The following is a 57,046-nucleotide window of genomic DNA, read 5'->3' as shown; positions in this document are numbered from 1 at the left end:
CAAGGTGCCGGATCTGGTAGCCCAGCTGCTGTCGGCGCGCACCAACATCTGCACCATCTTTATTCGTGGCGCGATCCGCAACAATCCGGAGCAAGCCGCCGAGATCCTGCGCGGTGCCGACGCGGTAGAGAACTCCCCGGAAGCGTATGCCGAGTTTGATTATCGCCTGCACCACCAGCTCTCCTTTGCCTCCGGCAACCCGATTTATGCCCTGATCCTCAACGGCTTCAAGGGGCTGTATAGCCGGGTTGGCCGTTACTACTTCTCCGACAAGCAGGCCCGTGAAGCAGCCGATGCCTACTACAAGACCTTGCTGAACCTGGCCGAGACCAAGAATCACGAGGCCGTGTTCATGACGGTACGTCAGTACGGTATCGAGTCAGGCAAGTTGTGGACCCGTCTGCGTCAGGACATGCCGAGCAATCTGTGCGACAACTGATCGGATTCTGATGCAAGAAAAACGCGCCGAATGGCGCGTTTTTTTATGGTGGATGAGCTGCTTGCTCAAGCCGGCTTTTTCTCCGGGCAACGCCCGATGATATCGGGAGGAAGTTCACCATTGTCCTGCTCCAGCACCACATCGAACCCCCACAACTGGTGCAGATGCTTGAGCACCTCGTGACGGGAGTCCCCCAGCGGGATCCGGTTGTGCGGCACGTAGCGCAGTGTCAGGGAGCGATCGCCCTTCACTGCCACATTGAATACCTGGATGTTGGGCTCCAGATTGCTCAGGTTGTATTGGGCCGACAGGGTATTGCGTACCTGGCGGTAGCCCTCGTCATTGTGGATGGCGGAGACCTTGAGATAGTTCTTCAGATCGTCGTCATCAATGGCGAACAGCTTCATGTCGCGCATCACCTTGGGGCTGAGGAACTGGCTGATGAAGCTCTCATCCTTGAAGTTCTGCATGGCGAAATGCAGGGTATCGACCCAGTTGCTGCCGGCGTAATCGGGGAACCAGTATCTGTCCTCCTCGGTCGGGTTCTCGCAGATGCGGCGCAGGTCGGTAAACATGGCAAAGCCGAGGGCGTAGGGGTTGATCCCTGAGTAGTAGCGGCTGTTGTAGGGGGGCTGGTAGACCACGTTGGTGTGGCTGTGCAGCACCTCAATCATGAAGCGATCGCTGATCTTGCCCTCATCATAGAGGTGATTGAGGATGGTGTAGTGCCAGAAGGTGGCCCACCCTTCGTTCATCACCTGGGTCTGCTTTTGCGGATAGAAGTACTGGCTGATCTTGCGCACGATGCGCACTATCTCGCGCTGCCAGGGTTCCAGCAGAGGGGCATTCTTTTCGATGAAATAGAGAATGTTCTCCTGTGGTTCAGCCGGGTAGCGTCTGTCCTCCACCCCGGAGGCCTTGTGCTGCTTGGGCAGGGTTCGCCACAGCTCATTGACCTGAGTCTGCAGATAGTCTTCCCGTGCCTTCTGGCGTCGCTTCTCTTCGGCCAGCGAGATCTTCTGCGGCCGTTTGTAGCGATCCACCCCGAAGTTCATCAAGGCATGGCAGGAGTCGAGCAGCTTCTCCACCGCATCGATGCCGTGTTTCTCTTCACACTCGGTGATGTAGTTCTTGGCGAACAGCAGATAGTCGATGATGGAGGAGGCATCGGTCCAGGTCTTGAACAGGTAGTTGTTTTTGAAGAAGGAGTTGTGGCCGTAGCAGGCGTGGGCCATCACCAATGCCTGCATCGGCATGGTGTTCTCCTCCATCAGATAGGCGATGCAGGGATCCGAGTTGATGACGATCTCGTAGGCCAGCCCCATCTGGCCACGTTTGTAGTTGCGCTCGGTGTGAATGAAGCGCTTGCCGAATGACCAGTGCTGATAACCGATGGGCATGCCGACGCTGGAGTAGGCATCCATCATCTGCTCTGCCGTGATCACCTCGATCTGGTTGGGGTAGGTATCCAGTCGATAGAACTTGGCGACCCGGGCTATCTCCTGATGGTAAATGTCCAGCAGGTCGAAGTTCCAGTCCGGGCCATCGTCCAGCGGTGCGACTTTTCTTGCGGTTTCTACCATATGACCTCCCTCACGCCGCTTGCTTCTTGAACAGCTCCCGGAATACCGGATAGATATCCTCTACCTTGCGAATGTGTTCCATCGCGAAGTGGGGGAACTCGCTGGCGACCGATTCATATTCGTGCCACAGCGTCTGGTGGGCACGGGTAGTGATCTCGATATAGGAGTAGTACCGCACTCGCGGCATGATGTCCCGCGCCAGGATCTCCCGGCATTGAGGCGAGTCATCGGCCCAGTTATCGCCATCCGAGGCTTGCGCCGCATAGATGTTCCACTGATGGGCAGGATAACGCTCGTTGATGATGTCGTTCATCATCTTGAGGGCGCTGGAGACGATGGTGCCGCCGGTTTCCTGGGAGTAGAAGAACTCATGCTCATCCACCTCCTTGGCCTGGGTATGGTGGCGGATATAGACCACTTCGACGTTTTTGTAGGTCCGGCTCAGGAACAGATAGAGCAGGATGTAGAAGCGCTTGGCCATCTCCTTGGTGGCCTGATCCATGGAGCCCGACACGTCCATCAGGCAGAACATCACCGCCTGGCTGGAGGGGACGGGCCGTTTGACGAAGTTGTTGAATTTGAGATCGAAGGTGTCGATGAAAGGGACCGCGTCGATCCGTCTTTTCAGCTCCCTGATCTCCTTCTCGAGCTGGGCTATTTCGGCAAAATGTTCGTTGGGATCTGCTGCCAGCAGGGCCAGCCTATCTTCCAGCTCATGCAGCTGGCGTTTCTTGCCGGCCTGCAGCGCCATCCGACGGGCCAGCGAATTTTGCAGTGAACGCACCACGTTGATGTTGGCGGGCACCCCGTTGGAGGTGTAGCCCGCCCGGTAGGTTTTGACTTCCATCAGCTGGTTGAGCTGGGTTTTCTGCAGCCGCGGCAGCTCAAGATCTTCAAACAGCAGGTCGAGGTACTCATCCTTGGAGATCTGGAAGACGAAGTCGTCCGCTCCTTCTCCCTGGTTGGAGGCCTGCCCTTCGCCAGAGCCTTGACCGCCACCTCCCCCCTTGGGGCGGTCAATCTTGTCGCCGGAGACGAACTGGTCATTGCCGGGATGCACCATCTCTCGTTTACCGCCTTGCCCCTGATGGAAATGGGGCTCGCCGATATCCTTGGTCGGGATGCTGATGCTCTCGCCCGTGTCTACGTCCTGAATGCTGCGCTTGGAGACAGCATCAGAGACCGCTTGTTTGATCTGCTTCTTGTAGCGGCGGATGAAGCGCTGCCGATTGACAGCGCTTTTGTTTTTGCCGTTGAGCCTGCGGTCGATAAAATGCGCCATAACTCCCCCTTGAACAGTCAGGGTCAGGATGACTTGCGTACCCTGAGATACCATTCGGAGAGCAGTCGCACCTGTTTGCGGGTGTAGCCTTTCTCCATCATCCGTTCGACAAAGTTATCGTGCTTCTTCTGCTCCTCGGCTGAGGTTTTGCTGTTGAAGGAGATAACCGGCAGCAGCTCTTCCGTGTTGGAGAACATCTTCTTCTCGATCACGGTGCGCAGCTTCTCGTAACTGGTCCAGTTGGGGTTACGGCCTGCATTGTTGGCCCGGGCACGCAGCACGAAGTTGACGATCTCGTTGCGGAAATCTTTCGGGTTGCTGATCCCGGCGGGTTTCTCAATCTTCTCCAGTTCACTGTTGAGCGACGCGCGGTCAAACAGCTGGCCGGTCTCGGGGTCACGGTACTCCTGATCCTGGATCCAGAAATCGGCGTAGGTGACGTAGCGGTCGAAGATGTTCTGACCGTACTCGGAGTAGGACTCGAGGTAGGCGGTCTGGATCTCCTTGCCGATGAACTCCACATAGCGCGGGGTCAGATAGCCCTTGATGAACTCGAGGTAGCGATCATGCAGCTCTTGCGGGAACTGCTCGCGTTCGATCTGCTGCTCCAGCACATAGAAGAGGTGTACCGGGTTGGCCGCCACTTCCGCGTGGTCGAAGTTGAAGACGCGGGAGAGGATCTTGAACGCGAAGCGGGTGGACAGGCCATTCATCCCTTCATCCACCCCGGCGTAGTCGCGATACTCCTGATAGCTCTTCGCCTTGGGATCCGTGTCTTTGAGGCTCTCGCCATCATAGACCCGCATCTTGGAGTAGAGGCTGGAGTTTTCCGGCTCCTTGAGGCGCGACAGCACGGAGAACTGGCCCAGCAGTTCAAGAGTGCCCGGAGCGCATTTGGCATCGGTTAGCTCGCTGTTGACCAGCAGCTTCTCGTAGATCTTCACCTCTTCGGAGACGCGCAGGCAGTAAGGCACCTTGACGATGTAGACCCGGTCGAGGAAAGCCTCGTTGTTCTTGTTGTTGCGGAACTGCTGCCACTCGGATTCGTTGGAGTGGGCCAGCAGGATGCCGTCGAAGGGCAGGGCGGAGAGCCCCTCGGTTCCGTTGTAGTTGCCCTCCTGGGTGGCGGTCAGCAGCGGGTGCAGCACCTTGATGGGCGCCTTGAACATCTCGACGAACTCCATGATCCCTTGGTTCGCCTTGCACAGTGCGCCCGAGTAGGAGTAGGCGTCGGCATCATCCTGGGCAAAGTGCTCCAGCATGCGGATATCCACCTTGCCGACCAGCGAGGAGATGTCCTGGTTGTTGTCATCTCCCGGTTCGGTCTTGGCGATGGCGATCTGGTCGAGGATGGAGGGATTGACCTTCTCCACCTTGAATTTGGTGATGTCGCCACCAAACTCGTGCAGTCGTTTGGCGACCCAGGGGGACATGATGGGGCGCAGATAACGGCGCGGAATGCCGTACTCCTTCTCCAGAATCTCGCCATCTTCTTCGATGTCGAACAGGCAGAAGGGGTGGTCGTTGACCGGTGAACCCTTGATGCGATAGACAGGCACCTTCTGCATCAGGGATTTGAGTTTCTCTGCCAGCGAGGATTTACCACCGCCAACCGGCCCCAGCAGATAGAGGATCTGCTTCTTCTCTTCCAGGCCCTGAGCCGAGTGCTTGAGGTAGGAGACAATCTGTTCGATGGCCTCTTCCATGCCGTAGAAATCTTTGAAGGCGGGATAGCGTGCCACGACGCGGTTGGAGAAAAGGCGACTGAGTCTGGGGTTGACCGAGGTGTCGATCATTTCCGGTTCGCCGATGGCGACCAGCAAACGCTCGGCGGCGGAGGCGTAGCAGGATTTGTCCTGCTTACACATATCCAGAAATTCCTGGATGGTGTATTCCTCTTCCCTGGCTTTCTCATATCGCTGTTGATAATGCTCGAAGATGCCCATAACTTTGCCCTCGTTATAGTCGCTTACCCTGAAAAGAGTGGATCACTACTTTTGTTCTGTTTACCTCATTAAGCCTAGTCAACAGCCCCCAGTAATCCATCACCAACTATTGGTTTAAATTTGCAAGGGTACTTCCCGACCCAATGCGGGAAGGCGCAATCAGTGACACACCTATGTTACTGACTGTTAAATTATTTTTGCCACGATAGTGAGGTAAATGTCAAAGACATAAAAAATAAATGTTTGTCGGAAAATGGAAATGACATCGCGTTTATTTGGGAGACTGGCTGCAGCACAGACGGGGCAAGGGGCAGGGCGTAGACGAGACGAACTGGTATTACGTTTACGTGCACGGAAAGTGTTTTGTTTAGTGTTTTAGCTCTAATTTTTACATTGACGCTACATTGCGACTGCTCTAGATTGGCCCTGTGTCAGGCAGTCAGCGCTTTAGCAAGAGAGTGGCTGGTTGCTGATACAAAGCTCTGTTTAAGCACGTTTCCGTTGGCTTGACCCTCGCAGATGCGAGGGTCTTATTTTTTTGGACTCTACCCGATGTTTAAGCCGCTTATTCCTGTTGGCGAGCGGCATAAATGCGGGATACGGCCGCCAGCACATCGGCAAAGGGGTGGGACGCCAGCTGGCCGAATCCAGCCAGGCTTTTGGCCTTGAGCCGGGTGGTGAGCGGGGTGGTGATGCCACACAGGAAACGCGTCAGGATGCGGGGATCCCGGCTGTGGCACAGGGCCACCAGCGGATCGCACCAGGCTCTGAGCCCCTGTTCATTGGGGAGTGTCCGGCTGGGTAAGGAGGGAAGCTGTGCCACCTCTCCCCGACAGACCGAGCAGTGCCCGCAATGGGTGGGCGCGGCCTGATCGGCAAAGTAGCGGGCCAGCTCATGGCTCAGGCAACTGCTGGAGGTAAAGAAACCCAGCAATGCCTGCAGACGCGCGAGCTCGCTTTGCTCTTTCTTTTCAAACAGTGCGTGCAGCTGATCGGCCAGCGTTGCTATGTCCAGATCTTGTTGCAGCACCCGATAGACCTCGGTCATCTGCTTGCTCTCCAGTTCAATCCAGCCTTGCTGCTGCAGATAATCCAGCGCGGCAGCAGCCCGCGACCGCTCCCCCTGATAACCCTGCCAGAGCGCCTCGAAGTCCATGGTGCACCAGCTGCGCGCTTGCGGGGCACTGGCGAACACTTGCTCCAGAAACTGGCGTCGCGCCGGATTGAAACGGACCAGGATGTCGGCCTTGTCCAGCACGAACTTGAAGCGATACTCGGCAAAATAGCTGTAGGCCGGCGCTATGATGCCCGCCATCTCCAGGTAGACCAGCAGGGTCTTGAGCGGCAGTTGACGGATATTGGTGTCGTTGGAGAGGCGCAGCAAGCCAAATTCCCACTCGCTGCCGCTTTGCTGCAAGATCTCGAGCAAGGTGACGATGGCTGCTCTGTCCGGGGTGTCGCCATAGACGAAGTTTTCCAGCACCGGCAACTGGCTGCGATTGGCCAGTACCATGCAGCGGGAAGGCAGACCATCCCGGCCGGCGCGGCCTATCTCCTGACTGTAGTTTTCGATGGATTTGGGCAGATCGTAATGGATCACCCGGCGAATATCGGCCTTGTCGATCCCCATGCCGAAGGCGATGGTCGCCACGATGCAGTCCAGCTTGCCGGCCATGAAGTCGTGCTGGATCTGGCTGCGCAGGGTGGCATCGAGCCCGGCGTGATAGGCGCGCGCCCTGATCCCGGCTTGTTGCAAGCGGGCGGCGCACTGCTCTGCAGTGTGTTGCAGGGTGACATAGATGATGGTCGGCGCGGTGGGGTCACGAACCAGTTCGGCATGCAGCCAGCTATCGCGAGCCTCGTCAGGCAGCGGTACCACGGCCAAGTCCAGGTTGGAGCGATAAAAACCGGTGACGATGAGCCCCTCATCCTCGATCTCGAATTTGGCCTGCATGTCGGCCATGACCGCCGGGGTGGCGGTGGCCGTCAGCAGCAACACCTGTGGGATCTGCAATTCACGGCGGTAATCCGGCAGCTTGAGATAGTCGGGGCGAAAGTTGTGGCCCCACTCCGAAATGCAGTGGGCCTCGTCCACCACCAGCATCGACAGCGGCACCTGCTGGATGAAGCGGCGAAAGCGTTCGTTCTTGAGCCGCTCCACCGAGATCATCAGGATCTTGAGCTGGCCATCGCCGGCCTGCTGCATCACCCGGCGGCTCTCTTCCGGCGTCAGGCTCGAGTCGAGGGTGGCGGCGGCGATCCCTTTGCTGCGAAGGAAGGCGAGCTGATCGTGCATCAGTGCGATCAGCGGCGAAATCACCAGGGTCAGATGGGGCAGGGCAAGCGCCGGCAACTGATAACAGAGAGACTTGCCGGAGCCGGTGGGGAAGATGGCGGCGGCACTCTGGCCGGCCAGTAATCGGCTGATCACCGCCTCCTGTCCCGGTCTTAACCGATCGAAGCCGAAGTGACGGGTCAACAGGGATGAGATCATGGCAGGGCTCCAGCGCGAAAACCGTCATGATACCACTGCCGGGGAGTGTCTGGATGGCCATGCGAGGGAAAACGGCATCCATTTGAATGCTGTTGATATTGTGTTATCGCATTGTTGTGGTTTTTTTGTGAGGTAAACCGGATATTTTTCAGTGATTATATGGAAAAAAACGGTTGCAGATGGGATATTCCTTGTCCGCAATCCCGTGTGTTACCGGACAGGCTCAACAGAAGGCTTGCCGGGGCAGATGACGCCAGCCGTGACATGGGTGTCGCCTGGCGTAGCGGTTGCCAACAGGACTAATGATTCACGCACTTCGGTGCTCAGGGACTATTTGATGACACAACAACACCCCCTCGTAAGACTGGTCAACAGTACCAGCTTGGTTAGCCAGATCCTGGTCGGTCTGGTCTTCGGTATCCTCCTTGCCATGTTCATGCCGGAATGGGCCAAAACGGCGGGTCTGCTCGGCAGCCTGTTCGTCGGCGCCTTGAAGGCGGTCGCCCCGCTGCTGGTCTTTGTACTGGTCATGGCGGCGATCATCGGCCACAAGCAGGGCCAGAAGACCAACATGAAACCGATCCTGCTGCTCTATCTGCTGGGGACCTTCCTGGCTGCTGCGGTTGCCGTCGTGGCCAGCTTCCTGTTCCCCTCCAACCTGCATCTGGTGGCCAACAGTGCCGAGATCACCCCGCCGGGCGGCATCACCGAGGTACTGCAGACCCTGCTGTTCAACGTGGTGACCAACCCGGTCAAGGCGCTGCTGGATGCCAACTACATCGGCATTCTGGCCTGGGCCATCGGCCTTGGCATCGCCATGCGCCACGCCAGCGAGGGGACCAAGGCGGTGATCACCGACCTCTCCCACGGGGTTTCCACCATCGTGAAAGCGGTGATCCGCTGCGCGCCGCTTGGTATTCTGGGCCTGGTTGCCTCCACCCTGGCGGAAACCGGTTTTGACGCCCTGTTCGGCTATGCCCAACTGCTGGTGGTGCTGATCGGCTGCATGCTGTTCATCGCCTTCGTGGTCAACCCGCTGATCGTATTCTGGAAGATCAAGCGCAACCCCTATCCGCTGGTGCTGACCTGCCTGAAAGAGAGCGGCGTGACCGCCTTCTTTACCCGCAGCTCCGCCGCCAACATCCCGGTCAACATGGCGCTGGCCGAGAAGCTGCGCCTGCCGGAAGACACCTATGCGGTCTCCATCCCGCTGGGTGCCACCATCAACATGGCCGGTGCCGCCATCACCATCACCGTGCTCTCCATGGCGGCGGTACACACCCTGGGGATGGAAGTGGATCTGGCCACCGCCATTCTGCTCTCCGTGGTCGCTACCATCAGTGCCTGTGGCGCGTCCGGTGTGGCCGGCGGCTCCCTGCTGCTGATCCCGCTGGCGTGCAGCCTGTTTGGTATCAGCAACGACATCGCCATGCAGGTGGTAGCCGTGGGCTTCATCATCGGGGTCCTGCAAGACTCCGCAGAGACGGCTCTGAACAGCTCTACCGACGTGCTGTTCACCGCCGCGGCCTGCATGGCCGAAGATGAAACCCTGCTGGATGCCTCTCCGGTGCCCAACAGCGAAGCCTGATAGCACAGCCTTCACAGCACTGAAAACGCCCTCATTCGAGGGCGTTTTTTATTGTCTGGTGGTCTGGGGGCTGGTCCGGTCCGCATCTTCGTGAAGTGAGGGGAGCAGGCTGAAGTGGGTACCGAAGGCACATCAAGAGCCCGGAGGAATGCCTTGCCAGGCAGGCGGTGTGGCACCGGCTTGTATAAGGCTGCATGGGCTATGGGCCGGCTATTGTCGGTTGCCGTTCGAGGGAGGATGACGAGATAAGAGAGGAATAGGAGGGATGGGGAGCTGGGCCGATGTTTTGCGAGTGGTTTGTCGGCCAACATGCCTGTGTATGCTCGCCTGCTGGAGAGCCATCATCTGCTGCTGTTGGCACCATGAAAAAATGCCAGCCGGTTACCCGGCTGGCATTGTTGCTGGCATGGCCGAGTGTCAGCCGAGCAGTTGATAGAGGATGGCGGAGATGGCCGTCATCCCCATCACAGCCACGAAGACGTTGCTGATATGGCCCTGATACTTCGCCATGGCCGGTACGCGCTTGATGGCGTACATCGGCATGATGAACAGGATGGTGGCGATGATGGGGCCGCCCATCGACTCGATCATGCCGAGGATGGAGGGGTTGATCACCGCGGTGCCCCACAGGGTCAGGATGAAGAAGGCGATGATGAACATCTCGACCTTCTTGTGGTTCGGCTCCTTGCCGGACTTGCGCAGGTTCTGGACGATCATCCCCTTCAGGCCTTCACGGGCACCCAGGTAGTGGCCGAAGAAGGAGGAGACGATGGCCACGAACGCCACCAGCGGACCGAAGTAGGAGATGATGGGGCTCGCGTGCTGGTTGGCCAGGTAGGAGAGCACGGCGATGTTCTGGGACTTGGCTTCTGCCAGCTGCGCCGGGGTCAGGCTCATCACGCAGGAGAAGACGAAGAACATCACGAAACCGAGCAGGATGGTGGCGGTGCGCTTGAGGATGGCGTCAGACTTCTCGACCGCATGTTCGCCGTGATCGCGGCGCTGAGCCAGCGAGAAGCTGGAGATGGCCGGGCTGTGGTTGAAGGAGAACACCAGTACCGGAATGGTCAGCCAGAGGGTAATGGCAAAGTCTTTGCCGGACGGCATCTGGGAGAGGGCCGCGCCGGTCCAGTCCGGGATGAGATAGAAGGAGATCCCCACCAGGATGGCGATGAGCGGGTAGACCAGGAACTCGGTCACCTTCAGCATCAGTTTTTCACCGGCCAGCATCACCGACATCATGCCCATGATCAGCACGATGGAGAGGATCCAGCGCGGGGGGGCCGTCATCTGCAACTGGTTGACCATGAAGCTCTCAACCGTGTTGGTGATGCCCACCCCGTAGATGAGCACGATGGGGTAGATGGCGAAGAAGTAGAGCAGGGTGATCAACTTGCCGGCACCCACGCCGAAGTGCTCTTCCACCACTTCCGTGATGTCGGCATCGGGTCTGCTGGAGGAGAGTACGAAGCGGGCGAGGCCGCGGTGGGCCAGGTAGGTCATGGGGCCGACCAGCAGCGCCATCACCACCAGTGGCCAGAAGCCACCCATGCCGGCGTTGATGGGTAAAAACAGAATGCCGGCGCCGACGGCGGTGCCGAACAGGCTGATCACCCAGCTGGTGTCTTGTTTGGTCCAACCACGCGATTGGATGGAGCGGGTTCCTTGCTCCTGTGAGGTCGCAACGTCCTGTGCGCCGGTGACAGTATTAGACATGTGTCTCACCCCGAATTGTGGTTTTTATTGAATCGGCGCAAGGATACGGTTTTTTTAATCAAAAATGTTGATCAAATTCACCTTTATGGAGCTCAAACCCGCATTCTTTTGTGGAAATGTGATCGAAAGAAGAATTAATCAATTATTTTTTATAAAAACCTACGTTAGTTTAATGTTAATGCGCGAATGTTGCACAATCTTTTGTAGGCAAAATGTTATATGGCAAGTTGCCGAGAGAGTTGGCGGATCATGCTGGCGGTGGCGCCCCAGATGAAGTGGTGCTGCCAGGGGATCCAGTAGATGGTGTGCAGGTGATCGGCTCTGGGAATGGTGAGCGCGATGTGGTGGCGTGGATCCAGCAGATGGTTGAGGGGCACCTCGAAAGCCTGGTCGACCTCGTCCCGGCTCAGGGTGAGCTGATAGTCGGCCGTGACCAGCCCCAGCACCGGCAGCACGTCGTATTGGGAGACGGTGTTGAGGGGCGTGAGGGTACCCAGCACCTTTATCTGGGCAGGGACTATGCCGAGCTCTTCCTGGGTTTCCCGCAGCGCCGTGTGGATCAAGTCCCGGTCGTCTGGATCCTGCCTGCCGCCGGGGAAGCTTATCTGCCCTGCGTGGTGGCGCAGGTGCGGGCTGCGTCGGGTCAGCAGCAGTTGCAGGCCGTCGGCCCGCTCGACCAGCGGCAGCAGCACGGCGGCGGGCTTGAGCCCGGCCACCGTCAGCCGGTGGGCGGGGGCGGGGCGTTGCAATAAAAAGCGGGTCAGCAGTTCGGCACGTTCCATCTCGATTCTTCTTCGCTCCAGTTGCTGTAATCCATTTTGTCAGGTTTTCAACGCAGTGTGTCCAGCAGCGGCAGAATGCGGGCCACCTTGTCATAGGTTTCCTGATATTCGTCGTCCACGTCGGAGTCGGCAATGACGCCGCCACCGGCCCAGCAGTGGAGCTGGCCCTGTGCGGCGATCAGGGTGCGGATGCAGATGCTGGTATCCATCCGGCCGTGCTGGCTCAGATAGCCGATGCTGCCGCAGTAGGCATTGCGCCGTTGGGGCTCCAGCTCCTCGATGATCTCCATGGCCCGGATCTTGGGGGCGCCGGTGATGGAGCCGCCGGGGAAACAGGCGCGCAGCAGGTCCACCGCCTGCCACCGGGCGTCCAGCTCGCCGTGGATGGTAGACACCAGGTGATGCACTGCGGGAAAGGACTCTACCGCAAACAGGCTGGGCACGCTGACCGAGCCGGGTCGACTCACCCGGCCAATGTCGTTGCGCAGCAGATCCACGATCATCAGATTCTCCGATCTGTCCTTGTCGGCGCCAGCCAGCTCCAGGGCGCTGGCTTGATCCTGCGCTGGGTCGGCCAGTCGCGGGCGGGTGCCCTTGATGGGCTTGGTCTCGATATGGCGCTGATCGAGCAACAGGAAGCGCTCGGGGGAGAGGCTCAATATGGCGCCCTGCGGCAAGCGCAGGAAAGCCGAGAAGGGGGCACGGTTGGCTTGGGACAGCGCCTGATAGGCCTGCCACTCGTCGCCCCGATAGGGTGCGCTGAAGCGTTGAGTCAGGTTGATCTGATAGCAGTCCCCGGCGGCCAGATAGGCCTGGACCTTGGCAAACTTGTCACCGTATTGCGCGCGGCTCATGTTGCTCTGCCATTTTCCCTGCAAGGCAAAGGGCTCAGTGGTGGTTGCCTGCTGCGCCTCAAGCCACTGCAGGCGGCGGGCAAGGCCGGCTTCATCGCCCCAGTGCACCAGTTGCCACTGGCCCGTTACCACGTCCCGCAGCAGGGCCCAGTCATAGATACCGACCGCCATGTCCGGGATGGTCACGTCACGGGCGGCCAGGCTCGGCAGACGCTCGAAACGGCGGCCCAGATCATAGCCAAACAGGCCGAGTGCACCGCCGATGAAGGGCAGGGGGGTCGCTTGACTGATGAGCTCTCCCAGCAGGGCGTGTTGGCGTTGGGCCAGCAGCGTCAACGGATCATCTTCACGGGATTCGTGCTGATCTCCCTGCGCGATGTGGGTCAGCGCTCCCTCGGTCTGCAAAGTGGCCAGCGGATCGGCGGTGATGATGTCAAAGCCGTTGTCCGCTCCCAGCGGGCCGGCGGATTCCAGCAACATGGCCCAGGGCAGATGATGAAGGCGTGCGAACAGGGCATGGAGCGCCGTCTGGTGATCAAAATGGTGGATATGCAGCGTTGGTTTCATTTTTTGTTACACAGGCAACAGTTTACAGCCTGCTCCCTAGCCGGTACGGGGGTGGCAAGCGTATCATAGCCGCCGGAATTTTTAGAAAAAACACGCCGTTGTCTTATCGGGCCGACAGGCAAGCCGCCTGGCACTACCCCACCGAAGCACGGCTCATATGGAAGCCCTTGCTCTGCATCAAGCCGGAGACAAGGACCAGTGAGGATGATATGAGCATCATTAAAAAACAGGATTTTATCGATTCCATCGCCGACGCCCTGCAGTACATCTCCTACTACCATCCCCTCGATTTCGTGCAGGCCGCCAAGGCTGCCTATGACCGCGAGATCAACCCGGCCGCCAAGGACGCCCTGGCCCAGATCCTGATCAACTCCCGCATGTCCGCCGAAGGGCATCGCCCCCTGTGTCAGGATACCGGCATCGTCACCTGCTTCGTCAAGATCGGCATGCAGGTGCAGTGGGACAGCGACATGACGGTGCAGGAGATGGTGGACGAGGGCACCCGCCGTGCCTACACCAATCCGGACAACCCGCTGCGCGCCTCCGTGCTGGCCGACCCCGCCGGCAGTCGCAAGAACACCAAGGACAACGCCCCGGCCGTGGTGCACATCGACATGATCCCGGGTGACAAGGTGGAAGTGAGCATCGCGGCCAAGGGCGGCGGCTCCGAGAACAAGTCCAAGATGGTGATGCTCAACCCCTCCGACGACGTGGTGGAGTGGGTACTCAAAACCGTGCCGACCATGGGGGCTGGCTGGTGTCCACCGGGCATGCTGGGGATCGGCATCGGCGGTACCGCCGAGAAGGCAGCTGTACTGGCCAAAGAAGCCTTGATGGAGCATATCGACATTCAGGAGCTGATCGCCCGTGGTCCGGAGACCACCGAAGAGAAGCTGCGGGTCGATCTCTACGACAAGGTCAACAAGCTGGGGATCGGTGCCCAGGGGCTCGGCGGTCTTACTACCGTGCTGGATGTGAAGGTGAAATCTGCGCCGACCCACGCCGCCTCCAAGCCGGTGGTGATGATCCCCAACTGCGCGGCGACCCGTCACGTGCACTTCGAACTGGATGGCTCCGGCCCGGCCGAGCTGACACCGCCGAAGCTGGAAGATTGGCCGGAGATCACCCGCTCGGCTGGCGGCAACGTGCGCCGTGTCAATGTTGACGGCATCACCAAGGCAGAGCTCGCCAGCTGGAAGAGCGGGGATACCGTGCTGCTCTCCGGCAAGATCCTGACCGGTCGCGATGCCGCTCACAAACGCATTGCCGACATGCTGAAAAAAGGCGAGGGGCTGCCGGAAGGGGTCGACTTCACCAACCGCTTCATCTATTACGTCGGCCCGGTCGATGCCGTGCGTGACGAAGTGGTCGGCCCGGCCGGCCCGACCACCTCCACCCGGATGGACAAGTTCACCGACATGATGCTGGGAGAAACCGGCCTCATCGGTATGATCGGCAAATCCGAGCGAGGCCCCAAGACGGTCGAGAGCATCAAACAGCACCAGGCTGTCTATCTGATGGCCGTCGGCGGCGCCGCCTATCTGGTGGCCAAGGCCATCAAGAAGGCGCGGGTAGTGGCCTTTGCCGATCTGGGTATGGAAGCCATCTATGAGTTCGAGGTGGAAGACATGCCGGTGACTGTGGCGGTTGACTCTCAGGGCAACAATATCCATGAGACAGGCCCGGCTTACTGGTCTGCCAAGATTGCCGAGCTTGACGGCAAACTGGCGTGAGCGAAAGCTGTTTGATGGCTGTTCACTCACGGTCTTGAGACTTGTCTCGAGGCTCAACGTGAGCGGACACGGCGCGTGACTGTTATCGATACCACCGTTATACCGCTGCAGCCGTAGCAGACAGAACGAAGGCGACCCCAGGGTCGCCTTCTCTTTTGGCCTGCGTGCAGTCGCATTAGTGCCAACTGCCAACTGCCAACTGCCAACTGCCAACTGCCAACTGCCAACTGTGCTCAGTGTGAGGAGTTCTGCGCCTCGCTTTCAATACCGGCTTCCACTTCTGTCTGTTGGCAGGCTCTTGCAGCGGTTGCCTGATGGCTGCAGGGCTCTTGTCACTGAGTGATTGCTGGGCTGTTCAGCGCTCACCGAAAAACCCGTTCAACTCACCAGCCAATCCTGCAAGGCGTCTCCTCGCACTCTTGACGCCTGTTAGTGGTTGAGATAGACATCCTGCCCGCCATAGACCAGTGAACCACTGTGGACAGGAGAGGATGCGGTCGGCTCGAAGAAACGGGTCAGTACCCCGCAGCGTTGTCCCAGCTTGCTCAACTTGGCGCGATCCAGCATGACCTGCTCCGGCAGCCAGGTCAGCACGGCGGCGCAGCGGCCGTTGCCCAGACTCTGTTCCAGCGTACGCTGCCAGTTTTTGATCTTGGGGCTGTGCACCACCAATACTCTGGCGGGATTGATCCCCTGAGCCTGCAGCTGCTTGGCTACTGGCAGGCCGGGTGGCGCGATCAACAGGATCCAGCCGGTATCACCATGGCTCAGTCTCACCAGCTCATCAAGCAGCGGGGCTTCATGGGCAATCGTTGCGCTATAACGCTCATCATTCATGTTGCCTTGATGCCGGGTGGGCCAGGGATTGCTCATCCCGGCTGAGGTGGTGATCGGGTGCTGACTCATGGGCTGGCTCATATGTTTGTCCTGTATGAATAACCATGCTGTATGTGCATACAGTAGTTGCTGTTGGTGCCAGTGACAAGCCATTTGTGGTCAAAAATGTGATCGAATTGGCAGTGGTTGATTCTATGTTGTTGATTATAAAGGTTATTTATTTAATGTTGGCGGTGGGTGTTTTTTAGCCTATGGACAAAGCAGGAGGGGACGCCCATGGTTATACAGTATGTCTTGCACAGAGGAGAGATGAGATGGACGTCAGCACCTTGCAACGACTGGATGCCAATATCCTGCTCGGGATCATCAATGAGAAGCTGCGGCTGGAGTGTGACGGGCTGGAAGAGTTGTTGGCCTACTACGACATGACGGAAGATCAGCTGGCTACCCGCTTATTGCAGATAGGCTATCACTATGATCCCATGAGCAACCAGTTCAAAGCCCATGGTTGACCCGCAGAAATCAACCGAACAGCCTTGGTCTTTGCTTTTCATGAACGGCGCACATTGAAATCGTTTTCAATGTGCGCTGAATTTTCAGTTATTTTCAAGAATTTTCAGCACTTGGCAATCATTGAAAACCTATTCACGTATTTATATTTTTATGAAGAGATTAACTGTATGATTTTTAATGAAATTAAAGATTCATAATGACAGCTTTCAGGAAAGGGTTTTCAAGCTTGAACTGTCATTTTTATGCGTTAAAGTGTGACTTGCGTTAACTTTTAAACCAGCGGCTTTAGCTAGTATGCCCACGCCGGAACATATTCTGAGATAACAACAGCGCCGGTCCCTGATGGGATAACAATTTATTATTCTGTAACGAAGGAAATGGTTTATGGCTACCAAGAAGAAGACAGACCAGGATCTCCAACTGGATAAAGATCAGCTCAAGGCGAGTATCGTGCGTCACCTGCGTTCTACCTTGGGTACAAGCGAACAGAAAGCCTCGCCAGAAGCGTGGTGGAAAGCGACCGCAGCCGCCGTCAACGAACAGGTGTACGAGCGCCTGACCCGCACTCAGCAGACTCACTTCAAGAAAGATACTCGTGCGATTCACTATCTCTCTGCTGAATTCCTGATGGGGCGTTTGACCTCCAACAACCTGCACAACCTCTCCCTGTACAAAGTGTGCGAAGAGGCGCTGGGTGAACTCGGTCTGGAACTGACCGATCTGTGTGAACAAGAGCCCGACATGGCGCTCGGCAACGGCGGTCTGGGCCGTCTGGCCGCCTGCTTCATCGATTCCCTGGCGACTCTGAACTACCCGGCGGTCGGTTATGGTATCCACTACGAGCACGGCCTGTTCCGTCAGGAAATTCAGGATGGTCGCCAGATTGAGCGCCCTGACTCCTGGCGTGAATATGGCAACCCCTGGGAGATCTGCCGCCCGGAATCCGTGCAGGAGATCCCGCTCTACGGCTATGTCGAGACCGTATTTGGCGACAACGGTGGCCTCAAGAAGGTGTGGCACGCCGGCCGCAAGATCAAAGGGGTGCCTTGGGATATCCCGGTGGTCGGTTTTGGCGGTCATACCGTCAACATCCTGCGCCTGTGGGAATCCCGCGCCTCCGAGTTCTTTGACTGGGACGTGTTCAACGCCGGTGGCTATATCGATTCCCAGGCGGAGAAAGCACAGGCTGAGACCATCTCCAAGGTGCTCTATCCGAACGATGAGACCGATGCGGGCAAAGAGCTGCGCCTGATCCAGCAGTACTTCTTCTGTGCCTGCTCCATCAAAGACATCATGCGTCGCTACAAGCGGGTGCATGGCGCCGATTTCAGCAACTTTGCCGCCCAGATTGCCATCCAGCTCAACGATACTCACCCCACCGTGGCTATCCCGGAACTGATGCGGGTGCTGGTGGACGAAGAGGGGCTGACCTGGGACGCAGCCTGGGCCATCAGCTATCAGGTCTTCTCCTACACCAACCACACCCTGCTGCCGGAAGCGCTGGAGAAGTGGTCGGTCAGTTTGTTCGAGAAGGTGCTGCCCCGTCATCTTGAGGTGATTTACGAGATCAACGCCCGCTTCCTGAGCGAGCTGGTTGAACCCAAGTGGCCGGGTAACGATGCCATCAAGGCCAAGCTCTCCATCATCGAAGAGGGTGATGTGCGCAAGGTGCGCATGGGCAACCTGTGTGTCATTGGCTCCTCCAAGGTCAACGGCGTGGCCGAGATCCACTCCAAGCTGGTGAAAGAGGATCTCTTCCCCGAGTATGCCGAGCTGTGGCCCCAGAAGATGTGCAACGTCACCAACGGGGTCACCCCGCGTCGCTGGCTGCTGGCTTGCAACCCGGAACTGGCCGAGCTTTATAACGAGGTGGTGGGCAAAGAGTGGCCGCTGCAGCTCGACAAGCTGCGCAGCGTGGTCAAGTTTGCCGACGACAAGGCGTTCCAGCAGCAGTTCATGACCATCAAGCGCCACAACAAGGAGAAGCTGGTCAAGGTGATCAAGGCCGAAACCGGCATCGAGGTGAGCTCGGAGGCGATCTTCGACGTCCAGATCAAGCGTCTGCACGAGTACAAGCGCCAACAGCTGAACCTCATCCATATCATGGCGCTCTACCGTCGCCTGCTGGCCAACCCGGACTATGACATGCACCCGCGGGTGTTCATCTTCGGCTCCAAGGCGGCGCCCGGTTACAAGCTGGCCAAAGACATCATCTACGCCATCAACAAGCTGGCGGAGCGGGTCAACAACGATGCTCGCATCCAGGGCAAGCTGAAAGTGGTGTTCATGCCGAACTACCGCGTGAGCCTGGCCGAGAAGCTGATCCCGGCGGCTGATGTCTCCGAACAGATCTCCACCGCAGGCTATGAGGCCTCCGGTACCGGCAACATGAAGATGGCGCTCAACGGTGCCATCACCATCGGCACGCTGGACGGCGCCAACATCGAGATCGCCGAAGAGGCGGGAGCCGAGAACTGCGCCATCTTCGGTCTGAACGTGGACGAGGTGAAGGCATTGAAGGGGCGCGGCTACAACCCGTACGACTTCTACTATGCCAACTCCGAGCTCAAGGCCGTGCTGGACTGGTTTGATACCGACTACTTCACGCCGGGTCGTCCGGGCGAGCTCTCCTCCATCAAGCGCTCCTTGCTGGAAGGGGGGGATCCCTACCTGACCCTGGCCGATTTCGCCTCCTACTCGGAAGCCCACAAGCTGATCGATACCTGGTATCGGGATCCGGCCCTGTGGGTGAAGAAGGCCATCATCAACTCGGCCACCATGGGCAAGTTCAACTCCGATCGCTCCATCCAGGACTATGTGGATCGCATCTGGCAATTGAAACCCTGCAGCATCGGCTGACCAGATGGTAAACCAGCAAACCCCCGCCATGCGGGGGTTTTTTATTTTGCGTGGGCGTGTTGGTGGGAGGCTGCGCGGAAAAGAGAGCCCAGAGGGAAACGTCAAACCAGAACCGTCAAAATACGGATCTTTTAGTCGAGAAGGGGACTGTTACAGGTGGTGACTGGGTGAGAAGGGGGGGGGCCGTCTGGCCGAGCCTGCGTGCAGAAGAGCCAATAAAAAGGCCCCGTCAGGGGCCTTGGTACTCGGCATATCAGTGCAGTATGTCACCCATGAAGTAGGCGAGCAGGGTCAGGATGACGGTGAAAACCAGGTTCAGCACCAGGCCGGCCCGCATCATCTCACGCTGTTTGATATGGCCGCTGGCGAACACGATGGCGTTGGGCGGGGTGGCCACCGGCAGCATGAAGGCGCAGGAGGCGCCGACGGCGATCAGCACGGAGACGACGATGGGTGATACACCCAGCGCCTGGGCAACCCCGGCAAACAGCGGCACCAGCAGGGCGGCGGTGGCGGTGTTGGAGACCAGCTCGGTCAGGAACACCACGAACGCGGCCAGACAGAGCAGGATGATGAAGATCGGCATGGTGGCCAGACCGTTGGAGAGGTGCTCCGCCAGGAAGGCGTTGGCCCCGGTCTGTTTGAGGATGGCGCTTAAGGTGAGGCCACCACCAAACAGCATCAGCACGCCCCAGTCGGTGTTCTGGTTGATGTCATCCCAGCTGGCCACCCGGCTGATGGCAATCGCCACGATGGCGCCCATGGCGATCAGGGTATCGAACTGGGGAATGCCTCCCATTGCCTTGGCAATGGGCTGGGAGCCGATCCACAGCAGTACTGTGGTCAGGAAGATGAGCAAGGTGATCTTGCGTTGACCGGTCCACTGGATGGTGACCTTCTCGGTGCTGACCTGATGGGAGAGGTTGGGACGGGTCACCATATAAAGCAAGCCGATGCCCACTGGCATGAAGATGAGTACCACTGGGATGCCGAACTTCATCCAGTCGGTGAAACCCAGCCCCATCTGGGCAGCTGCGATGGCGTTGGGCGGGCTGCCGACCAGGGTGCCGATGCCACCGATGCTGGCGCTGTAGGCAACCCCCAGCAGGACGAAGACCAGAGTACGGCGCTCCTTGTGGGCGTCGAGCCCTTTCAGCATGCCGAGGGCCAGCGGCATCATCATGGCGGCGGTGGCGGTGTTGCTGATCCACATGGAGAGGGCGGCCGTGATGGTGAAGAGCACGATGGCGGCCCAGCCGAGGTGGCCCCTGGCAAGCTGCATCACCTTGGCGGCGATCTGGGTATCCAGCCCCTGTTTGGAGAGTGCGGCGGCCAGAGCAAAGCCGCCGAAGAACAGAAACAGCACCGGGTTGGCAAAATCCGTCAGCGACTTGCTCATGTCAAAGACCCCGAGCAGGGTGGCAAGTACCGGGATGGAGAGGGCCGTGATGGTGATGTTGACTGCTTCAGTCAGCCAGAGGATGGCGATGAAGACCAGGATCCCCAGCCCCTTGTTGACGTTGGGGTCAAAGGGGAGCCAGGCCAGCATGGCACAGAGCAGCAACACATCCAGGATGACGATCCCGGATTTGATGTCCAGCCAGCGTGATGGGGTAGTGGAGGGTACTGCAGATGTGTGCATATTGTTCTCTCGGTTAATTTATGGTTGTTGTTGTGTTGCCGAGATTACATTCATCCCCCTGTTTGAAACAGGGGGAACTAGTCAAAGCATGCCGGGACTCACAGAGTCAAGGTAAATGAAAACATTAAATAAACACAAATTAAACATACTGGTATCATTTGTGGCCTAGATGAAGCTGTGCAACCACTCCTTGAACATGCTGGGAGGAAGGGAGCCACTGCGCTGTGCCACCATCTTGCCCTGCTTGAAGACCATCAGGGTGGGAATGCTGCGAATGGCGTAACGGGCCGCAATGGCGGCTTGTTGCTCGGTATCGACCTTGACGAAGCGGAGCCTTGGTTCAAGTTCACTGGCAACTTGTTGAAAAACAGGTGAAAATTGAAGGCATGGCCCGCACCAGCTGGCCCAGAAGTCGACCACGACCGGGATGTCAGACTGGATCAGGGTATCGAACTGCTGCTCCAGGCCATTGGCCGGGGTAGTGGCGAACAGCCCGCTCTTGCAACGGCCGCATTTCGCGTTTGAATCCACTTTTTCTTCAGGCAGGCGGTTCCTGGTGAAGCAATGGCTACAATAGGTAGTGATAAATGACATAATTGATTCCTGTATGCATAAGCCCTGCAACATCTTATTGCACTGACAGGGCAGAGTAACGGTAACATAGTAGTCAGTTATCTTTCACAGCCAGTTATCCTGTGTCGACATGATGTCGGTGGATGCGTGGCCATGACATGAGAATCGAGACGGGATGAATAATGTGACACGGGTCAATCGTGTTGTGCTTAGCCTGATCATCGTATCGCTGCTGGCGTTTTCCGGCTATTGCTGGCAGCTGCTCAGCCAGCAGCAGAAGGCTTCCGAGCTCAGCGTTGCCGCAGAGTTGATCCTCAACCGGGTCAATACCGACACCGTCTATCTGCTTGGCCGCGAGAAGGCCAACGACGGCAACGTACAGCAACGTCTCAACCAGTTGTCGAGCAACCTCGACAGCTTCGTGCGCCAGGTGCGCAACGATCCCGACTCTGCCGACAATCCCCACTCCCAATCCCTGTTGCACGACATCGACAGCTATTTGCTCGACTTGGCCAAGCTTTATTCCATGGAGATGGCGATCGAGTACATAGAGCAGCCTTTTCAAAAGCAGCTCAACGGCTTGCTGGCCACCTTGCCGGCAGACTCTCCGCTTGCCATCGACCTGACCGAGCTGGCCCAGCTCAGTCACTACCTCAAGCGCAGCTGGGACAAGGGAGAGCAGCTGCGGCTGCAGGCCCTGCAGCGCCGCCTCAAGACGGCCTATCCCGCCAATCCCGAAGTGGCAGGGCTGGCCCAGTTGAGCGAGGATGTCAGCCATCAGGTGGTGGAGTACCACGTGCTGCGCAATCAGGTGATCGACATGCACGAACTGGAGGGGCTGTCACTCTGGAAGCAGAGCAAGATGGAGCAGGCCTCCTCCCTCAAGAGCCGCTTCTATCTGATGGTATTGGGGGGGGCCATGCTCTGTTTCGGGCTGGTGGCGGTGACCCTGTGGCGGCGCAACCAGAAGCTGAGCGAGTTGTCGCGCCAGACCGGCTTGCTGGCCCAGGCCAAGAGCGATTTTCTGGCCAACATGAGCCACGAGATCCGCACCCCCATGAACGCCATCATCGGGTTCAGCTCGCTGGCACTGCAGACCGAGCTGGATCAGCAGCAGCGGGATTATCTCAGCAAGATCAAATCCTCGTCGGATACCCTGCTGCTGCTCATCAACGACATTCTGGATCTGACCAAGGTGGAGTCCGGCAAGCTTACCCTGGAGGAGATCGACTTCGATCTGAGCGAGCAGATCGACTCGCTGGCCGGCATGTTTGCCGACCTGGCCGAGCGCAAGCAGGTCGAGGTCATCATCAACAAGTCGCCGGCCGTGCCGGATTTTCTGCGCGGTGATCCGCTGCGCCTCGGTCAGGTGCTGGTCAATCTGGTCAACAACGCCATCAAGTTTACCGAGCGGGGCGAGGTGGAAGTAGCCATCACCCTGGTCAACCAGCACCCCATGCAGGTGCGTTTCAGCGTGCGTGACACCGGCATCGGCATCGCCGAGGAGAAACAGGCCCAGCTGTTCCAGCCCTTCACCCAGCTGGAGGCAGGCAATACCCGCAAATACGGCGGCTCCGGGCTGGGTCTGAACATCTCCCAGCGTCTGGTCGAACTGATGGGGGGGCGGATCACGGTGCAGAGCAAGCCGGGAACGGGTTCGGTCTTCCAGTTCGAGATCCCCATGACCAAGGCTGTCTATGGTGTCTCCGGGCGGCGGGTATTCTTCGAACATCAGCCGCTGGTGCTGGTGATGGATGACAACGAGCTGGTGCTGGATCTGGCCAAGGATATCCTGGGCCGGGCCGGTGCCAGGGTGATGGCGGTCAACAGCCTCTCCCGGGCTCGTCAAGTGCTGCGGGAAGAGGGACAGAATATCCGGCTGGCCATTCTGGACTGGCGTATGGGGCAGGAAGACGGGCTGGATCTGGCGCTCGAGATGTATCAGCACAGCCAGTGGCGCCGTCTGCCGATCCTGATGACCAGTGCCTGGGCCAAGGAGGGACTGCATGGGCGGATGGAGAGCATGGGATTGACCCACTTCCTGCCCAAGCCGATGACCGAAAATGCCCTGCTGGCCAAGGTGGATGAACTGCTCAACGGCAGCTCCCACGATCAGCAGTTCCGTCAGGCCGAGGCACAGGGGGATCAGCAGCATTTTCGCGAGCTGCTGCAAGGCATCCGGGTACTGCTGGCCGAGGACAACCGGGTCAACCAGCAGCTCATCATCGAATACCTGCGCCGGGTCGATGCCCTGGTGACCGTGGTGGGCAACGGTCGGGAGGCGGTCGAACGGGTGGCCGAGCAGCCCTTCGACGTGATCCTGATGGACTTGCAGATGCCGGTGCTGGACGGGCTGGATGCTACCCGCCAGATCCGCAAGATGGTCGACAAGCACGATGTCCCTATCATCGCCCTGACCGCCAGCGCCATGCCGGGAGACAGGGAGCGTTGCCTCGGGGTCGGCATGAACGGCTATGTCACCAAGCCGGTCAGCAAGCTCGATCTCTACAACAACCTGCTGCAGTGGGTGAAGAGTGCCAGTGGCGAGCGGCGGGTGCCGCTCGAGGTGAAACCGCCCGACCTGATGGGAGTGCTGGATCTAGAGGATGCTCTCAGGCGGCTGGAGCAGGACAAGGAGGCGCTGCAGATCCTGTTCAAGCTGTTCATGTCGGAGCACAAGGATGACCTGTGGGAGATCCGCTCCGCCCTGCGTCGTCAGCAGCCCGATATCGCTTGTCGGTTGCTGCATACCCTCAAGGGGGTTTCCGCCAATATTTCCGCCTCCCGTCTGCAGATCATGGCCGGTGAGCTGGAGTGGCGGTTGCGCCAGCAGGAGGAGCTGACCGAGCAGGATCTGGAGCAGTTGCAACAGGTGTTCAGTCTGACCCGGGAGGAGGTGTCCCACTTCCTGCTCACCGGGGAGCAGCATGAAACACCGTACGCCGGTTTCGGACAGCGTGATGATCGCTTGTTGTAACAGGTGAAATAGCAATAATTCTCAAGCCGCTTGCTTCAGGCTATCATGACCCCTTCGTATCGCCCCCAGCCGGGGGCGATTGCATTGAGTTTCCCCGTGATGGGCGCCGGCCCTGGGCCGGTCGCGACAAAGGATATCTACGTGAGCGTATTTGCAAGGCTGGGCTGGTTCTTCAAGGAGCAGTGGCGGCGTTACCTGATCGCCATCTCCCTGTTGATGATGGTGGCCCTGTTGACCGTGATCCCGCCCAAGGTGGTGGGCTGGGTGGTGGATGGCATCGCCAAAGGCTCCCTTGATAGTGCAACCCTGACGGGCTATCTGGCCGGGCTGTTCGGCCTTGGCTTGCTCATCTATCTGCTGCGCTACGTGTGGCGGGTCATGCTGTTTGGCGCCTCCTACCGGCTCGCCTATGTGCTGCGCAACCGACTGTTCAGCCACTTCACCCGCATGAGCCCGGACTTTTATCAGCGCCACCGTACCGGCGATCTGATGGCCCATGCCACCAACGACATCCAGGCGGTGGAGATGACCGCCGGGGAAGGGGTGCTGACCCTGGTGGATTCCATCATCGTCGGGGTGCTGGTGCTCTCCATCATGTGCAGCCAGTACTCCTGGCAGCTGACCCTGCTCTCCCTGTTGCCGTTGCCGGTGATGGCATTCTTCATGAACCGCTTCGGCACCCAGATCTACAAGGAGTTCAAGGCGGCGCAGGGTGCTTTCTCCCGGCTCAACAACAAGACCCAGGAAGCGCTCTCCGGCGTGCGGGTGCTCAAGTCCTATGCGGTGGAGTCGCTCGAAGATCGCGGTTTTGCCGAGCTGACCCGGGAGGCGGGCGCCTGCAACATGGCGGTGGCCCGCATCGATGCCAAGTTTGATCCCGTGATCTACCTCTGCATCGGCTGCTCCTACTTTCTGGCGGTGGCCGGTGGCAGCGCCCTGGTGCTGCGTGACGAGCTGACCCTGGGGGAGCTCACCAGCTTCACCATGTACCTCGGCCAGCTGATCTGGCCCATGTTCGCCATCGCCTGGTTGTTCAACATCATCGAGCGTGGCAGCGCCGCCTATTCGCGGATCGAAAGCCTGCTCGGCGAGCGCAGCGACATTGAAGAGCCGGCCCAGCCGGTGGCGCTGGCCTCGGCCTTTCCGCTGAGCGCCGTGGCGCTCAGCTACCAGCTCGAGCTGCGCACCCTGCTGCGCAATGTGGATTTCACCCTGCAAGCCGGCGGCATGCTGGGGATTGTCGGGCGCACCGGCGCGGGCAAGAGTTCTCTGCTCAAGCTGTTGATGCGACTGGCCAACCCCACCGCGGGGGAGATCCGCATGGGGGAGGTGCCCATCTCGCAACTGGCGCTGGGTGAGCTGCGCGGTCAGTTTGCCTATGTGCCGCAGGAGCCGTTTCTCTTCTCCACCACCATTGCCGCCAACATCGCCCTCGGCCGTCCCGATGCCAGCCGGGAGGAGATTGAGCGGGTGGCGCGCATCGCCTGCGTGCACGACGACATCAGCCGTTTCCCCAAAGGCTATGAGACCGAAGTGGGGGAGAAGGGGGTGACCCTCTCCGGCGGTCAGAAGCAGCGGCTCGCCATCGCCCGTGCCCTGCTGCTAGAGGCATCCATTCTGGTGCTGGATGATGCCCTCTCGGCGGTGGATGCCCACACCGAGCAGCAGATCCTGCACGCCCTCAAGGCCCACAAGCGTACCCTGATCTTGGTCAGCCACCGGATGACGGCGGTGGAACAGGCCGACGAGATCCTGGTGCTGGAAGAGGGCCATGTCAGTGAGCGGGGTCGCCACGGCGCCCTGATGGCCCACAACGGCTGGTACGCCGACATGGTGCGTTACCAGCGTCTCGAGCAAGACGTGGAGGAGAGCCTGTGAGCCCACTCATCAAGAGCGCCTTCAGTCGGTGTGGCGCGGAGCCTGAGTGCTGGTATGCCGGCCTGGTGCCTCATCATCAGCGGCTGAAACAAGACGTGGAGGAGCGCCTGTGAACCCGACCATAAAACGACTGCTCGGGTACTGCGCCCGTTATCCGCGTTGGCTCATTCAGGCGGGGATCTGCCTGCTGCTGGCCACCGGCGCCGAAGTGGCCGGTCCCTTGCTCATCAAGCTGTTCATCGACGACTATCTGGCGCCGCGCCAGCTGGTGTGGCCCGCCATCGCGGCCATCGCCGCCGGCTATCTCGGCCTGCAGGTATTGTCTGCGGCCGGTTTTTACCTGCAATCCCTGCGTTTCAACCGCATCGCCCAGGCGGTGGTGCAGCGACTGCGCGAGCAGGTGTTTGCCACCGCCATCCGGCTGCCGGCCCGCTACTTTGACCAGCATCGCTCCGGCTCGCTCATCTCCCGCATTACCAACGACACCGAGGCGATCATGAACCTCTATGTGCAGGTGATCGGGCTGCTGGTGCAGAAGGTGGTGCTGCTGTGCGGCATCCTCATCTCCATGGCGCTGCTGGATCTGCGGCTGATGCTGGTGTGTGCCTGTCTGTTGCCGGCGGTGGGTGGCGTGATGTGGCTCTATCAGAAACTGAGCGTGCCCGTGGTGCGGGCGACCCGCAGCCTGCTCTCCGACATCAACAGTCGCCTCAACGAGTCGCTGCAGGGGATGCCGGTCATCCAGGCCATGGTGCAGGAGCGCCATTTCGCCAACGCCTTTGCCGAGGTGAACCAGCAGCACTGGGCGGCGCGCCTCAAGAGCCTCAAGATCAACGGCATCCTGCTGCGCCCGCTCATCGATCTCTTCTACATGATGGTGCTGATCGGCCTGTTGGCGCTGTTTGCCCGCGAGGGGCTGAGTGCGGAGGGCGCCATCCAGGTGGGGGTGCTCTACGCCTTCATCAGCTATTTGGGGCGGATGATCGAGCCGCTCATCGAGATGACCAACCAGCTCAACCAGCTGCAGCAGGCCATGGTGGCCGGGGAGCGTGTCTTTGCCCTGCTCGATGAAACCCGCGAGAGCACCGAGGGCGAGATGCGCCCGCTCAAGGGGCAGGTGAGCTTCGAGCGGGTGGGTTTCTCCTACGATGGTGAGCAGCAGGTGCTGCGCGACGTGAGCTTTACCGCCAAACCGGGCCAGATGCTGGCGCTGGTGGGCCATACCGGCAGCGGCAAGTCCACCATCATCAGCCTGCTGATGGGTTTCTACCCGCTGGATCAGGGCACCATCCGCTTCGATGATCATCCGATGGCGAGCCTGTCGCTCTCGGCGGTGCGGCGCAGCATCGGGCTGGTCCAGCAAGATCCCTTCATCTTCGTTGGGACGTTGGCGGAAAACCTGCGCCTTGGCCGCGACGGTATCGACGAGGCACGGCTGTGGCAGGCGCTGACCGAGGTACAGCTGGCCGAGTTCGTGCTGAGCCTGCCGGAGGGCTTGAACACCCTGATGGAGGAGGGGGGCAAGAACCTTTCCGCCGGTCAACGTCAGCTGCTCTCCTTTGCCCGCGCTCTGGTGGGGGATCCGCGCATCCTCATTTTGGACGAGGCGACCGCCAGCGTGGACTCCCAGACCGAGCTGGCCCTCTCTTCGGCGCTGGCGGCGGCGCGCCGCGGCCGCACCACCATCGCCATCGCCCACCGCCTCTCGACCATCGTCGATGCGGACGAGATCCTGCTGCTCTCGCGTGGTCAGGTGAACGAGCGGGGTACCCATGGCGAGTTGATGGCGCTGGGCGGCCATTATGCCCAGCTGTTCGAGATGCAGAGCCAGGGGGCCTGGCTGGAAGAGAAGCGGGCCTGATCGCCACAGGAACGAGAAGAGGGAACCCGTGCGGTTCCCTCTTTTTTTGGGTGGTGAAAAGGTGGCAAGCGTGATCCGCGTCCTTGTCGAACGCCAGCCATGCTGGCAACATGTTGTTTACATCAACTCATCGGATCAGTTCGCATATGGATTTGCAACGTTTGAAGGCCAACCTGGCGCTGCGGCTCTTTGCCTGGCGCTACATCCCCGTCATCGGTTTTTGTGCCCCGGTCATCGAAGAGATGAGCGCCAAGGCGCTGCGCATTCGCATTCCGCTCGGCTGGCGCACCCGCAACCACCTGGGCAGCATGTACTTCGGCGCGCTGGCGACCGGCGCCGATCTGGTGGGCGGTCTGCTGGTGATGGAGAAGGGGCGGCAGCGGCGCAAGAAGGTGCACTTCGCCTTCAAGGATGTGCAGGGGGAGTTTCTGAAACGGCCCGAGGGGGATGTGCAGTTTGACTGTGCGGCCGGGGAGGAGATCGACGCCATGATCGACGAGTCGCTGGCCAGCGGTCAGCGCATCAACCGTCCCATCCAGGTGGTGGCCACCTGTCCGTCACTGAACGGAGATGAGGCGATGGCGCGCTTCGTGTTGACCCTGTCGATCAAGGCCAGCTGAATGCCAAAGGGCGCGTCGGCGCCCTTATTCAAGCGAGGTCAGAGGATCTCAGGGCTGACCCCTTCCTTCACCACCACTTTCATGCCGTTGAAGTTGACCACTTGCTCGGCCACTGTGCTGGGTAGCACTTGCGTGGCAGAGCGCCGGGATCAGAGGATCTCGGGGCTGACGCCCTCTTTCACCACGACCTTCATGCCGTTGAAGTTGACTACTTGCTCGGCCACGATCTTGCAGCGCTTGCGGGTCTCGACCTGACCGTCCACCTCTACCAGCCCTTCGGCAACCAGCGCCTTGGCCGCACCGCCACAATCGGCCCAACCCTGATGTTTGATAAGGTCGCACAAGGCAACGAAGGGGTGGCCTTCGAGCAGAAACGTCTCCATGGGAAATCCTCTAGTGGATGAATGGCTGAAACAGCAGGGCGATTATTCTAGGCAGTTCGGGCCGTCAAGGAAAGGGCAAGGGTATATGTCTGCGGGCAATTGTGGCTTGCAAGACCATTTTGGGGGTGCACACCATAGCAGTCAGCCCGGCTGTTGCCGGGCTGACTGAGATCATGGGGCAAATCCTTTTCAGCCAAACTTCACCACGGCTTCACCGCTGACGGCGATGGCGCCGGTTGCCGTCAGGATGCGGGTGGTCAGGGTGATGATGGGCTTGTCGCTGCGCAGGGCGATGACCTCCACCTCTGCCGTCACCTCATCCCCCACAAACACCGGCTGCTTGAAGGCGAGGCTCTGACCGAGGTAGACGGTGCCCTTGCCCGGCAGTTGCTGGCCCAGCAGCCCCGAAAAGAGACTGGCCAGCAACATGCCATGCACGATGGGGCGCTCGAACGGCGTGGTGGCGGCGAAGGCGGGATCCAGGTGCAGCGGATTGAAATCCTCCGACAACCCGGCAAACGCCTCGACCTCTGCCGCCCCGAACCGCTTGATCAGGCTGGCTTTTTGGCCCACCTCGAAGGGAAGCATGCTCATGCTGGCTCCTCCTCGGGGGTTTGGGTAAAGACCGGGTTGAGCCGTACCTTGACGTAGCTGCCGGGCGCCGCCTCCAGCCCTTCGCTCGGGATGCGGGCGGGAAGGGGGGCGGGATCCTCTTCCCGGCTCTGGATAAAGGTCGCCATCTGCGGCCACCAGGATCCTGGGGTGTGGCTTGCGCCGGCGAGCCACGCCTCGGGGCTGGTGGCCTCGGCGTCGTTCTGCCAGAAGCCGTACTTGTTGGCGTCCGGCGGATTGACGATGCCAGCGATGTGGCCCGATTCAGCCAGGATGAAGCGCTGCTCGCCACCGAACAGTTTCATGCCCTGCCAGGTTCCTTGCCAGAGGGCGATGTGATCGTCCATGGCCGAGACCAGCAGCACCGGGGTCTTCACCTTGCCGAGATCGATGCGGGTGTGGCGGATCTTGAGCTCCCCCTTCACCAGCTGGTTCTCCAGATAGAGCCGGCGCAGCAGACTGCTGTGGGTCTTGCCTGCCACGTTGGTGCTGTCGCTGTTCCAGTGCAGCAGATCGAACGCCACCGGGCTCTGTCCCTTGAGGTAGCTGTCGATGTAGTAATTCCAGTAGAGGCTGTTCTCCCGCAGCAGGCTGAAGGAGACCGCCAGCTGGCGCCCGTCCATGATGCCCTTGGCCTCGTTCTGGGCTTCCAGCGCCGCAATGATGGGCTCGTGGATAAAGATGCCAAGCTCTCCCGGTTGGGAGAAGTCGAGCAGGGTGGTGAACAGGGTGGCGGAGCGAACCCGTTGCTTCTGGCGTCTGGCGGCCAGCCAGCCCATGGCCAGGGAGAGGGCGGTACCGCCGATGCAGTAGCCGATGCCGTGCACTTCCCGCTCGCCGGTGGCCGCCTCCACGCCATCCAGCGCGGCGATGACCCCGTCGACCACGTAGTCGTCGAGATCGATGTCGGCCTGGGCCGGACCCGGGTTGCGCCAGGAGATCATGAACACCGTCTGGCCCTGGGCGACCAGCCAGGCCACCAGGGAGTTCTGGGGCCGCATGTCCAGGATGTAGTACTTGTTGATGAAGGGCGGCACGATCAACACCGGCGTCCTGGCCACCGTTTCCGTGGTCGGGCTGTACTGAATGAGCTCATACAGCTCGGTGCGCTGCACCACCCGGCCCGGCGTCAGCGCCAGATCCCGCCCCAGCTCGAAGGCGGACTCGTCGGTCAGCCGGATGTTGAGCTGATCGGCGCTGCGCTCGAGATCTTCGGCCAGCAGCGCCAGCCCGCGCACCAGATTCTGACCGTCAGACTCCAGGGTCAGCTTGAGCAGCTCCGGGTTGGTGGCCAGAAAGTTGCTGGGGGCCATGGCGTTGATGTACTGGCGGGTAAAGAAACGCAGCCGCTCCCGGCTCTTCTGGGGCACCCCTTCGAGGGCATCCACCGAAGCCAGCAGGTGCTTGGCGGTCAGCAGATAGGATTGTTTGAGGTAGTCATAGATAGGCTGCTCACTCCAGGCCTCGGCCTTGAAGCGGCGATCGCTGCGCTCGGGGGCGATGAGCGGTTCGCTCTGCTGGCCTGCGCTTTTGAGCAGGGTGTGCTGCATCAACTTGAGCTGATCCTGCCACCAGTTCATCTGGGCATTGATCAGTTGCCAGGGCTGCTGGCTACCCTGCTCCAGCACCTGGCCGAGATCGTCGAGATTGGTCTGCAGCAGGGCTTGGGCCGTGCGCTCGGTCTGCGCCTTGGCCATGTCCAGCAGCTTGTCGTTGTAGTGGGCCAGGGCCTCGAACAGCGGGCCGTAAGATGATTGGCTCATGTTCTCTCCTTCACCCATCCCCGGCGCAGGGCGAGCCTGTCGTGACGGAGCATGGGGAGATGTGGCTGCCCGCTGCGGGCAGCCAGGGGGATATCAGGCCTTGCCCGTGCTCTTTTTGATGCCGTCGGCAGCCAGGGCGTCGAGGTCATCCTTGAACTGCTGGCCGAGGGTGTTGAGCTTCTGGATGTCGTCCAGCATCTGGCGGGAGAGCTGGCTGGCGGTCTCCAGCTGGACGGTGCCGAGGGCCGCCAGGCTCTGGGCATCCTGCACCTTGCCGGCGGCCTGCAGCTGGTTCAGTCCCAGCTCGGCATAGGCGTTGGCGGACGCCAGCTGCAGCCGGGTCAGCTGTTCGATGTTGCTGGCCAGCAGCTGGTTATAACGGGTGAGGGGGGCGGCAAAGCCTTGCATCTGCTCGGTAAAGGTCTTGATTACGTCCATATTCATCGCGTGTCTCCGTGGTTGGCAGAAGGTATTGCAAAAGAGCCGATGGGCCCATTCTTCGGTTACATCCGTTCGACTACATCCTTAAGTCGTTACGTGTCGTTTGCTCTGTTCAAACGCACGTTTAGGCATTGTGTTACCAAATGAGGCTTGATGTAAATAATATAAATGTTAATTTTTGGCGAAATATTGATTCTGGTCTGTCCAGTTTGGCTGGCCCGATTCAGACGAGGGGTGACGCAGCCATGTCCGTCGGGACTCGTTCCCAGGTCGCGGGGCTGATAGGCTGATGCCACTCCCTGAGTCTTGAGGAATGCATCGATGAAACCTGCTCGCCTGCTGCTTGCCCTGGGGGCTGCGGCCCTTGGCGGCGTTGCCCACGCCAGTACCCCTGTCCAGCTCTCCTTGCCCGGCGTCAATCTGCCCGCGTCCCATCAGGTCGAGGGGGCCAGAGCCTCCGTTCTCTATGGGCGCACCGGTCAGGTGAAGGGGATCGATCTGCCGGTCTTCGCCCTCTCCGACGTGGATCAATTCACCGGTCTGCAGCTTGGCATCTTCCTCGGCGCCGGCCGGGTACGCCACCAGTTTGGCGGGGTGGCGATCAACGCGGTCAACTGGCACGAGGGTCAGGACAAGGGCGTCAACCTTGGCTTCGTCAACCTGACCAACAATGTGCAGGGCCTCAACTGGGGTGCCGTCAACATCGCCAAGGGCAACGCCCTGGCCAACGTCGGCTTCGTCAACTATGCCGAGCGCACCACCTTCCAGCTGGGCTTCATCAACGCCACCAAGCACCTGGACGGTCTGCAGATTGGCCTCGCCAACTACGCCGAGAACGGGGTTTTCCCCATCTTGCCGCTGATCAATTTCAAGAAATCCTTCTAAGCCACGCCGCCAACCTTGCTTTAGGGGCTCCAGCCATTACCCTGTGCTGCATTGATAGCGTGCAGAGGTGACACTGGCATGACAATGGAACACATGGATGCCATCGGCATCGGCTGGGACGTAAGAGGCTGGCAGGGCAGTGCCCAGGCGGTGGCCGTGGTGGGGTGGCAGGCGCGTGAACAGCGACTGCACTGGTTTGGGGTATCGCCCCTGTTTCGACTGAGCTCACGGGTTGCGCCGGATCTGGATGCCTTGCTGCGCCCGGCACTGCACGACGAGATCCACCTGCTGCAGGTGCTGGCCTGCCCGCAGTTGGCGCTCGGGATCGACGCGCCGCTGGCGTTTCCTCGCGCCTTGGGCGAGCTGCTGGCGGGGAGGGCGACCGAGTGCGCCGTGCCCCAGCGTGAGATAGACAACCCTTATGCCTATCGGGACTGCGAGCGCTGGCTGCACCGGCAATATGGCAAGAAGCCGCTCTCGGCCACCTTCGACAGGCTCGGCAACAACGCGACCCTGGCGCTCGCCATGCTGCCCCGACTGGCCGACTTGCAGCTGGTGCCCAAGCAGCAACCACAGGCCGACCGCGCCGTGCTGGAGGTCTATCCTGCCCTTGCCAAGGTGGGTGGCAAGGCATCGGCGGTGCGCGCCGAGCTGTTGCCGCATCTGCCGGCCGATGTGACGGCGGGGACCGATCGCTACGACGCCGCCATCTGCGCCCTGATGGCGCTGCAACACGCCGCCAAGGGGAGCGTCTCCCTGCTGCCGGCACTGGTGGCGCCACCTGCCGAGATGGCTTTGGACGAAGGCTGGGTCTACCACTTCGCTCGCCCCTGATAAACCGGATCGGGCCGACCAACCCGATCTGTCCTTTGGCCGGCTGGTTATACCTTCACTTGCACCGACGCCGTGGCCTCCTTCCACAATTGCCTTGCTGCCTTGCTGCCTTGCTGCCTTGCTGCCTTGCTGCCTTGCTGCCTTGCTGCCTTGCTGCCTTGCTGCCTTGCTGCCTTGCTGGCCGATGGCCGATGGCCGATGGCCGATGGCCGATGGCCGGGGCTGCCGCAGGTATCTGCCGGTTTACTCGTCAGCGCATGGCTCTGCGCACAAAAAAGCTCACTTATTAATCTCATATGCCATCAAACAAGAGTTTTCTATCACCTTATCGAACCATGCCTGCCATCGCCGTGCTTGCAAACTGCGGCATGTCAGTAAAGAGGGGGACGGTGATGGCAATGGCAACCAGCGTCATCGAGAATTTTGCCGACCAAATTAGGGTTTGTGCTGTTCAAGGGTGGAAGATCAATATCTTCATCCGATATATTGCGCCTTTCCCCTGACTCTTCTCTGCGGTGATGTCGATGAAACGCATTCTCTCTATCCAGTCCCACGTGGTGTTCGGCTGTGCCGGCAACAGCGCCGCCGTGTTTCCCATGCGCCGTCTCGGTATGGAGGTATGGCCCATCAACACGGTGCAGTTCTCCAACCACACCCAATATGCGGCCGGATGGCAAGGAATGGCGATGCCCGCAGGGCATATCAGTGCCCTGTGCGAGGGGCTCTCGAATATCGAGGTGCTGGCGCACTGCGACGCCGTGCTGAGCGGTTATCTGGGCTCGGCGGAGCAGGGGGACGAGATCCTGGCAGTGGTGGCGGCGGTCAAGGCAGTCAATCCTGCCGCCATCTATTTTTGCGATCCAGTGATGGGCCACCCGGAAAAAGGGTGCATCGTCGCCCCTGGGGTGACCCGTTTCTTGACCGAGCAGGCGCTGCCGGCGGCCGACATCATGGCCCCCAATCTGTTGGAGCTGGAGACCCTGTGCGACGTCCATCTGACGGATCTGGCGCAGACGCGGGCCGCCGCCCATCAGCTGCTGGCACGCGGGGTGAAGATGGTGCTGGTCAAGCATCTTGGACGCGCCGCTCGCGAGCCGGGTCGTTTCGAGATGCTGCTGGCCACCTCCGAGGGGGATTATCTGATCGACCGCCCACTCTACGAGTTTGCCCGCCAGCCGGTGGGCGTGGGGGATCTCATCAGCGCGCTGATGCTGGCCAATCTGCAGGCGGGTTACGATGCCGTCAGCGCGTTCGAGCGCACCAACGCGGCGGTGGATACGGTACTGCTGCACACTTGGCAGGCCGATGCCTATGAGTTGCAGCTGATCGCGGCCCAGGAGGCTTTTGCCGCCCCCCTGATCAAGGCGCGGGCCGAACGGTTGGCCTGATCTTCCCGTCAGGGGCCAAGTCTGGGCGCAGATGATCCACGTTCTGCTTGGCCCCCTGATCATCTTTCCCCATCTCTCGGTTAACAGTCCACCCCTGCGCTGCTTATCTGGTTGCACACCGAATGGGGCAATGTCGCTTCAGCCGTCACCTTGGCCCTGACACCGGGCATCCGGTTCAGATCAGGCCGTTATCCTGTTCCCGCTGCTTTGCCTCATCGAACGTGACCTGCTGGTAGTGCTCGACCGTGGGGAAGGGATCGTAGAAGTGATGGAGCAGGGCCTTCCACTGCTGGTACTGGGGTGAGCCACGAAAGCCCTGGGTGTGATCTTCGAGGCGCTGCCAGTTGACCAGCAGCAGATAGCGGTGGGGATCAGTCAGCGAGCGCTGGAGCTGGTGTCCGCCGTAGCCCGGCATGGTGCTGATGATGCGCTGGGCCTGGGAGAAGGCCAGCTCGAAGGCGGCAGCCTGACCGGGGATGACCTGCAGATGGGCGACTTCCAATATCATGGTGACTCCTTGTCCCAAGGATAAAGGGGCCATTGCAGCAGGTCGGACAGGGAATGACAAGGCCGGCCGCAGGGGCCGGCCTTGTCGCCGTGATCACGGCTTGGCTTGAGTGCCGATCAGGCGCGTGGGTGACGGGCCCGGTAGCGCTCGGCCATGGCGTTGGCCGCGATCATGGCGTGGTAGACATCCTGCTCGCTGACGCTCATCGGCATGTTGCCCATGGTGTCGAGGGGATCGCAGGCAAGCTTGGCCACCTGGCGCCACTCGCTCTCCACGAAACGGCTCAGCCCCATCTCCTGCAGGGTCATGGGCAGGCCGGCCAGCTGGATGATGCGCATCACCTCGTCCAGCTCGGCCTGGGGGGCGCGCTCGAGTACCAGCTGGGTGAGCAGGCCGAACACCACCTTCTCGCCGTGCTGGGCCCGGTGCAGATCCGCCACCACCGACATGCCGTTGTTGACCGCATGGGCCGCCGCCAGGCCGCCCGCTTCGGCGCCCACGCCGCTCAGATAGATGGTGGCTTCGATGGTCTGCTCCAGCGCCGGGGTGGTGACATGGTGGCGTACCGCGTCCATCGCCAGCTCGATGTTCTCCCCCAGCAACTCGTAGCAGAGCCGGGCCAGCCCGAGACCGGTGCGGGAGGGGCGTTTGCCCACCAGATTGATGCCGTCCGCCCGGTAACAGGCGCGGGCCTCGAAATAGGTGGCGAGCGCATCACCCACGCCGGCGGCAAAGAAGCGGGCGGGAGCCGCCGCTATGATGGCGGTGTCGGCGATCACCACATCCGGGTTCTGGGGCAGGAACAGATAGCGTTCGAACTCGCCCGCCGGGTTGTAGATCACCGCGAGGGCGGTACAGGGGGCATCGGTGGAGGCGATGGTGGGAAACAGCACCACCGGGCGGCGCAGGTAGAAGGCCACCGCCTTGGCAACATCCAGGGTTTTGCCGCCACCGATGCCGACGATGACATTGGCCCCCTGTTGCTCGGCCAGATCGCACAGGCGGCGGATCTCGATGTCGGTGCATTCGTAGTTGAACTTCTCGACCGCTCCCTTCAGGCCTGCTTGCAGCAGGCCGGCCAGCGCCTCTTCCCGCACCCTCTCCAGAATGAACTCGTCGCTGACGAGCAGGGCGTTGTCGCCGAAATCTTTTACGTGATCATGGAGTTGGGGCAGCAGATCGTGGCCGATGATGAACTTTTTGGGGGAGGTGACGGTACGAGGCAGGATAGGCATGCAGTATTCCTCAAGGCAGTGAGTGGCATCCGTTTGGTATGCAAACGGGTCTTTCTGCCACACCATACGCCTCGTCTAGGGTGAGGTGAAGGAACAATCGTATGCAAATGGGGCTATAGCAGACTCAAAATTAATCATATTTCTTATTTGATTGTTTTTGAAGGCTGGAGGGGTAAGGGAACGCGCCCTCCATGGGGAGGGCGCACTGTTGCGTGCAGTGTAGAGGTGTGCGGAGCGGAGGCGGTGCGCGGCTCAGAGCTGCTTGTAGAAGAAGAGGGTGGCCGCCAGGGTGCCGTCGGCACTGCGGGCAAAGGCGGGGATCTGGCCCGCCTCCTGGTAGCCGAGCTGGCGATAGAGGCGGGAGGCGGCATCGCCCACCCGGGTGTCGAGCACCAGCAGGCTGCGGCCGGCTTCTTTGGCCCCTTGCTCCATGCTGGCCATCATGGCACGGCCGACCCCCTTGCCACGGTGGAGACTGTGCACCATCAGTTTTTCCACCTCGGCGCGGTGACGGCCATTGGCCTTGGTGCACAGCGAGAGCTGGAGGGCGCCGACCAGCTGGTGTTGCAGGAAGGCGACCCAGAGTCGGCGGCTGCCCGCGGCCAGCTCCGTCTCTATGCCCTGCCAATAGACGAGCCCCTGCTCTTCGGTCAGCGGCGGCAGGAAGCCCACTGAAGCGCCGCTGGCGACGCTGTCTTGCAGCAAAGTGATGAGGGCAGGCTTGATGCCCTGGGTGGTATCAACCTCAACTATGTCCATCAGGAGTCCTTGTCAACGAAGTTCACGCCGCCGGCCCGGTCTGCCGCGGCGCCTGCCGCCAACGGGACCGGCGGCAGGATGACTGGCTAGACTCGCCGTTTCTGCCGCCAATTTCAAGTCGTTGTCGCTCGCCGGGTGCGCCCGATCACGCCCTCCAGGCGGGTTTCCCTCAGCGGATGAGCTTCTGTTCGACCAGCCAGGCAAACAGCAGCCGGGAAACCGGCGAGATCTCGGCCATATGGCGGCTGTCGAGCCAGCGCAGCTCGGCGATCTCCGCCGAGGCGACAGGGATGCCGTCAGCCTCGCCGGTGTAGCAGCGCAGCCTGACGTTGACCCCCTGCGGCTTGCCGTCGGCCTGGGCACTGAACTCGCAGGCAAACGCCAGGGTGTCGGGCTTGAGGGCCACGGCCAGCTCCTCCTCGATTTCGCGCATCAGCGCCGCTTCGTCGCTCTCTCCCGCTTCGCGCTTGCCGCCGGGAATGTAGTAGATGTGCTTGCCGTGGGAGCGGGCACAGAGCAGTTGCTGATCCTTGAAGGTCAGCCAGGCGAGTTTGTCGATCATGGTTATATTCCAGTAGCCAATTAGTAGAGACTATTCACGTATTTTTCGGTCGGTTCTGGCAACAGATCCTGTGGGTGATCACCACCAAATGTGGCCCATTTGCTTTTTCCTTTAAACGATGAGTTGGCGATACTCTTCTTGCTTAGGGTATCGTAGACAACTAACTGAATTTCAATAACATCTGGTTTGCCTGACCATTCGGTTGCTCGTTCTTCCCAATGTAGAATGACGGGTTTTACGTAATATCTGAACTGGGTCGATTGAATATTATTCAGGCAAGGGTCGCCATGGCAATTGGTGGTAATTTCAACTCTGTTGGCTTTCTTGGAAAATGCTGCATAGATTGCCTGAGCAGTCATTTGCCCCGAATTTTGATATTGCGTCGTTTCGTATGAGCCATCTTGGGGCTGCGAAATAAGCACCCCTTGGCTGGGATCAAGCTTGCTGGTCATTGTTTGCACATTTGACTGCTGATATGTAGAACTGCAACCAACAGCAAGTAATGATACGAGGGCAGTAACATAGTTTTTCAAAATACATTCCCTTGTTTAATTGAATAAGTTTGATTATTTGAGTAATGGAATGATTTTTATATCAAATCTACTCAACAAACTGATTGATTAAGCTCACATAACGCTTTGTAAGAGCGGTGCTCACGCTGTTTCAAACCCAGTGTTGAGGCCAATGCTTCCAAGGCATGCCTATATTCCAGCAGTCGATCCTCGTCATCGGTCATGATGGCCAGCTCGGCAAAATCGCCGAGCCCCGCCAGGTGATCCAGGGTGACGTGGAAGGGGCCGACGAAATAGATGCTGCGCACTTTGCGAAGGGTCAGTATCGGCTGGTAGCCCAGGGTGTGCAGCATGCTGATGGCCTTGTCGGCGTCGGTGATGTTGACTGCCTCGCAGCGATCGGGCTCGGGCCCCTTCACGATCCAGAGCTGGATGCCGGAGGGCTCCATGGCGCGGATCAGCAGGCTCTTGCCCGCCTCGCCCAGGCTGCGGTCCGGCGTGTCAAAGTAGGTGTCCAGCTCCTGGTTGCGCTCCAGCATCACCTCGGGATTGAGGGCGGCGAGGGCAGTGGTGAAGGCCTCGACATCACCGAGCCTGTATTTGAACTCGACCTCGAAGCGGCCCTGAAAGTGCTGTGCTGACATCGGCAGGCATCCTTGAGTGTGCGGATTGGCATGGCGGGCAGCCTAGCAAAGTTGGCGGGCGGGCCCAAGGGGCAAGGCGGCAGGATGTGGAAACGATCTGTTTCCGGGGTCCATGGTTGATCAATGCGCTGCCTGTCTCCCTGATCAAGGCCAGGCGCCGCACACGGTCGAGTCAGTTCGGGCATGGCGGTTGCTCACAAGCTCGCCGAGCGGCCGGCAAAAGTTCGCGCTGGCGCACAGGATGGGGCGTGCAGGCTGGGCGAGGGCAGACCCCTGTGTTTTAATCCTTGCCACTTTCGTGGCAGCCGCCCCGTGCCGGGCCGCTGCCTTCGCTTTGGCAAGAGGCAGGTGAGAAGATGCAAGTGACAGCAGAGAGCAAGTTTATCGGACTCGGGGTGGCGGGCAATTTCGCCGGTCATCTGGAGCAGGCCGGCGAGGCCTCGGATTTCGTGGCGGTGGTGGTGCGCGACACCAGCGCCCCCAAGGCGCTGTTCCCCTTCTACGTGCCGGGCCACCCCGGCCAGCTCGGCGTCTTCCCCTTGAGCGGCGACGCCATCTTCTTGCCGGAAGCGGCGGTGAGCGGCGATGAGAAGGTGCAGATAGAGCCGGAAGTGGCGCTCTGGTGCGAGCTGGAGTACGCGGGGGAGCAGGTGGTGGCCATCCATCCGCGCGCCTTTGGTGCCTACAACGACTGCTCCATCCGTCGTCCCAACGCCAAAAAGATCAGCGAGAAGAAGAACTGGGGCGAAGAGAGCAAGGGGCTGGCCCCCGCGATGCTGCCCCTGTCCCACTTCGCCGCCGGCTGCGAGCTCGATGACTACCGCATCGCCTGCTATCTGGAGCGGGACGGCGAGCTGCACCCCTACGGGGTCGACAGCGCGGCGGTGGATTACAGCTACTTCCACGGCCAGCTGCTGACGTGGGCCATCGACAAGTTCAACCATCAGCGGGACGAGGGGCCGGCCGAGCACATCCAGGGGCTGCTGGCCCAGGCCGGGCGCCCGGCCCATGCCCTCATCAGCATCGGCGCCACCCGCTATACCCCGTTTGGCGAGACCCACTTCCTCAAGCCCGGCGACACTGCCTGCGTGCTGCTCTATCCGGCCAGCCGTTATAGCGAAAGTGATATCCGTGAGGCCATTCGCACCCGTCAGTTCGGGCCGGATCTGTCTGTCCTGCTGCAGGCGGTCAAGACCCGCTGATGATCTGGCCTTCCCCCGTGCTGGCGGGGGAAGGCCGTCCGAGCATACACCCGCTATCCTTCCCTTCGCGTTTGTTGCCTGATCCCGCTTACCCGGCCCGGTCATTTGGCTTACCATTGCTCTTTTGCCGAACACGTAACTGAACAATGGGGTAGCCGATGGGCGAGTTGAAAACCATGGGGTTGTTTCTGGTGACGGCGCTGGCCGAGATCCTGGGCTGTTATCTGCCCTATCTCTGGCTGACCCAGGGGCGCAGCGTCTGGCTGCTGCTGCCGGCGGGGTTGAGCCTGATGTTGTTTGCCTGGCTCCTGTCGCTGCACCCGACCGCGGCCGGCCGTGTCTATGCCGCCTATGGCGGTGTCTATATCTTCGTGGCCATCCTCTGGCTCTGGCTGGTGGACGGCATCCGGCCCAGTCTGTGGGATCTGGTGGGGTCGCTGGTGGCCCTGTGCGGCATGGCCATCATCATGTTTGCCCCCCGCGAGGCGTGAAGCCGCATCGCCTGCAGCTCAAGGAGGAAGAAGGATGACGCTCATCAGGGCCTGTACTCTGCAGGACATGGCCGGTCTGCTGGCGCTCTATCGGGAATTGCGCCCCCATGACCCTGCGCTTGCGCCGGATGCGGTCCGCACGGCGCTGACGGCCTTGCTGGCGCAGCCCCACCTTCACCTGCTGGTGGCGGAGGTGGATGGCCAGCTGGCGGCCACCTGCCAGCTCGGCGTGGTCGCGACCCTGACCAACGGCGGCCGGCCGTTTGGCATGGTGGAGCACGTGGTGACGGCCTCTGCGTTTCGGCGCCGGGGCATCAGCCGGCAGTTGCTGACCCATGCCCTCGCGCTCGCCTGGCAGCAGGATTGCTACAAAGTGATGCTGCTGTCGGGGGAAGGGCGCGAGGCGGCCCACCGGCTCTATGCGTCGCTCGGCTTCAAGGCCGGCATCGAGAAGGGGTTTGTCCTCAAGCAGGTCGACGCCATGGCGGCGGCCGGGCTGGCCCCGAACAACCAATCTGTTGAGTGAGTACGATATGAGACTGGAGCAGGCAGAGCGCGGGGAATATCAGGCCCTGATCGCGCTGTGGGAGGCGTCGGTGCGCGCCACCCACCATTTTTTGCCGGATGAGGAGATCGCCACCCTGCGCGAGCTCATCCTGGAACACTACTTTGATGCCGTGACCCTCACCTGCGCCCGCAGTGAGCAGGGGATCGCCGGCTTTTGCGGAGTGCACGAGGGCAACATCGAGATGCTGTTCATCGACCCGGCGCTGCGCGGAGGCGGGGTGGGTCGCCTGCTGGTGGTCGATGCCATCCACCGGCTGGGGGCGACCCGGGTGGACGTCAACGAGCAGAATGAGCAGGCGCTCGGCTTTTATCGCCACCTGGGCTTCGAGGTGGTGGGGCGCTCGGCACTGGACGGGCAGGGCAGACCCTATCCGTTGCTGCACATGTCCATTGCGACAGCTGGCATTGACAGGCCGGTGGCGCCATCATGAAAAAAACCGCCCTCGGGCGGTTTTTTGTTATGACGGGCTCAGGGCGGCCTGTTACTCCTCGTTGGAGTTGTCCTGATAGTCGTCGCGCTGGGCCTTGGGCAGGCGACGCATGGGAGTAAAGCCGATATCCTCGCCCACCACTTCCCGCTTGCGGGCTGGGGCAGGCTTCTTGCCGCCATCGCTCTTTGCCTTGCTCTTGCCTGCGGCGGATTTGCCGTTGCCGCCCTTGGCATTGGCAGCGCCACGGGCGCGCGGCGGGTTTTGTACCGGCTTGCTGCCCGGCAGGGTCTGCCGGCTCGGCTTGCCGCTTGGCTCATATCCTTCCAGGATCTCCACCGAGAGGGATTGGCCGATCAGCGCCTCTATCCCCTTGAGCTGGCCCAGTTCGTCCTGGCTCACCAGCGAGATGGCCTCGCCGCCACGACCGGCGCGGCCGGTGCGACCGATGCGGTGGATGTAATCCTCCGCCATCTGGGGCAGTTCGAAGTTGATCACGTGGGGCAGCTGATCGATGTCGAGGCCGCGAGCGGCGATGTCGGTCGCCACCAGCACCCGCACCTTGCCTTCCCGAAAATCTGCCAGCGCCCGGTTGCGGGCACCCTGGCTCTTGTCGCCGTGGATGGCGACGGTATCGAGCCCGTCTTTTTGCATCTGCTGGGCCAAGCGATCGGCGATCTGCTTGGTGCGCACGAACACCAGCACCCGCTGCCAGTTGCCGCGGCCGATCATGTGGGAGAGCAGCTCGCGGCGACGTTCCCGATCGACCTGGATGATGCGCTGGGTCACCTGCTCGGCGGCGGTGTTGCTGGGATCCACCTCGATCAGGGTGGGGTCGTTGAGCAAATCATCCGCCAGCGCCTTGATCTCGCTTGAGAAGGTGGCGGAGAACAGCAGGGTCTGCCGTTCGGCCGGCAGCGCCTTCATGATGCGGCGAATGTCGACGATGAAGCCCATGTCGAGCATGCGATCCGCTTCGTCCAGCACCAGCACTTCCAGCTCGGACAGGGTCAGCGCCCCCTGGGTCAGCAGGTCCAGCAGACGGCCCGGGGTGGCCACCAGGATGTCGATGCCGAGCTTGATGGCGTCCAGATTGGGCTTGATGCTGACGCCGCCGTAGGCGATCAGGGTGCGAAACGGCAGGTGGTGGGCATATTTGATGATGCTCTCACCCACCTGGGCAGCCAGTTCGCGGGTCGGGGTCAGCACCAGGGCCCGCACCTGACGGCGGCCACGGCCATGGTTGGCCAGCAGGCGCTGCAGCATGGGCAGGGTGAAACCGGCCGTTTTGCCTGTGCCTGTCTGGGCGCCGCCGAGCACATCCTGTCCGGCCAGAATGGCGGGGATGGCTTGTTGCTGGATGGGGGTTGGCTGTTCGTAACCCAGCTCCTTGACGGCCCGCAGGATGTGCGGAGACAGACCCAGTTCGTTGAATGACATGTTCGAGAGAGACTCCTCTGGTGAGCCTTGGGCTCAGCGGATGGCAGGTGCGCTGGCACCCGCCACAAGATGGAAATGATAACGGGGGCGTAATATAGCAGATGCGCGCCCTGCACGCAGCAGCCGTGTCGCGTTGTCCGGCCGTCGCGTGCCGCGGCCTCAGAGCAGGGCCAGGATATCGTCTCGCAGGCTCTCGGGTTTGGTGGTGGGGGCAAAGCGGTCAACCACCTTGCCGTCCCGGTCGATCAGAAACTTGGTGAAGTTCCACTTGACGTTCTCCAGCCCCAGCAGGCCCGGTTTCTCCTTCTTGAGCCACTGATAGAAGGGGTGGGCCTGCTCGCCATTGACCTCGCACTTGGCCATGATGGGGAAGCTGACCGGATAGTCGAGGGAGCAGAAGCGGGCTATCTCCTCTGCATCGCCCGGCTCCTGATGGCCAAACTGATCGCAGGGGAAGCCCAGGATCACCAGCCCGCGTGGGCCCAGTTCGCGATAAAGCGCCTCCAGTCCGGTGTACTGAGGGGTAAAGCCGCAGCGGCTGGCGACGTTGACCACCAGCACGACCTGGCCTTGCAGGGTGGACAAGGGCAGTTCTGTACCGTCAAGGCGTAGCAGGATAAGGTCGGGCAATGACATGAAGCACTCCTGTTGCATGGGGCCCATTCAGGGCGTATCGCTCCACGGTAACGGGCGCGACGGCGCGGAGCAAGCGCCGCTTTCCCCTTTGCCATGAAAGATCTGGCCCGATCTGAGGCCATTTGAGTGCGCCGGATCACAGGCTGGCGAGGGGGACCAGATAATGGGGGCCTTGTGCGCCCGGATAGCGTATTGATGGTGGGACTTCTGAGGATAAGCAAACCGGTTTGTGTCTTGCCCTGGAAGTCGCTAAAAAGCGCCCTCTCTCCACTTGTTGCGAGTCAATCTTGGACTATCAAGCCGTCATGGACGCCATTTACACCCGGGGATGGGTGATAGTGGATGATTTTTTAACCGCCACCGAGGTGGATGCCCTCAAGGCGTGTCTGCCGGATGCGTGGCGGCCGGCGGGGATCGGTCGCGATGCCCTGCATCAGGACAATCGCGCCATTCGCCGGGATCAGATCCACTGGCTCGAACCCTCCCTGGGTGCCCCGGTGGCCGACTATCTGGCCCGCATGGAAGCACTGCGGCTGGCCGCCAACCGGATGCTGATGCTGGGGCTGTTCGACTACGAGGCCCACTTTGCCCGCTATCGCAGCGGCGACTTCTATGCCACCCATCGCGACGCCTTCGCCGGGCGATCCAACCGCCGCCTCACCTCGGTGTTCTACTTGAACAACGACTGGCAACCCCAGGCGGGTGGGGTGCTGCGGATGTACGATGACGACGAGCAGTTTTTGATGGATGTCTCGCCCCGGGGCGGGCGGCTGGTGCTGTTTTTATCCGAAGAGTTCCCCCACGAGGTGTTGCCCGCCAACCAGGAGCGCTACAGCATCGCCGGCTGGTTTCGGGTCAACGGCAGCGGCAACGGCCGGCTCGATCCGCCGCGCTGAGCTCTTTTCATCCAATTTCTGACACAGGCGGGAATTTTTATGGCCGTTGTCGGCGGATGGGGCTCCCATCGGCTGACAAGGCTTGATCTCCCTTGCTACACTGGCCCGCACTTATCTTCGTATCTGGCTTCGTCCGGTTTTAATGCGGTTGGGTTTTAAATGGTGATGGCGAAGCCGCTTTTCCCAAGGGATCACATCTAATGAAGAACATGCATGTCTTGCTGCTGTGCGGCGGCGGTGGCTCCGAGCACGAAGTCTCTCTGCGAAGCGCAAATTTTCTCGAACAACAGCTCGGTCTTTTGCCTGGGGTCGACGTGACCCGGGTCGAGATGTTTGCCGACCGCTGGCTCAGCGCCGACGGCCGCGAATGCAAGCTGGGGCTGGACAAGCTGCTGTCGTTTGACAGCGTGGCCCGTCCGGTGGACTACGTGGTGCCCTGCATCCACGGCTACCCTGGCGAGACCGGCGACCTGCAATCCTTCCTCGAGCTGGCGGGCCTGCCTTATCTGGGCTGCGACGCCGAGGCGAGCAAGATCTGCTTCAACAAGATCAGCACCAAGCTGTGGCTCTCCGCCATCGGCATCCCCAACACCCCTTATCTGTTCCTGACCGAGCAGAACGACGCGGCGCTGAGCGAGGCGAAAGCCGCGCTGGCCAAGTGGGGCAAGGTCTTCATCAAGGCGGCCTCCCAGGGCTCTTCCGTCGGCTGCTACTCTGCCAGCAACGAAGCGGATCTGGTGAAGGGCATTGCCGATGCCTTCGGTTATTCCGAGCAGGTACTGATCGAAAAAGCGGTCAAGCCGCGCGAGCTGGAAGTGGCGGTGTACCAGTACGGTGACGAGCTGGTGGCCACCTATCCGGGCGAGATCTGCGTGCCGCAGGACAAGTTCTACACCTATGAAGAGAAGTACAGCAGCGCCAGTCACACCGAGACCGCACTGCGCGCCGAGGGGCTGACCCAGGCGCAGGCTGACGCCATTCACGAGTACGCGCTCAAGGCGTTCCGTCAGCTCAAACTGACCCACCTGTCGCGCATCGACTTCTTCCTGACCGAAGAGGGCGAGATCCTGCTGAACGAAATCAACACCTTCCCGGGCATGACCTCCATCTCCATGTTCCCGAAACTGCTGGAGCATCACGGTCACCGCTTCGCCGACTACCTTGAGCAGATCCTGCGCAAGGCGGTCTGAGGCCGGCGCCCGAGCAGGGCGAGCTGAATGATGAAGAGGGGCCTGCGGGCCCCTCTGTCGTTTCTGCGGTGGGCGATATCACATGGCTTCCGGGGTGAACAGCCAGATGTGTGCCCCTTGTGGATCTGCAATCAGGGCCATGCGCCCGACCCCCGGGATATTCATGGCGGGCACCACTACGCTGCCGCCGTGCTGGTTGACCCTGAGCACCCTGGCATCGACGTCATCCACCGCGATATAGGTTGCCCAGTGGGGTGGTACGCCGGCCATCTCGGGATTGCCCCGGGTGGCCTGCACGCCGGCGATCGGCCTGCCATTGGCAACCAGCATGGGGTAGTCGCCGCCTTCCATCGCCATGGTCTGGCTCTCCCAGCCGAGCACCTCGGTGTAGAAACTGATCCCGGCCTCGGCATCGGGCAGATAGAGCTCGTGCCAGGTGAAGGTAGTGCCTTCGGCCAGGGCGTGCTCGCGGGCAATATCTTGTTCTGCCATCGTCGTCCTCCTGTGTCCCATGCGTGGGTGCATGGGTTGACGACCAAGTATAGAGAGGTGTGGCCTCCCGGCTTGTCCCGGATGGGGGGCCTTGCTGCGCGGTGGACGGCTCGCTACAATCTGCCCCCTTTTTGTCCTGCCACAGGCATCGCCAGAGCCGCGTTCCATGAAGCCAATTCCCGACCACGCCGTCAATCGCCTGCGCATCTGGCGCAAGAGCGTCTCGACCCGACCCTTTCTCGCCCGTGGCGGCAGCGTGCCGCGCTGCGAAGCCTGTCAGCTGCGCCACGACTGGTGTGCCTGCGAGTGGCGCCCCGAGCTCAAGGCCGAGGCCGGCTTCTGCCTGCTGATGTACGACAGCGAGCCGATGAAGCCTTCCAACACCGGCCGTCTCATCGCCGATGTGCTGCCGGATACCACCTGGGCGTTTCTCTGGTCGCGCACCAAGCCCCATCCCGAGCTGCTGGCCCTGCTGGCGGATCCCGCCTGGCAGCCCTATGTGGTGTTTCCCGCCTGCGAGAAGGAGCCGGCCCGGCTCACCTCGGTGGTGACCCCGGTTCCTGGCAAGAAGCCGCTGTTCATCCTGTTGGACGGCACCTGGCCAGAGGCGCGCAAGATGTTCAACAAGAGCCCCTATCTGGATGGCTTTCCGGTGCTCTCCATCAAGCCCGATGCGCTCTCCACCTATGGCATGCGGGTAGCGCACTGCGATGAGCACCTGTGCACCGCCGAGGTGGCGGCCTGCGTGCTGGAGGTGGCCGGCGAGCTGGCGGCGGGGCAGGCGTTGCAGCTCTGGTTCAATCTCTTCAGCAGCCGCTACATGGCCGGCCGGGTCAGCCGGGCCCCCGGCGAGGATGAAGCTCAGCTGCAGCAGGCGTTGGCCGACATCAAGGGCAATGAGGCGACCTGCGCGCCCGATGCTGCCTGAACAGGGTGGGTTAGGGGGCCGGCATGCTTGCCAGCCGCTTCACAGGGGGGATTAATTGATGAAAATCAGGAATCAATTGCCTGCCACTGTTTCGTTAGCCTCATGAGCCAAGCCCCATTAGGATAGCGACCAGCGGTGTTCATCAGGCTCATGGCGAGCCTGCGCTGTGCGGGCCCTTGCCGGCCCCGTCAATGTAGTGAGGCTATGGATGGAATTGGAACTGTTTACCCTGCTTGCCCTGTTCGGCGTGGCCCTGGTGGCCGGCTTTATCGATGCCATTGCCGGCGGGGGCGGCCTGCTGACGGTGCCCGCTCTGCTCGCCACCGGCATGCCGCCAGCGCTGGTGCTTGGCACCAACAAGCTGCAGAGCAGTTTTGGCTCCTTCTCCGCCACCTGGTTCTATGCCCGCAAGGGGCTGCTGGAGTGGCACATCATCTGGCCGGCGGTGATCTGCACCTTCATCGGCGCGGCACTCGGCACCCTGGCGGTGCAGACCATCGACGCCGCCATCCTGGAGCGGTTGCTGCCCTTCCTGCTGATGGCCTTCGCCTGCTACTTCTTCTTCTCCCCCCGGGTGAGCGATGCCGAGAGCTCCCGCCGCCTCGCTCCCATGGCGTTCGCCCTGCTGGTGGGCGGCGGGGTGGGTTTTTATGACGGCTTCTTCGGACCGGGCACGGGATCGTTTTTTTCCATCGGTTTCGTGGCGCTGGCAGGCTTTGGCATGGCGCGGGCCACCGCCCACACCAAGCTGCTCAACTTCACCTCCAACATCGCTTCGCTGCTGTTTTTCGCGCTGGGGGGCAAGGTGGTGTGGAGCGTCGGCTTCTGCATGGCGCTGGGTCAGTTCATTGGCGCCCGTTTCGGCTCCAAAATGGTGCTCAAGCAAGGGGTCAAGCTGATCAAGCCGCTGCTGGTGACCGTCTCCTTGCTGATGTCCGCCAAGCTGGTGTGGAGCCAGTACCCCGAGCTGTTTGCTTGGCTGGGGTAAGCGCTTTTCGCTGACAGCGACAGTCATGGCTGTCTACACAAAGGGGCCCGATCCGCAAGATCGGGCCCCTTGTGTTGTGATGCTCAGCTGGCCAGCGGCTGGAAGTGGGCTTGCAGGGCCTGCACCAGCTGGGCGATGCGCGCACGCTTGAGGCTGTTTGGCCGATAGACCAAATGCAGCGGGCGGGCGAGCCCGGCGAGGGGGCGAGCCTGGGGCCCCTGTGCGCCGACCAGCGCCAGCAGGCCGGCCGGCAGCAGCACAGGGCCGATGCCGGCCTTGGCCAGCTCGATCAGCGCCAGGTAGGAGTCGAGCTCCATGGCGGGGATGAGGCCAAGGGCCGCCAGCGGTTCGCGCAGGTAGCGGTTGGAGGGGTTGTCCAGGTCCATGGTGAGGATCTGGCGCAGCCCTTGATCGGCGTTTTCGCCCTCGCGCTGATCGCCCTCCACCAGATAGAAGGGCTCCTCCAGCAGCAGTTTGGCCTCCAGGCCGTGGCCCGGTGGCAGGCGCCCGGCGCAGATGCCGAGCAGGGCATCACCGCTGCGCACCCGCGCGAGAATGACCGGGGTATGGTGGGTGGAGAGGGCGAGGTGGGGATCTTGTCGCAGGTAGTCGTGCATGAAGCGGGCGAGGTAGCCCGCCAGCAGGGTCTCGGAGCAGGCGACGGGCAGGGGAGTCAGATCGGTGAGGGTCTGGCTGTCGGCCAGCACTCCCTTCATCTCGGCGAGGCTGGGAGCGACCCGGGCCAGCAGCTCTTGCGCCTGGGGGGTAAGCCTTATCTGGCGCCCGTCCGGCTCGACCAGCTTCTTGCCGAGGCGCTGTTCAAGCTGGGCGATGCGCTTGCTCACCGCCGACTGGCTGATATAGAGCCGGCTGGCTACCTTGGCCATGGTGCCTTCGCTGGCCAGCAGGCAGAGTGTCTCCAGCCCTTCCAGTAACATATCGCCTCCCGTCATCTGCGTAGGAAGGCGTTACCTTAGGGGCTGACGGGGTTGGGATCAAGCATCCTTCGCCGCCCTGACGGGGCGCAGGCGCCACTCCCGCAGGGGCGGTGCGAAGATCACCAGGTTGCCAAGCAGGCTGATCATGACCCCCACCACCGACACCGGCTGCCAGACGAACCCCTCGTAGAAGGTGGAGAGCGTCAGCGCCACCAGGGGGAACAGCACGGTGGCGTAGGAAGCCTTGCTGGCGCCGATCCGCCCTACCAGGGTGAGGTAGGCAGTGAAGGCGATGACTGAGCCGAACAGGGCGAGATAGACCATGGCCGCCAGGTAGTGACCATCGGTCGGGATCACCAGCTGCTGGCCGAGCAGGGTGACCCAGCCCAGCAGCAACACCACCCCGTAGACCATGCCCCAGGGCACCAGCTGCAGCACATGGTAGCCCTGGCGTTGGCCGCGGGCCGAGACCAGGTTGCCGAGCGAGAAGCAGAGGGTACCGCCGCAGGCGAGCAGCAGCCCCTTCCAGCCGTTTGCACCCAGTTGCGCATCCGCCAGCACCGGCCAGAACAGCAACAGGGTGCCAAGGAGCCCCAGCAAGGATCCTTGCAGCCAGCGCAGGCCGGGTCTTTTCCCCTCGAACAGCCAGAGGTTGAGGCCGTTGAAGATGCTGGCACTGGCGAAGATCACCGCCGACAGGCCGCTCGGAATGTAGAGGGTGGCGTGGTAGAAGCAGAGGAAGTTGGTGGAAAAGAGCAGGCCGCCGAGCAGGGCGGCATAGCGCTGACCCGCCCAGGGCAGGCGCGGGAAACGGCCGCTGGCGGTGAGCAGGGCAAACAGCGCCAGCGCCGCCAGGGCGAAGCGATAGAGCACCGAGACCTCGATGGGAATGGGGCCAAGCTGCCAGGCGATGGCGATCCAGGTGCTGCCCCAGATAAGGACGGTGGCAAGATAGAGCATCAGATTCATGGGGTATCCGGTGAGATGACAACGACATGGGATCAGCATGCAGCGGGCGGTGGCGGCGGGCTTACACCATCTTGCGGTTTTTTGCAGGCAGCCGCAGCCTTTGCCGCCGCGCCGCGTTAAGATGGCGCACAAGGGCCATCAGGCAAGCAACAAGAGGAACGGAGCGGGTGCTGCAGACTAAGCCGGCGGGAGTATTCGATGCACTGGTCAGCACGGGCGCGCGGCTGGAGAACGCCTGCTGGCTGGAACCCGGCCTTGGCGTCGCCAGCTGGCGCAACTGTTACGATCAGACCCGCTACCACAAGCCGGGCCACCATACCCTGAGCGTCTACCTGCAAGGGGGCGAGCAGACCGAGCGGCTGGACGGCCCGGGCGGCCACGGCGGCACCGGCAAGGTGTGCATCATGCCGGATCACCACAGATCCGAGTGGCTGGTGCGCGAGGAGTTTCGCTTCTTCCACCTCTACTTCACCCCGGCCCACCTGACCCGCATCGCCGAAGAGGTGTGCGACAAGGAGGGGCGCCACCTGCTGCTGGAAGACAAGACCTTCATCGACGATCCCAAGGCCGCCACCCTGGTGCAGGGCCAGCTGATGCAGCTGGACTGGCAGCACCAGGTGGATCGAATGGCGCTCTCCCACGGCGCCTGGATGCTGATGCTGCACGCCTATCGCCACCACACCCGGGAGGCGCCGCCCCTGCCCGAGGTGCGTGGCGGCCTGGCACCGGCGGTGAGCCGGCGGGTGCAGGAGTACCTGCTGGCCCATCTGGCTGAGCCTGTCACCTTGGCCGAGCTGGCGCAGGAGGCGGGTCTGAGCGAATACCACTTCGCCCGCATGTTCGGCCAGAGCCTCGGCTGTCCGCCCCATCGCTACCTGCTGGGGCTGCGGCTCAAGCGGGCCAAGCAGCTGCTGGCCGGCGCCGACTCCCTGGCCAGCATCGCCATCCAGTGCGGCTTCTCGTCCCAGGCCCACCTTGGCAACCGCTTCCGGGAGGCGTTTGGTCTGACGCCAGGCCAGTGGCGCAGCCAGCTGTCATCCTCCTGTCACAGATAAGCGGCAGATTGGTTGGCAACGAGGAGGAGCCTCGTTCCTTCAACCTGCACAGGAGTTGCCCTTGAATCATCGCAAACGTCAAACCCGCACCCGCCACCTCTGGTTCAGCCACTGGAATGCCCCCCAGGGCCGCCTTGGCATGCCGACCCCGCCCGAACCGCTCGTTCCTCACAGTTCCCGCTGAAAATCGCCACGACCCGATAGGATTTTCCCGACAACTTTGCCACTATTGCGCCATCAGGATGGACTGGATATGGCCGCATGTTTCTGGAACGCATTGAAGTCAAAGGTTTTCGCGGAATAAATCGCCTCTCGCTCGGGCTGGACAACACCACAGTGCTCATCGGCGAAAACGCCTGGGGCAAGTCCAGTCTGCTGCGCGCCCTCTGGTGTCTGTTGGGTCAGGATGCCGAGCCCTATCAGTTCAGCAGCGATGACTTTCACCAGCCCGAAGATCCCGAACTCGAACCGGCCCGCCACCTGCAACTGGTGCTCACCTTCAGCGAGCACAGACCCCAGATGTGCCTGCACTCCCGCCGGTTGGCTAGACTTGGCGCGGCCTGGGTCAAGCACAAGGACAAGTTTCACCGCATTCACTACCGCGCCAGCGCCGAACTGCAGAGCGATGGCTCCGTCACCACCACCCACGACTTTCTCGACGGCATCGGCAAGAGCCTGCCCATCGACGATGCCCATGAGCTGGTCTGTCTGCTCATCACCATGAACCCGGTGTTCCGGCTGCGCGATGCCCGTACCGCCCGCAACGGGGTGGAGACCCTGCAGTGGGGGGATCTCTCCGAGCACCGGCTGAGCGAGCTGGCCGACAAGCTGATCGACGAGCCCCAGCGCATCGGCGAGCCCGAGCTCAAGGAGGCGCTGCAGGCGGTGCGCCAGCTGATGGATCACTACTTCAACGCGCTGGCCCCCATCAAGAACAAGCCGCGCAGCCAGCGGGAGATCGTCAATCGCCCCATGACCCTGCGCAACCCCGGCAATTTGCAGGCGTTGCTGCGCAATGCCGACAACCGGGCGCTGCAACTGGCGATGGCGGGCATGGCGGCCACCCTGCTGCAGGCGCGGGGCAACCGGGAGCTGGAGCAGGGCGCGCGCCCCATCATGATCCTGGAAGACCCGGAGAGCCGCCTGCACCCCACCATGCTGGCACTGGCCTGGGGGCTGCTGGAGCAGCTGCCGGGGCAGAAGCTGCTCACCACCAATTCGGGGGACCTGCTCTCCTCGCTGCCCCTCAACCAGATCCGCCGGCTGGTGCGCCGCCAGCAGGACATCGTCTGCCATCAGCTGGGGGGCGAGCGCTACAGCAGCGACGATCTGCGCAAGATAGCCTTCCACGTGCGCATCAACCGCCCCATGTCGATGTTTGCCCGCTGCTGGTTGCTGGTTGAGGGGGAGACCGAGATCTGGCTGCTCTCCGAGCTCGCCCAGATCTGCGGCTACAGCCTGCGGGCGGAGGGGGTGCGGATCATCGAGTTTGCCCAGTGCGGCCAGTCACCGCTCATCAAGGTGGCGCGGGATTTCGGCATCGAGTGGCATCTGCTCACCGACGGCGACGAGGCGGGAGTCAAGTACGCCACCTCGGCCCGCTCCCTGCTCAAGGGCGAGCGGGAGCGGGATCGCTTGACCCAGTTGCCGGCGGCGGACATAGAGCACTACCTCTATCACAACGGCTTCGAGGCGGTGTTCCGGCGTGAAGCCGGCGTGGGGGGGCGCTCGACCCTCAACGCCGGGCGCATCATCAACAAGGCGATTCACCACCGCAGCAAGCCGGGCATGGCGCTGGCGGTGGTGGAGGAGGCGGAGCGGCTCGGCGGCGAGCACATCCCGCCGGTGCTGCGCCAGATGTTCGCCCGGGTGGTGGCGCTGGCCCGCGGCCAGGGCTGATCGCTGCCGGCTCGGGTCGCAGCGGATGGCGAGGGCCTTGAAATCTTGGCAGGCAAGGCGGCCGGCGCCCGTTGCAGGCGTCTGATCGCCAGTCATCAATGGTGGACGTGCTCCCGGCAGGGATTGGGGATGGCGGCGGCTTTGGGTATACTCGGCCCCTTCATCCGGCGCCCATCGGCGCGTTCTGAATCCTTGCTGCTGGAGGCGTCATGTTCGTCCAACTCCCTTTTTGGCTCTTTCCCCTGACTGGCCTGATGGCGCTGGGGGCCCTCATCGCCCTGGGCCTGGTGCTCTGGCGCGGTGATCTCTGCCCGGGCCAGCGCTCGCGGATCACCACCCAGCTCTTCTCGGTCTGGGTGATCACCGGCCTCTCCCTGATGCTGGCGGTGGAGGCCAAGGCGGCCGACTGGCTGATCTGGAGCGGGGCTGCCGCCCTGATCCTGGGGGTGGTGCTGTCACTGGCCCAATCCAGGCTGGAGGGCAAGCGTGCCATTCCCGCCACGCTGTTCTGGCTGCCGGCCATGCCGCTGCTGGTCTATGGCATCGGCTTGCTGCAGATCCAGGGTTGGCTCGGCGGCCTGCTGCAGATGGTGCTGCTGGGGGCGGCCTTTGCCCATCTGATGCTGCTGCGGGCCCGTCACCGCCTGCAGGCGTTCAATACCCTGCTGCCGCTGGCCGGGCTGGTGGCAGCCATCCTGAGTCTGCTCTGGCTGGCGGTGCTGGTGGGCTGGCAGGGAAGCAGCGCCAGCCTCGATGCGCTGATCCCTGGCGTGCTGACCCAGGCAGCCCTGCTGATCGCGGCCTTGCTGCTCTGGTTCAGCCCGCTCTATCGCCAGCAGGAGACGGCCCCGGTGGTGGTCTCCACCGTCCTGTGTGGCCTCATCATTGCCCAGCTTGCGGCGACCAGTGTGCTGCACCAGCTGGCCTGACAGACTGGCGTCATGAAAAAGCCCACCCCGGTTGCCCGGGGTGGGCTTTTTGCTGGCCGCAAGCAGCCCCTTAGTAGAAGTCGTCGGCGCCGCAGATGAAGAGGCAACTGCTGCGCGGCTGGGCCAGGTACTCCCGGGTCAGCCCCTCCAGCGGCATGCCGAAGGTGCTGATGTCCTCGGGCGAGGGCAGGGCGGTATCCAGGATCCGGCGCCAGTAGCCACCGACTCCCTTGGGGGGGCTTGGCAAATTGAAGGTGAGCGGCTCCCAGTAGGCGTTGAACAGCACGTAGAGGGCCAGCCGGGTTTCGCTCGACAGGGCCGACATGGCGATGGCGTGGGAGTGGGGGCTGAAGTCCGGCTGGGCGGCGTTGACCCCGTGCCAGCAGATCTCGCTGTGGCGCAGGATCTCGGTCAGCGACAGCGGCATGCTCTCCTGCTCCGGGCGCTGGAACAGGTGCTTGCGATACTGGATCAGCTCCTTCATGAAGCGGAACATCTCCTGACCCATGGCGTCGGGCTGCCACTGCATCCAGCAGGTGTCGTTGTCCTGGCAGTAGCCGTTGTTGTTGCCGTGCTGGGTGCGCAGCACCTCGTCCCCCATCAGCAGCATGGGGGAGCCCACCGAGAGCAGGGTGGCCACCATCATGTTTTTGGCTTGCCGCAGCCGCAGGGCGTTGATCTGGGGATCCTCGCTCGGCCCCTCCTGGCCGTGGTTCCAGCTGAAGTTGTGATCGCATCCATCCCGGTTCTGCTCGCCGTTGGCGTCGTTGTGCTTGCCGTTGTAGCTGGCCCAGTCCCACAGGGTGAAGCCGTCGTGGCAGGTGACGAAGTTGATGCTCTTCTCCGGATCGGCGTGATGGTAGTGGTAGATGTCCGGGCTGCCGCACAGCCGCTCCACGAAGGGCATCACCGCATTGTCATCCCCGCGCAGAAAGCGGCGCACGTCGTCCCTGAACTGGCCGTTCCACTCGCGCCAGCGGGCGCCGGCCAGGCTACCCACCTGATAGAGGCCCCCCGCATCCCAGGCCTCGGCAATGAGCTTGATGTCGGCGATGCGGGGATCGGTATCGATGGTGCGCAGGGTCGGCGCATTGGCCTGGGGCTGGCCCGACTCGTCCCGCGACAAAATGGCCGCCAGGTCGAAACGAAAACCGTCCACGTGCATCTCCTGGCGCCAGAAGTGGAGGCTGTCCATGATCATGCGCAGCACCACCGGGTGGGCACCGTTGAAGGTGTTGCCACAGCCCGAATAGTTGGTGTCCTTCTGATTGGCGTCGAGGATGTAGTAGGCCTCGTTGTCGATGCCCCGAAACGAGAAGGTGGGGCCATCGTCGCCTCCCTCGGCGGTGTGGTTGTAGACCACGTCCAGGATCACCTCGATGTTGGCCCGGTGCAGCGCCTTGACCATGTCGCGAAACTCGGTGAGGGGATCCTCGCCGCTGGCGTACTGGGCGTGGGGGGCAAAAAACGACATGGGGCTGTAACCCCAGTAGTTGGAGAGCCCTCTGGGGGAGTCCTGGGGATCGAACTGGAACACCGGCAGCAGCTCGACCGCGGTGACGCCGAGGGATTGCAGGTAGGGGATCTTCTCGATGAGTCCGAGGTAGGTGCCGCGCAGGGCGGGGTCGACCCCTGAGCTCGGCGACTTGGTAAAGCCCCCCAGATGCAGCTCGTAGATCACCGAGCGGGAGAGGGAGTGGGCGGGTAGCTTGTCCCCCTCCCAGTCGTAGTGGCGGGTGTCCACCACCCGGTTCTTGGCACACTCCGCCAGGTTGCTGCCGGGGCGGGCCGCCGCCCAGCGATCGTAGTTGGCACCCAGCTCGATGCTGCGGCCATAAGGGTCCAGCAGCACCTTGTCCGCATCGAAGCGGGTGCCGTAGTAGGGGCGCCAGGGGCCCTGGATGCGATAGGCATAACGTTGACCGAGCTCGATGCCCTCTATATGGATGTGCCAGTAGTAGGCGGTACGGTTGAGACGGGGTGACAAAGGGATCACCTCAGGGGTAGCGTCGTCGGCACTGGCGAACAGCAGCAGTTCGACCCGGCTGGCGAGGCGAGCCCAGATGGCGAAGTTGACGCCGTCGTGCTCGGGTGTGGCCCCCAATTGACGGCAATGACCGGCGGAGATGCGCATGATAAACCTACCCAAAACGAGGAGTTACAAACCATCTGAGTGTAGTGCGCCAAGCTGGCCCCAAACCTGCTTGTCTGAAAAATCGGCGCTCTGTTGCAAATTCCTGCGATTTGTGCCGGTTTAATCTTCGAATGAAGTTTTTTTAGGATATTTACTTGCAATCTGAGCGCTGGCGCCTATTATTGGCGACCTCAGACGCGGGGTGGAGCAGCCCGGTAGCTCGTCGGGCTCATAACCCGAAGGTCGTCAGTTCAAATCTGGCCCCCGCAACCATCTGAGTTCTTGTATCAGGATTGCCTTGCAATAGTTTGATAAACAAGAGAATTCGAACAGGCTACTGCTCAGCCTGGCCGAAAAAATACGGACGCGGGGTGGAGCAGCTCGGTAGCTCGTCGGGCTCATAACCCGAAGGTCGTCGGTTCAAATCCGGCCCCCGCAACCAACTATTTGTGTCCATGGCAAGCGCACTGCGCTGCGGTGGAGACGAAGACAGCAAGGGGCAACTGCTCTGTCTCTTGTGGTGGCAGTACAATTCGGACGCGGGGTGGAGCAGCTCGGTAGCTCGTCGGGCTCATAACCCGAAGGTCGTCGGTT

The 57,046-nt window shown here is 61.3% G+C and carries 50 protein-coding genes and 2 tRNA genes (1 of these 52 cut by a window edge); 26 read left to right on the top strand and 26 right to left on the bottom strand.

Annotation, left to right across the window (positions count from 1 at the left end):
* On the top strand, positions 1 to 439 hold the 3' portion of the coding sequence (gene fadR, locus ACB032_RS14535; RefSeq protein ID WP_016350565.1) for a fatty acid metabolism transcriptional regulator FadR. It extends 275 nt beyond the left edge of the window; only the last 439 of its 714 coding nucleotides appear in the window; its start codon lies off the left edge, out of view; its stop codon occupies positions 437 to 439.
* 65 nt (positions 440 to 504) lie between these two features.
* On the opposite strand, the gene ACB032_RS14530 is transcribed toward fadR, so the two are convergent.
* The 4 genes from ACB032_RS14530 to ACB032_RS14515 all read right to left on the bottom strand — a co-directional run bounded on the left by ACB032_RS14530 (position 505) and on the right by ACB032_RS14515 (position 7,744).
* On the bottom strand, positions 505 to 2,022 hold the full coding sequence (locus ACB032_RS14530) for a SpoVR family protein (protein ID WP_371138177.1): 1,518 nt from the start codon (positions 2,020 to 2,022) through the stop codon (positions 505 to 507).
* 10 nt (positions 2,023 to 2,032) lie between these two features.
* Positions 2,033 to 3,304, bottom strand: a complete 1,272-nt coding sequence (locus ACB032_RS14525) for a YeaH/YhbH family protein (RefSeq protein ID WP_016350566.1) — start codon at positions 3,302 to 3,304, stop codon at positions 2,033 to 2,035.
* Between the two features lie 23 nt (positions 3,305 to 3,327).
* Positions 3,328 to 5,250, bottom strand: coding sequence for a PrkA family serine protein kinase (locus tag ACB032_RS14520; protein WP_011706273.1), 1,923 nt, complete (start codon positions 5,248 to 5,250; stop codon positions 3,328 to 3,330).
* A gap of 565 nt (positions 5,251 to 5,815) precedes the next feature.
* A complete protein-coding gene (locus tag ACB032_RS14515) occupies positions 5,816 to 7,744 on the bottom strand; it encodes an ATP-dependent DNA helicase RecQ (RefSeq protein ID WP_371138176.1) in 1,929 nt (642 codons plus the stop codon).
* A 337-nt stretch (positions 7,745 to 8,081) separates the two neighbouring features.
* On the opposite strand from ACB032_RS14515, the gene sstT reads away from it, so the two are divergent.
* On the top strand, positions 8,082 to 9,332 hold the full coding sequence (gene sstT, locus ACB032_RS14510; protein WP_016350568.1) for a serine/threonine transporter SstT: 1,251 nt from the start codon (positions 8,082 to 8,084) through the stop codon (positions 9,330 to 9,332).
* A gap of 417 nt (positions 9,333 to 9,749) precedes the next feature.
* Here sstT and ACB032_RS14505 read toward each other — a convergent pair whose 3' ends face one another.
* The 3 genes from ACB032_RS14505 to pabB all read right to left on the bottom strand — a co-directional run bounded on the left by ACB032_RS14505 (position 9,750) and on the right by pabB (position 13,164).
* Complete coding sequence (locus ACB032_RS14505) at positions 9,750 to 11,048, bottom strand: serine/threonine transporter (protein ID WP_011706270.1); 1,299 nt, start codon at positions 11,046 to 11,048, stop codon at positions 9,750 to 9,752.
* Between the two features lie 215 nt (positions 11,049 to 11,263).
* A complete protein-coding gene (locus ACB032_RS14500; RefSeq protein WP_060389538.1) occupies positions 11,264 to 11,830 on the bottom strand; it encodes a CoA pyrophosphatase in 567 nt (188 codons plus the stop codon).
* Positions 11,831 to 11,877: 47 nt separating this feature from the next.
* Positions 11,878 to 13,164, bottom strand: coding sequence for an aminodeoxychorismate synthase component I (gene pabB / locus ACB032_RS14495; RefSeq protein ID WP_371138255.1), 1,287 nt, complete (start codon positions 13,162 to 13,164; stop codon positions 11,878 to 11,880).
* A gap of 296 nt (positions 13,165 to 13,460) precedes the next feature.
* Between pabB and ACB032_RS14490 the strand changes: the two genes are divergently transcribed.
* Positions 13,461 to 14,984: a fumarate hydratase gene (locus ACB032_RS14490; protein WP_371138175.1), complete on the top strand. Its 1,524-nt coding sequence runs from the start codon at positions 13,461 to 13,463 to the stop codon at positions 14,982 to 14,984.
* 429 nt (positions 14,985 to 15,413) lie between these two features.
* Here ACB032_RS14490 and ACB032_RS14485 read toward each other — a convergent pair whose 3' ends face one another.
* Positions 15,414 to 15,902 carry a cell division inhibitor gene (locus ACB032_RS14485; protein WP_371138174.1) on the bottom strand — a complete coding sequence of 163 codons (489 nt, stop codon included), beginning with the start codon at positions 15,900 to 15,902 and terminating at the stop codon, positions 15,414 to 15,416.
* Positions 15,903 to 16,135: 233 nt separating this feature from the next.
* Between ACB032_RS14485 and ACB032_RS14480 the strand changes: the two genes are divergently transcribed.
* Both ACB032_RS14480 and ACB032_RS14475 read left to right on the top strand, forming a co-directional pair.
* Positions 16,136 to 16,333, top strand: a complete 198-nt coding sequence (locus tag ACB032_RS14480) for a DUF4250 domain-containing protein (protein ID WP_005300391.1) — start codon at positions 16,136 to 16,138, stop codon at positions 16,331 to 16,333.
* A 385-nt stretch (positions 16,334 to 16,718) separates the two neighbouring features.
* Positions 16,719 to 19,193, top strand: a complete 2,475-nt coding sequence (locus tag ACB032_RS14475) for a glycogen/starch/alpha-glucan phosphorylase (protein ID WP_168755024.1) — start codon at positions 16,719 to 16,721, stop codon at positions 19,191 to 19,193.
* A 253-nt stretch (positions 19,194 to 19,446) separates the two neighbouring features.
* On the opposite strand, the gene ACB032_RS14470 is transcribed toward ACB032_RS14475, so the two are convergent.
* Positions 19,447 to 20,835, bottom strand: coding sequence for a DASS family sodium-coupled anion symporter (locus ACB032_RS14470; RefSeq protein WP_043163108.1), 1,389 nt, complete (start codon positions 20,833 to 20,835; stop codon positions 19,447 to 19,449).
* 165 nt (positions 20,836 to 21,000) lie between these two features.
* Positions 21,001 to 21,429 (bottom strand): thioredoxin TrxC, encoded by a 429-nt coding sequence (gene trxC / locus ACB032_RS14465; RefSeq protein ID WP_371138173.1) that lies wholly within the window; start codon positions 21,427 to 21,429, stop codon positions 21,001 to 21,003.
* Between the two features lie 154 nt (positions 21,430 to 21,583).
* Between trxC and ACB032_RS14460 the strand changes: the two genes are divergently transcribed.
* From ACB032_RS14460 to ACB032_RS14445, 4 genes are all read left to right on the top strand, one after another.
* Positions 21,584 to 24,385, top strand: coding sequence for a response regulator (locus tag ACB032_RS14460; RefSeq protein WP_106552681.1), 2,802 nt, complete (start codon positions 21,584 to 21,586; stop codon positions 24,383 to 24,385).
* A 141-nt stretch (positions 24,386 to 24,526) separates the two neighbouring features.
* Positions 24,527 to 26,263, top strand: a complete 1,737-nt coding sequence (locus ACB032_RS14455; RefSeq protein ID WP_371138172.1) for an ABC transporter transmembrane domain-containing protein — start codon at positions 24,527 to 24,529, stop codon at positions 26,261 to 26,263.
* Between the two features lie 109 nt (positions 26,264 to 26,372).
* A complete protein-coding gene (locus tag ACB032_RS14450) occupies positions 26,373 to 28,124 on the top strand; it encodes an ABC transporter transmembrane domain-containing protein (protein ID WP_371138171.1) in 1,752 nt (583 codons plus the stop codon).
* 146 nt (positions 28,125 to 28,270) lie between these two features.
* Positions 28,271 to 28,744, top strand: a complete 474-nt coding sequence (locus tag ACB032_RS14445; protein ID WP_005300417.1) for a DUF4442 domain-containing protein — start codon at positions 28,271 to 28,273, stop codon at positions 28,742 to 28,744.
* A 149-nt stretch (positions 28,745 to 28,893) separates the two neighbouring features.
* Here ACB032_RS14445 and ybcJ read toward each other — a convergent pair whose 3' ends face one another.
* From ybcJ to ACB032_RS14425, 4 genes are all read right to left on the bottom strand, one after another.
* Positions 28,894 to 29,127 carry a ribosome-associated protein YbcJ gene (ybcJ, locus tag ACB032_RS14440; protein ID WP_010674882.1) on the bottom strand — a complete coding sequence of 78 codons (234 nt, stop codon included), beginning with the start codon at positions 29,125 to 29,127 and terminating at the stop codon, positions 28,894 to 28,896.
* Between the two features lie 189 nt (positions 29,128 to 29,316).
* On the bottom strand, positions 29,317 to 29,721 hold the full coding sequence (locus ACB032_RS14435; protein WP_371138170.1) for a MaoC family dehydratase: 405 nt from the start codon (positions 29,719 to 29,721) through the stop codon (positions 29,317 to 29,319).
* Positions 29,718 to 31,502, bottom strand: a complete 1,785-nt coding sequence (locus ACB032_RS14430; RefSeq protein WP_371138169.1) for a class I poly(R)-hydroxyalkanoic acid synthase — start codon at positions 31,500 to 31,502, stop codon at positions 29,718 to 29,720. The genes ACB032_RS14435 and ACB032_RS14430 overlap by 4 nt, the downstream gene beginning before the upstream one ends.
* Positions 31,503 to 31,595: 93 nt before the next feature.
* Positions 31,596 to 31,946 carry a phasin family protein gene (locus tag ACB032_RS14425; protein ID WP_011706254.1) on the bottom strand — a complete coding sequence of 117 codons (351 nt, stop codon included), beginning with the start codon at positions 31,944 to 31,946 and terminating at the stop codon, positions 31,596 to 31,598.
* Between the two features lie 318 nt (positions 31,947 to 32,264).
* On the opposite strand from ACB032_RS14425, the gene ACB032_RS14420 reads away from it, so the two are divergent.
* From ACB032_RS14420 to pdxY, 3 genes are all read left to right on the top strand, one after another.
* Positions 32,265 to 32,828 carry a VC2662 family protein gene (locus ACB032_RS14420; RefSeq protein ID WP_017409548.1) on the top strand — a complete coding sequence of 188 codons (564 nt, stop codon included), beginning with the start codon at positions 32,265 to 32,267 and terminating at the stop codon, positions 32,826 to 32,828.
* 78 nt (positions 32,829 to 32,906) lie between these two features.
* On the top strand, positions 32,907 to 33,662 hold the full coding sequence (locus ACB032_RS14415; RefSeq protein ID WP_073350107.1) for a DUF429 domain-containing protein: 756 nt from the start codon (positions 32,907 to 32,909) through the stop codon (positions 33,660 to 33,662).
* 524 nt (positions 33,663 to 34,186) lie between these two features.
* Entirely contained in the window at positions 34,187 to 35,050 is an 864-nt protein-coding gene (pdxY, locus tag ACB032_RS14410) for a pyridoxal kinase PdxY (protein WP_371138168.1), read from the top strand.
* 175 nt (positions 35,051 to 35,225) lie between these two features.
* Here pdxY and ACB032_RS14405 read toward each other — a convergent pair whose 3' ends face one another.
* The 6 genes from ACB032_RS14405 to ACB032_RS14380 form a co-directional block, all read right to left on the bottom strand.
* On the bottom strand, positions 35,226 to 35,558 hold the full coding sequence (locus tag ACB032_RS14405; protein WP_323060606.1) for an antibiotic biosynthesis monooxygenase: 333 nt from the start codon (positions 35,556 to 35,558) through the stop codon (positions 35,226 to 35,228).
* A 116-nt stretch (positions 35,559 to 35,674) separates the two neighbouring features.
* Positions 35,675 to 36,793: a glycerol dehydrogenase gene (locus ACB032_RS14400; RefSeq protein ID WP_016350588.1), complete on the bottom strand. Its 1,119-nt coding sequence runs from the start codon at positions 36,791 to 36,793 to the stop codon at positions 35,675 to 35,677.
* Between the two features lie 252 nt (positions 36,794 to 37,045).
* Complete coding sequence (locus ACB032_RS14395; RefSeq protein WP_044799905.1) at positions 37,046 to 37,552, bottom strand: GNAT family N-acetyltransferase; 507 nt, start codon at positions 37,550 to 37,552, stop codon at positions 37,046 to 37,048.
* Positions 37,553 to 37,721: 169 nt separating this feature from the next.
* Positions 37,722 to 38,114: an NUDIX domain-containing protein gene (locus tag ACB032_RS14390; protein WP_044799906.1), complete on the bottom strand. Its 393-nt coding sequence runs from the start codon at positions 38,112 to 38,114 to the stop codon at positions 37,722 to 37,724.
* 20 nt (positions 38,115 to 38,134) lie between these two features.
* Positions 38,135 to 38,647, bottom strand: coding sequence for a DUF4823 domain-containing protein (locus ACB032_RS14385; RefSeq protein WP_371138167.1), 513 nt, complete (start codon positions 38,645 to 38,647; stop codon positions 38,135 to 38,137).
* Between the two features lie 71 nt (positions 38,648 to 38,718).
* Entirely contained in the window at positions 38,719 to 39,270 is a 552-nt protein-coding gene (locus ACB032_RS14380; RefSeq protein ID WP_371138166.1) for a class IV adenylate cyclase, read from the bottom strand.
* A 356-nt stretch (positions 39,271 to 39,626) separates the two neighbouring features.
* On the opposite strand from ACB032_RS14380, the gene ACB032_RS14375 reads away from it, so the two are divergent.
* From ACB032_RS14375 to ACB032_RS14360, 4 genes are all read left to right on the top strand, one after another.
* Positions 39,627 to 40,472: a DUF5718 family protein gene (locus tag ACB032_RS14375; protein WP_371138165.1), complete on the top strand. Its 846-nt coding sequence runs from the start codon at positions 39,627 to 39,629 to the stop codon at positions 40,470 to 40,472.
* Positions 40,473 to 40,630: 158 nt separating this feature from the next.
* The gene (locus ACB032_RS14370; protein WP_011706244.1) at positions 40,631 to 40,963 is read left to right on the top strand and encodes a YnfA family protein; all 333 of its coding nucleotides are present in this window, start codon (positions 40,631 to 40,633) and stop codon (positions 40,961 to 40,963) included.
* Between the two features lie 34 nt (positions 40,964 to 40,997).
* Entirely contained in the window at positions 40,998 to 41,489 is a 492-nt protein-coding gene (locus ACB032_RS14365) for an N-acetyltransferase family protein (RefSeq protein WP_371138164.1), read from the top strand.
* A gap of 7 nt (positions 41,490 to 41,496) precedes the next feature.
* Positions 41,497 to 41,961, top strand: a complete 465-nt coding sequence (locus ACB032_RS14360) for an acetyltransferase (protein ID WP_371138163.1) — start codon at positions 41,497 to 41,499, stop codon at positions 41,959 to 41,961.
* 51 nt (positions 41,962 to 42,012) lie between these two features.
* Here ACB032_RS14360 and ACB032_RS14355 read toward each other — a convergent pair whose 3' ends face one another.
* Complete coding sequence (locus ACB032_RS14355) at positions 42,013 to 43,398, bottom strand: DEAD/DEAH box helicase (RefSeq protein WP_029301011.1); 1,386 nt, start codon at positions 43,396 to 43,398, stop codon at positions 42,013 to 42,015.
* A gap of 159 nt (positions 43,399 to 43,557) precedes the next feature.
* On the bottom strand, positions 43,558 to 44,034 hold the full coding sequence (locus ACB032_RS14350; RefSeq protein ID WP_371138162.1) for a glutathione peroxidase: 477 nt from the start codon (positions 44,032 to 44,034) through the stop codon (positions 43,558 to 43,560).
* 287 nt (positions 44,035 to 44,321) lie between these two features.
* Here ACB032_RS14350 and ACB032_RS14345 point away from each other — a divergent pair, with 287 nt between their 5' ends.
* Both ACB032_RS14345 and ACB032_RS14340 read left to right on the top strand, forming a co-directional pair.
* On the top strand, positions 44,322 to 44,930 hold the full coding sequence (locus tag ACB032_RS14345; RefSeq protein WP_024944447.1) for a 2OG-Fe(II) oxygenase: 609 nt from the start codon (positions 44,322 to 44,324) through the stop codon (positions 44,928 to 44,930).
* Between the two features lie 200 nt (positions 44,931 to 45,130).
* Entirely contained in the window at positions 45,131 to 46,120 is a 990-nt protein-coding gene (locus ACB032_RS14340) for a D-alanine--D-alanine ligase (RefSeq protein ID WP_024944446.1), read from the top strand.
* Between the two features lie 78 nt (positions 46,121 to 46,198).
* On the opposite strand, the gene ACB032_RS14335 is transcribed toward ACB032_RS14340, so the two are convergent.
* Positions 46,199 to 46,612 (bottom strand): VOC family protein, encoded by a 414-nt coding sequence (locus ACB032_RS14335; protein ID WP_371138161.1) that lies wholly within the window; start codon positions 46,610 to 46,612, stop codon positions 46,199 to 46,201.
* A 166-nt stretch (positions 46,613 to 46,778) separates the two neighbouring features.
* Here ACB032_RS14335 and ACB032_RS14330 point away from each other — a divergent pair, with 166 nt between their 5' ends.
* Together ACB032_RS14330 and ACB032_RS14325 are read left to right on the top strand one after the other, a co-directional pair.
* Entirely contained in the window at positions 46,779 to 47,540 is a 762-nt protein-coding gene (locus tag ACB032_RS14330) for a tRNA-uridine aminocarboxypropyltransferase (RefSeq protein ID WP_076360839.1), read from the top strand.
* A 208-nt stretch (positions 47,541 to 47,748) separates the two neighbouring features.
* A complete protein-coding gene (locus ACB032_RS14325) occupies positions 47,749 to 48,528 on the top strand; it encodes a TSUP family transporter (protein WP_371138160.1) in 780 nt (259 codons plus the stop codon).
* An 83-nt stretch (positions 48,529 to 48,611) separates the two neighbouring features.
* Here ACB032_RS14325 and ACB032_RS14320 read toward each other — a convergent pair whose 3' ends face one another.
* Both ACB032_RS14320 and ACB032_RS14315 read right to left on the bottom strand, forming a co-directional pair.
* Entirely contained in the window at positions 48,612 to 49,466 is an 855-nt protein-coding gene (locus ACB032_RS14320; protein ID WP_011706234.1) for a LysR family transcriptional regulator, read from the bottom strand.
* Between the two features lie 57 nt (positions 49,467 to 49,523).
* Positions 49,524 to 50,435: a DMT family transporter gene (locus ACB032_RS14315; RefSeq protein ID WP_029301006.1), complete on the bottom strand. Its 912-nt coding sequence runs from the start codon at positions 50,433 to 50,435 to the stop codon at positions 49,524 to 49,526.
* A 167-nt stretch (positions 50,436 to 50,602) separates the two neighbouring features.
* Between ACB032_RS14315 and ACB032_RS14310 the strand changes: the two genes are divergently transcribed.
* From ACB032_RS14310 to ACB032_RS14295, 4 genes are all read left to right on the top strand, one after another.
* Positions 50,603 to 51,490: a helix-turn-helix domain-containing protein gene (locus ACB032_RS14310; RefSeq protein WP_371138159.1), complete on the top strand. Its 888-nt coding sequence runs from the start codon at positions 50,603 to 50,605 to the stop codon at positions 51,488 to 51,490.
* Between the two features lie 61 nt (positions 51,491 to 51,551).
* Positions 51,552 to 51,674, top strand: a complete 123-nt coding sequence (locus ACB032_RS14305) for a hypothetical protein (RefSeq protein WP_254902163.1) — start codon at positions 51,552 to 51,554, stop codon at positions 51,672 to 51,674.
* Between the two features lie 77 nt (positions 51,675 to 51,751).
* The gene (locus ACB032_RS14300; RefSeq protein ID WP_042067495.1) at positions 51,752 to 53,389 is read left to right on the top strand and encodes an ATP-dependent endonuclease; all 1,638 of its coding nucleotides are present in this window, start codon (positions 51,752 to 51,754) and stop codon (positions 53,387 to 53,389) included.
* A 209-nt stretch (positions 53,390 to 53,598) separates the two neighbouring features.
* The gene (locus tag ACB032_RS14295; protein WP_371138158.1) at positions 53,599 to 54,318 is read left to right on the top strand and encodes a hypothetical protein; all 720 of its coding nucleotides are present in this window, start codon (positions 53,599 to 53,601) and stop codon (positions 54,316 to 54,318) included.
* A gap of 70 nt (positions 54,319 to 54,388) precedes the next feature.
* On the opposite strand, the gene glgX is transcribed toward ACB032_RS14295, so the two are convergent.
* Complete coding sequence (glgX, locus tag ACB032_RS14290) at positions 54,389 to 56,452, bottom strand: glycogen debranching protein GlgX (RefSeq protein ID WP_219252994.1); 2,064 nt, start codon at positions 56,450 to 56,452, stop codon at positions 54,389 to 54,391.
* A 196-nt stretch (positions 56,453 to 56,648) separates the two neighbouring features.
* On the opposite strand from glgX, the gene ACB032_RS14285 reads away from it, so the two are divergent.
* Positions 56,649 to 56,725: transfer RNA gene (locus tag ACB032_RS14285), tRNA-Met, on the top strand.
* A 92-nt stretch (positions 56,726 to 56,817) separates the two neighbouring features.
* Positions 56,818 to 56,894: transfer RNA gene (locus tag ACB032_RS14280), tRNA-Met, on the top strand.
* The last annotated feature ends 152 nt before the right edge of the window (positions 56,895 to 57,046 follow it).

Origin of the sequence: Aeromonas sp. S5(2024), assembly GCF_041403025.1 — a bacterium.
Classification (GTDB): domain Bacteria; phylum Pseudomonadota; class Gammaproteobacteria; order Enterobacterales; family Aeromonadaceae; genus Aeromonas; species Aeromonas hydrophila.
Note: the sequence above shows the minus strand (reverse complement) of the source record. Positions and strands in the feature narration are given on the sequence as shown.

Coding starts and splice junctions, on each gene's coding strand:
- ACB032_RS14530 (WP_371138177.1), bottom strand. CDS start 2,022: ATGGTAGAAACCGCAAGAAAAGTCGCACCGCTGGACGATGGCCCGGAC.
- ACB032_RS14525 (WP_016350566.1), bottom strand. CDS start 3,304: ATGGCGCATTTTATCGACCGCAGGCTCAACGGCAAAAACAAAAGCGCT.
- ACB032_RS14520 (WP_011706273.1), bottom strand. CDS start 5,250: ATGGGCATCTTCGAGCATTATCAACAGCGATATGAGAAAGCCAGGGAA.
- ACB032_RS14515 (WP_371138176.1), bottom strand. CDS start 7,744: ATGATCTCATCCCTGTTGACCCGTCACTTCGGCTTCGATCGGTTAAGA.
- sstT (WP_016350568.1), top strand. CDS start 8,082: ATGACACAACAACACCCCCTCGTAAGACTGGTCAACAGTACCAGCTTG.
- ACB032_RS14505 (WP_011706270.1), bottom strand. CDS start 11,048: ATGTCTAATACTGTCACCGGCGCACAGGACGTTGCGACCTCACAGGAG.
- ACB032_RS14500 (WP_060389538.1), bottom strand. CDS start 11,830: ATGGAACGTGCCGAACTGCTGACCCGCTTTTTATTGCAACGCCCCGCC.
- pabB (WP_371138255.1), bottom strand. CDS start 13,164: ATGTTGCTGGAATCCGCCGGCCCGCTGGGAGCGGACAACGGCTTTGAC.
- ACB032_RS14490 (WP_371138175.1), top strand. CDS start 13,461: ATGAGCATCATTAAAAAACAGGATTTTATCGATTCCATCGCCGACGCC.
- ACB032_RS14485 (WP_371138174.1), bottom strand. CDS start 15,902: ATGAGCCAGCCCATGAGTCAGCACCCGATCACCACCTCAGCCGGGATG.
- ACB032_RS14480 (WP_005300391.1), top strand. CDS start 16,136: ATGGACGTCAGCACCTTGCAACGACTGGATGCCAATATCCTGCTCGGG.
- ACB032_RS14475 (WP_168755024.1), top strand. CDS start 16,719: ATGGCTACCAAGAAGAAGACAGACCAGGATCTCCAACTGGATAAAGAT.
- ACB032_RS14470 (WP_043163108.1), bottom strand. CDS start 20,835: ATGCACACATCTGCAGTACCCTCCACTACCCCATCACGCTGGCTGGAC.
- trxC (WP_371138173.1), bottom strand. CDS start 21,429: ATGTCATTTATCACTACCTATTGTAGCCATTGCTTCACCAGGAACCGC.
- ACB032_RS14460 (WP_106552681.1), top strand. CDS start 21,584: ATGAATAATGTGACACGGGTCAATCGTGTTGTGCTTAGCCTGATCATC.
- ACB032_RS14445 (WP_005300417.1), top strand. CDS start 28,271: ATGGATTTGCAACGTTTGAAGGCCAACCTGGCGCTGCGGCTCTTTGCC.
- ybcJ (WP_010674882.1), bottom strand. CDS start 29,127: ATGGAGACGTTTCTGCTCGAAGGCCACCCCTTCGTTGCCTTGTGCGAC.
- ACB032_RS14435 (WP_371138170.1), bottom strand. CDS start 29,721: ATGAGCATGCTTCCCTTCGAGGTGGGCCAAAAAGCCAGCCTGATCAAG.
- ACB032_RS14430 (WP_371138169.1), bottom strand. CDS start 31,502: ATGAGCCAATCATCTTACGGCCCGCTGTTCGAGGCCCTGGCCCACTAC.
- ACB032_RS14425 (WP_011706254.1), bottom strand. CDS start 31,946: ATGAATATGGACGTAATCAAGACCTTTACCGAGCAGATGCAAGGCTTT.
- ACB032_RS14420 (WP_017409548.1), top strand. CDS start 32,265: ATGAAACCTGCTCGCCTGCTGCTTGCCCTGGGGGCTGCGGCCCTTGGC.
- ACB032_RS14415 (WP_073350107.1), top strand. CDS start 32,907: ATGACAATGGAACACATGGATGCCATCGGCATCGGCTGGGACGTAAGA.
- pdxY (WP_371138168.1), top strand. CDS start 34,187: ATGAAACGCATTCTCTCTATCCAGTCCCACGTGGTGTTCGGCTGTGCC.
- ACB032_RS14405 (WP_323060606.1), bottom strand. CDS start 35,558: ATGATATTGGAAGTCGCCCATCTGCAGGTCATCCCCGGTCAGGCTGCC.
- ACB032_RS14400 (WP_016350588.1), bottom strand. CDS start 36,793: ATGCCTATCCTGCCTCGTACCGTCACCTCCCCCAAAAAGTTCATCATC.
- ACB032_RS14395 (WP_044799905.1), bottom strand. CDS start 37,552: ATGGACATAGTTGAGGTTGATACCACCCAGGGCATCAAGCCTGCCCTC.
- ACB032_RS14390 (WP_044799906.1), bottom strand. CDS start 38,114: ATGATCGACAAACTCGCCTGGCTGACCTTCAAGGATCAGCAACTGCTC.
- ACB032_RS14380 (WP_371138166.1), bottom strand. CDS start 39,270: ATGTCAGCACAGCACTTTCAGGGCCGCTTCGAGGTCGAGTTCAAATAC.
- ACB032_RS14375 (WP_371138165.1), top strand. CDS start 39,627: ATGCAAGTGACAGCAGAGAGCAAGTTTATCGGACTCGGGGTGGCGGGC.
- ACB032_RS14370 (WP_011706244.1), top strand. CDS start 40,631: ATGGGCGAGTTGAAAACCATGGGGTTGTTTCTGGTGACGGCGCTGGCC.
- ACB032_RS14365 (WP_371138164.1), top strand. CDS start 40,998: ATGACGCTCATCAGGGCCTGTACTCTGCAGGACATGGCCGGTCTGCTG.
- ACB032_RS14360 (WP_371138163.1), top strand. CDS start 41,497: ATGAGACTGGAGCAGGCAGAGCGCGGGGAATATCAGGCCCTGATCGCG.
- ACB032_RS14355 (WP_029301011.1), bottom strand. CDS start 43,398: ATGTCATTCAACGAACTGGGTCTGTCTCCGCACATCCTGCGGGCCGTC.
- ACB032_RS14350 (WP_371138162.1), bottom strand. CDS start 44,034: ATGTCATTGCCCGACCTTATCCTGCTACGCCTTGACGGTACAGAACTG.
- ACB032_RS14340 (WP_024944446.1), top strand. CDS start 45,131: ATGAAGAACATGCATGTCTTGCTGCTGTGCGGCGGCGGTGGCTCCGAG.
- ACB032_RS14335 (WP_371138161.1), bottom strand. CDS start 46,612: ATGGCAGAACAAGATATTGCCCGCGAGCACGCCCTGGCCGAAGGCACT.
- ACB032_RS14330 (WP_076360839.1), top strand. CDS start 46,779: ATGAAGCCAATTCCCGACCACGCCGTCAATCGCCTGCGCATCTGGCGC.
- ACB032_RS14325 (WP_371138160.1), top strand. CDS start 47,749: ATGGAATTGGAACTGTTTACCCTGCTTGCCCTGTTCGGCGTGGCCCTG.
- ACB032_RS14320 (WP_011706234.1), bottom strand. CDS start 49,466: ATGTTACTGGAAGGGCTGGAGACACTCTGCCTGCTGGCCAGCGAAGGC.
- ACB032_RS14315 (WP_029301006.1), bottom strand. CDS start 50,435: ATGAATCTGATGCTCTATCTTGCCACCGTCCTTATCTGGGGCAGCACC.
- ACB032_RS14300 (WP_042067495.1), top strand. CDS start 51,752: ATGTTTCTGGAACGCATTGAAGTCAAAGGTTTTCGCGGAATAAATCGC.
- ACB032_RS14295 (WP_371138158.1), top strand. CDS start 53,599: ATGTTCGTCCAACTCCCTTTTTGGCTCTTTCCCCTGACTGGCCTGATG.
- glgX (WP_219252994.1), bottom strand. CDS start 56,452: ATGCGCATCTCCGCCGGTCATTGCCGTCAATTGGGGGCCACACCCGAG.